Here is a 56,513-nt window from a genome sequence, read left to right as displayed (position 1 = left end):
AGAGGTGCTTTTAGAAGATATCACGGAATACTACAAAAAAAAGGACGATTTCGAAAAAGCCGCTTTTTTTATCATGCGCGGCTGATTGAAAACGCCCATTTCTTTTTATCTGACTGAATTAATTAAACCGAGCATTTGATCTCCCATTGTAATCGTTCTGCTGTTCAGCTGATATGAACGCTGGGATGTGATCAAATCTGTCATTTGTTCAGAAATATCGACATTAGACATCTCAAGCGAGCCCTGCTGCATGCCGATGTTTTGTCTATTCGCGCCATTCAGCTCTTCAAAAGCTGCCGCATTATCAATAGAGAATAGGTTATTCCCTTCCGATTTCAGTTCTTGAGGGTTATTCACTTGGACAACCCCGAGATTAAACCGCTGGACTGCGTTTCCGTCAGATGCGGTTAAGGTGCCGTTTTTATTGATGGTGATATTCTTCATTGAGCTGTCGATGTTGACTGTATTTCCGTTTTCATCAAGCACCGGATTTCCATTACCAGTAACGAGCTGAAGCTGGTTGGCATTCGCAGCTGACGGCGTTAAGTACAGCGCTCCGTCTCTCGTATACTGCCGGTTTCCATTCACGTTCACCTGAAGATATTGGTATGGAGACGTAAACGCGATATCCAGATCGCGATCCGTCTTCTGAATGCTTCCTTGATCAGATACAAGGCGTGAATTCATCATCGCTCCGACGCCGAGGCGCAAGCCGGGCGGCGTTTTTCGGGCTTTTGCCACTTCCTCATTTTTTTCATCAACCTGATCGAATTGCTGTCTGACTAGCTCAGAAAAATTCGTATCTTTTGCCTTATAGCCGGTTGTGTTGCTGTTTGAAAGGTTGCTGCTGATTGTGTCAATCTGCTGCTGCAGCTGGTTTAAGGTTGTTGATGCCGTTAGCATTGACCTGAGCATAGTTGATGTCCCCCGTTTTTTCTTCCGTTATCTTAGATTTTTCCGATTTCATTAGCTGCTTTATCCATACTTTTATCGTAAGCTTGAATAACCTTCTGATTGGCCTCAAACGATCTGTACGCTTCAGTCATTTCTGTATAGGCGCTTGTCACATCCACGTTTGAAAGCTCAGAAACGCCTTGTTTTAATGAATAGGATACCTGGTTATTATCAGCTGCGCTTGGCAGATCATTGCCGTCCGCGGTGCTGTACAAGTTATTTCCGTCCCGTTTCAGATTGCGGACATCCTCCGCCATTCTGACATCAATCTGGCCGGCTGTCCGTCCGTTCGTTGTCACAGTACCGTTTTCAGATACAGTAAAATTTTCATTATCCACAGTGATTGGCTGGCCATCCGTTGATAAAATAGGATTTCCGTTGATCGTCAGCTGATTATTCTCATTTAGTGAAAATGTGCTGCTTTTTGAATAACGGATTCCGTCCGCTGTCTGAACCGGATAAAAAAGAGCCGCGTTTTCATTGGTTTCCGCATGAACCGGAACTTGATTTTCAACCAATGTGATATCTGTAGGCTGATCTGTGGACTTCAGGCTTCCCTGTGTGAAAAGAGGCTTAAGTTCCTGCATATACACACCGGTATTCACGGAACCGACTTCCGTCCTCGTTGTTCCGGCCGGAGATTTTGATTCTATTCTGCTGAGCAGCATCTCAGGGAACGCGCGCATGGAGCCTTGATCTGCTTTATATCCGGATGTATTTGCATTTGCAATATTATTTGAAAGCATTTCCGTTCTTCGCTGCTGGGCAATCATTGCGGATGTTGCTGTATATAATCCTTTTAACAAATTTCCCACCTCTAAAATGGCATTTTTTCCAGTTGTCATATAGGAACGTTCGTTCTATGATAAAAATCAGTATTTTATCCTATTATCGTCATATATTATCCATTCGTGAAGGCTTTTTCATAAAAAAACCCCATTCTTTTTCAGAATGAGGTTTGTGAAATCAGCTTAGTTTGCGTTTAGGAAGCTTGTCCATATTATCAAGCATGACACCTGTGCCGATGGCTACGCAATCCATAGGATTTTCAGCGACGAGGACCGGTACCTTCAGCTCTTCAGCAAGCAGCTGGTCAAGGCCGTTTAAGAGTGCGCCTCCGCCAGTAATAATAACGCCGCGGTCAATAATATCAGCGGAAAGTTCAGGCGGTGTTCTTTCAAGCACTTGTTTCGCAGCCTGCACAATAACAGCGACAGATTCACGAAGGGCTTCTTCAACTTCTTTACTGTTTACTGTAATTGTTCTTGGAAGACCGGAAACCATGTCCCGTCCACGAATGGAAATTTCTTCGTGACGTGCGTCTGGGAAAACCGTTGCGACTTTAATCTTAATATCTTCCGCAGTACGTTCGCCGATCAGCAGCTTGTACTCGCGTTTGATGTAATTTAAGATTTCCATGTCAAACTTGTCCCCAGCCATTTTAATAGAAGAGGAGGTGACAATATCGCCCATTGAAATAACCGCGATATCCGTCGTCCCGCCTCCGATGTCTACAACCATGTTACCGCTTGGCTGGAATATTTCCATACCCGCGCCGATAGCGGCAACTTTAGGTTCTTCTTCAAGGTATACATGTTTACCGCCGCTTTTTTCTGCAGCTTCTTTGATTGCTTTTTGCTCAACGGATGTAATATTCGTCGGGCAGCAAATGAGCATGCGCGGTTTTGAGAACAAGCCCTTTACATTCAGCTTGTTAATAAAATGCTTCAGCATTGCTTCTGTTACTTCAAAATCAGCAATAACTCCGTCTTTCAGCGGGCGAATCGCAACAATATTCCCAGGTGTACGTCCAACCATTCGTCTTGCCTCTTCGCCAACCGCCAGCACTTTGCCGCTGTTTTTATCAAGTGCTACTACGGAAGGTTCATTCAGAACAATTCCTTTACCTTTAACATGGATCAGTACATTTGCAGTACCGAGGTCAATACCAATATCCCTTGCAAACATCTATTTATATCCTCCTTGAAAATCTGTTTCACAGTAAATATCCACATTGTGCCCTAATTATATATATTATCATAAAATATAGAAAAAAAGTTGGAAGCGCATTAAGTTCTTTACAATTTTTTGCGGATGTTTTATGAACGATTTCAAGAAGACAATGCCAGTTGATGATAGCAGTTGATTATGATTGCTGAACAGGCTCTCCTTCGAGAATTTCATCTTTTTTATATTTGAGTTTTGTCGCTTCTCCTCCTCTTAAATGCCTGATGGATTTATGATAATCGAGTATTTCTTTCACTTCGTTTGCCAAGTCAGGGTTAATTTCAGGCAGACGCTCTGTTAAATCCTTGTGTACTGTACTTTTGGAAACACCAAATTCCTTCGCAATGACACGAACGGTTTTCTTTGTCTCCACGATGTACTTCCCTATCTTGATTGTTCGCTCTTTGATGTAATCGTGCACACCACTCGACCTCCCTAAAATGGATGTGAGAAGTGTGAAATGAGATCCGTATTCTGTAAAGAGTCATTCATTATGCCGCTTCTTCGTTGTATGGTTTTAAAAGTAAGTTTGTGAAATGTGCCCACGATCCCTCACCTCAAACACTCTCTTTGTTAGGTTTGTAACAGTGTATTAGCATTCTTTTGGGAATATGCTAAAAACTCAATAAGGACAAGGGGTGAATCGAACTTTTTCAGCTTCGGCAAACTATTTCGCGTCACTAAATTTTTATCTTTACATCCATTCAGCGCTCCTGTAAAATAAAAAAAGCAATTAGTTACTTAGGTAAGTTTTTTAGAAGGAGACCGAAATGACCTACGTCAACAGACACCTCATTCATCAAATCAACCAAAGCGCCCGCCTGATTGCCAAGAAAGCCAATGAACAGCTGGAGCCATTCGGCCTTTATTCATCTCAATGGTCAGTTTTATATTGTTTGCGTACGATCGGACCAATGACTCAAAAAGAGATTTGGTCCTATTTAAATGTGGAGGCGCCGACTGTAACACGGACGATCAAACGCCTGGAGGAAAACGGCTGGGTTCAGAGACGGCAAGGTGAAGACAAACGGGAAAAACTTGTTGTCCTCACAAAAGAAGCCGAGAAAAAATACGAAGAAATCAATGTGAAAATGCTGAAATTCGAGGAAGAACTGCTTGCAGATTTCCGGGATGAAGATAAGGAAGCTTTTTCTCATTTATTTCGCATGTTTTTACAACAATGAAAATAAGGAAGTGACATACATTTGAAAAAAGCGGATGCGATATGGACCAAGGATTTTATTATGGTCCTGCTTGTCAATTTATTTGTGTTTGTGTTCTTTTATACATTTTTAACTGTACTGCCGATCTATACGCTTCAAGAGCTTGGCGGCACAGAATCACAAGGCGGGCTTTTAATCAGCCTGTTCCTTCTGTCAGCAATCATTACACGGCCTTTCTCCGGAGCCATCGTTGAGCGTTTCGGCAAGAAAAGAATGGCGATTGTATCAATGGCTTTATTCGCCCTTTCATCTTTTCTGTATATGCCCATTCATAACTTTTACTTACTGCTTGGCTTGCGGTTCTTCCAAGGGATTTGGTTCAGCATTTTAACGACTGTAACAGGTGCAATTGCAGCGGACATTATTCCGGCCAAACGCCGCGGTGAAGGGCTTGGATACTTTGCCATGTCTATGAACCTCGCCATGGCAATCGGGCCTTTCCTTGGACTGAATTTGATGAAGGTCGTAAGCTTCTCTGTATTCTTTACAGCCTTTGCGCTGTTTATGGTTGCAGGCTTACTTGTTTCGTTCTTGATAAAGGTGCCTCAAAACCAAGACAGCGGCACAACTGTATTTCGTTTTTCGTTCTCGGATATGTTTGAAAAAGGCGCACTTAAGATTGCGACGGTCGGTTTATTTATTTCTTTCTGTTATTCAACTGTCACAGCGTATTTGTCTGTATTCGCCAAATCAGTTGATCTTTCGAATATTAGCGGATATTTCTTTGTTTGCTTTGCGGTGACAATGATGATTGCACGCCCATTCACAGGAAAATTGTTCGACAAAGTCGGACCGGGCATTGTCATTTACCCATCAATCTTGATTTTCTCAGTGGGGCTCTGCATGCTGTCCTTCACACATAGCGGCTTGATGCTTCTGCTTTCAGGAGCGGTTATCGGTCTCGGATACGGATCAATCGTTCCTTGCATGCAAACATTGGCGATCCAGAAATCTCCGGCTCACCGCTCAGGTTTTGCGACGGCAACGTTCTTTACCTTCTTTGACAGCGGAATTGCTGTAGGGTCGTATGTATTCGGATTGTTTGTAGCATCTGCCGGCTTCTCTGCCATTTATTTATCAGCGGGGCTGTTCGTTCTGATTGCTCTGCTTCTCTATGCGTGGAGCCAGAAAAAACCTGCTGAGGCTGAAGGAAAAGTGTCTATTGCAGAATAACGCTCAGACTGCCGGGAGATGCCGGCAGTCTTTTTTTGCATATAAAAAGCGGCGTCCTGCTCCGTTGAACGGAAGAGAACGCCGCTAATGGCATATTATTCAATGACCGGCCGCGCAGGTGAATCAGGATCTAACGTAAAGTCATAGGAATCTTCATCACGATACATCGGATCGGCATAAATGGATTGCTGATCGTTATTTGTTGCTTTTCGATACGACGAAAATGAATCGTATTCATTCTTTTTCCACATCCATATACCGTCTTGATCCGCTTCCTTATGGTACACGTTATGATTGACTGTATTACCTTCATTTGCAGTAAAATCGTTTCCGATAAATAATCTGGAATCACTGCCCGTCAAAATATTCTTTTCGATTGTGTTGTTTTTCGTATCGTACTGCAACAGCAGCTGTCCGCCATACAGCCCCTTTGTGTCATTCCGGTACATAATGTTGTGTGCAATCAGAGAATTGCTGGTGCCGCCCCGCTTTTTGTCGTATCCTCCGATTGAAATACCGGTGTAAGCATTGTTGTACACTTTGTTATCTGTAATCTGAATAGCATTTGCATATTTCCCTTTATGCTCAGACGTTGCTTCAATCCCAATATCGTTATCGTAAACTGTGTTTTTCTTAATCTCGATGCTGTGTCCGCCATCGACATAAATCCCGCCTGCTGAGTAATCATCTCCATAAGCAGGGTTTCCGTAAGTCGAGTTTTGATAAATCGTATTGTTTTCTACGACTCCATTTCGCACGTAATCGTTTTTGTCCGCGGTTCCCTCATAACCGATAAGGTCAATCCCGATGTTGTTATTGTTGCGGACCACATTGCCCGCAACGGTGAAGCCGTCAATATTTCCGTTTAGCACAACCGCTTCACTTGCTCCAAGCGTCAGATTCTCAACCGTATTGTCCTTGATTTGAATGTCTTTCATGCTGCCAGTTCCATAGACTGCGATTCCGTGGGCATTTCCTTCATCTGCTGTTGTCTTAATATCCCGGACATGATTGTTCTTAATGGCAATATGACTGCTGGAGCCTGATACATAAATCCCCATAGCAGTTGCTTCCTCAGATGAAACAGTAAGATTTTGAATCGTTAAACCGCTGATGGCAATGTCATGTTTATCGTGAATATGAATGAGCGGTGTCTCATATTCTGCGTCCGCAACGGATCCTCCGCTAATCACGACTTTTTCATTTTTATAGTTTCGGAACGTGATAGGCTTTCCGTCCGTACCGCTGTGCTTTACCTCAAGGGTTTCATGATACGTGCCTTCTCGAATCATGACGGTTGTGCCGGCGGCAGCCTCCTCTGAAGCATGTGCCAGTGTACGAAACGGCTTATCCTTCGTGCCTTCATTTTGATCACTGCCCTCTGGCGAAACATAGATGCAGTTCCCTTGCTCTTCCTCATTCGCTTTTGTCTTATCAAAAACAAAGGCAAGGATGACGGACGTTAACACACCTGCCAAAAGAATAAAATACCATTTTCTCATATTCGATTCCCATTTCGTTTTAGAATAGATTTCTAAAACAATTATAAATGTTCTATTTATGGAAAACCATTTCAAAAATATGAAAATATACCGTGAGATAGATCTTATTCAGCCTGACGAACCTGCCCAGATTCAAACGTGTCAATCACGGATGAAGCCGGCGGGTGAACACGCATCAGAACAATATAGAAAAGAAATGAAATCAGCACACCGACAAACCAGGAAATATCGTATAAGCTTTTTAATGCAGGAACATACATGCCAATCAGTGAAATCAGCGCACCCAAAATCGTGGCTGCAAATGCACGGTAATTATAGCCTTTAAAATACACATAACGCCCTGTTTCGGAATACAGGTCATCTACCGAGAGCTCCCGTTTGCGAATGATAAAGTAATCAGCCATCATCACGCCTGCCACCGGACCAAGCATGCCTCCAATTAAGCCGAGAAACGCATATACGCTTGTCGCGCTCTCCATCAGCTTCCACGGAACCGTAAATAAAGCGAGCAACGCAGTGATAAAACTGCCGCGTTTGAAATTGATATATTTCGGCAGGGCATTCGCTATATCATAAGCCGGCGATACGATGTTCGCGGCGACGTTTACAGAGATCGTGGCGATGCAGAGCGTAATCACGGACAATACGATGACATAAGGGTTATCAAACCTCGCCAAAATATCGACAACATCCCAAATCGGCTCGCCGAAAGCGACCTGTGAACCGGAAGTCACAGTAATACTGGCAAACGCAAACAGCGCGAAGGTTCCCGGCAAACCGTAAAATTGCCCTTTGATTTGCTCTTTTTGCGTTTCAGCAAACCGTGTGAAATCAGGGATATTTAAGATCAATGTCGCCCAGATGCCGATGATGCCGGTAACCCCGGCAGCAAACGGCCAGAATGTTTCTGAAAATGTATGGAACTTTCCTGGCTGAGAATAAATTGGCCCCAACCCTCCGGCAATATCGACGGCCCACCATACCATGCCGCCAAAGACGACATACACTAAAGGACCTGCCCACACCTCAAAACGCTTAATCGATTCCATGCCGTGATGCAATACTAGTAAATGAATGGCCCAAAAGAATATAAAAGAAAGCAAACCTGACAAGTGAATGCCGAGAATGTTCCATCCGCCGCCAATTTCTCCCCAGCCCGGCCATATATTCAAAAGCAGAATGTTCAGTGCCGTGCTTCCCGCAAAGGTCTGAATGCCAAGCCACATGATCGCTGTAAACGCCCTTAGAAGCGCAGGGATATTCGCGCCGTATATTCCGTAAGAAGCCCGGATGATCACTGGAAACGGCAGCCCGTATTTTGTCCCTGCATGGCCGTTTAAGGCCAGAGCGCCAAACAAGATAAGCGATGCCGTAATAATGATCGCCAGCACCTGCCAAGGCGAAAGACCGATCGCAATTAACCCGCCCACCGTCGCGTAGGTCGGTATATTATGTATACATCCCATCCAAATAGAGGCAAAGTTCATTGCTTTCCATGTCCGTTTTTCCTGTCCTAAAGGCAGCAGATCTTCATTGCTCAGTTTGTTGGATTGATGCTGGCTCTCTTTAAATTTCATAGCCGGCTCCCCTTTCAATATTGTCTGTTTTATGTCATATGTTCAGTCTTCTGACATTCGATGTCACTTAATATAACTAAAAAGTCAGACAATAACATTGGCTATGATATACAATTTTCCCGTTTCTATTTGAACAGTCTAAACAAGAAAAAGAGACAGACGCAGTGTCTGTCTCTTTTTCTCATGATGCAGTTTTCATTAATGCAGCAAATCTCACAGCCATAAACAGGCTCGCTCCGCCCGCTATGATCATGATGATTCCCATCATATCAAAATGGGCTGCCGTGATTTCCTTTCCAAAAAGAAGACCAAGGATCACCGAAGACAAAATCGACCCTAAGTAACGGCAGGTTTGAAACAGCCCTGAAGTCGTCCCTACCATGTTAGAAGGACTCGTTTTGAGCATTGCTGCCTGCAGCGCGACATTTCCAAGTCCGTACCCTATACCCAAGATTGACAGTATAAAGCCTTTCCCGATGACCTGAGCATTGATAAAAAAGATGGTTAAGAGTACGGCTCCAGCCGTCATCAAAAGCGCGCCCGCAAAGATCGGCTTGACGACGCCTGATCGGTCGATCCATTTGCCCGTAATAGGTGACACAACGATGCTCATCCCTGACATAAACAGCATAAACAGACCGCTCATTTGAACAGAAAGATGCATTTCGTCTTGAAAATAACTCGGTAGCCCAAAAAATAAACAATAGAAGAAAACATTCAGTAAAATAAACTGAACATATACGGCTGACAGGTTTCGCTGCGTTTTAAACAGACGGACATCAATGAACGGTTTATCCGTTTTCAGCTCACGCCAGACAAAAGCACCGAGCAGAAGCACCCCAAGCACACCCTCAACCGCATGCGGCGACGTGCTGAACGAAAGCAGAAAGGATAGAAGCAAAATGATTCCTCCGGCAAATAAAACAATGCCAAGAATGTCGAGCTGCCGGATAATTGTTTTGATTCCTGCCCCTTTTTTCTGATCTTTCGGGAACATATACATGCCCAATAAGAAGCTGAGGATAATAAACGGCAAATTGACGATAAAGATCGCCGGCCAGCCGCCCCACACAATCAAAAAACCGCCGACTGTCGGCCCGAGCGCCGTCATGGCAGACGCAAAAATAGAGAGCACAGCCAAGGCTGATGCCTGCCGCTCATGAATATGACTTCGAATCAGCCCGACTCCCGACGGATAAATCGCACTGCTCCCTACCGATTGAAACAGCCGCATGATCAATAATGTCATAAACGTTGGCGCAAACGGTGCTCCGATGGCAGAAACCGCAACAAGAATGAGCCCAAATAAAAACAAGCGTTTCCGCCCGATCAAATCGCCGAGCTTTCCCGTTACGGGCTGAGCCACGGCACTTGCCAGGTAAAACGAGGAAATCAGCCAGGAAACCGTTGTAAACGACAGGTGAAACTCATGCTGGATGCTATGGAGCGCAAGAGAAATCATAGACGAATTCAGCGGATTCAGCATCGTTCCCGAAGCCACCGCTGTTAAAAAAACAGCACGGCTTTTTTTCGATATCATCATTTCACTTGCGCTAGAAATTCTTCCATTGTCCGCGATTTACCGATTCTCGGAAAAATAAAGCGCAGTGTGGCTTCATGCTCTTCCTGGCTGAACGTGGACATGGCATCTGTAATAAAAATCTGCTGATAGCCAAGCTGGAATGCCTCGCGTGCTGTGCTTTCCACCCCGATGTTCGTCGCGATGCCGCACAATACAATCGTGTCAATGCCGCGGCGCCTCAGCTGTAAATCTAAATCCGTGCCGAAGAATGCACCCCACTGCCGTTTTGTTACAGTGTAATCTCCATCCTGCACACCGATTTCCGGAACAAATTCGGCCCAATCCGCAGGCATTTCCCCTGAACCTCCCTGCGCAGGCTCATCTGTTTGCGGCTTCAGCGCATCCGCTCCGTCATGAAAGGCTACATTCACAAAGCTGATGAACCCGTTATGTTTCCGAAATTCATCTACGAGCTTTTTCGCATTTGGGACAACCTGTCCGCTTTGATCTATCGGCACAATTCCTTTTTGCAAATCAATGATAACCAATGCTGTTTTTTGAAAATCAATGTTGAGTGTATTCATCATACGTCTCCTCCTGATGCTGTTAGTGTTTCTCACATTGCTTATTTTACTCTGCCTAAGTTCTTTTAGTATGGTTGTGAAATTCTCAGAAGGAGCGCTTTTCTTATGATTTTTCTTTTATGTAATAGTAACAGGTCGTACATACGAACAGACCGGCAAGCACTGTAATCATAAGGGGTGTCATCGCTTCATCACCTGCCCGCCGTTTAACGGCTCCTGTCTGAAAATGCCCATGAATTTGCGGCGGTCCACCCAAAGCAGGATGAGACACATGACCATTAATATCGTGCTAAGATCCTGCACACCAATATTAAAACAATAGTTAATCAAGACGATGTTCACAATAATCGGCATAAAAACAACTGCCCCTAATGCAGATGTTCTCGGAATCAGTAATAAAACAGCTGCAAGGATTTCACCGAAACCTATAAACAATTCGTAAACATGAGAATAACCGAAAAATGTCCACACAATGGTAAACCCCTTTCCAGCGGCTGCCTCAATTTCAGGCGTCACTTCGCCAAACTGGCCTATCACCACTTTCGCCAGGCCGTACACGAAAAAATTAAAGGCTAAAAACAATCGGAACGTCGCCGGAATCGATTTACTTACCGCTCTCCTTAGCCTGCCCCCTTTATTCATAACGCATCTCCCCCTAGTGTATTATTTGAGTTAGTACACTTAATACAGTATAAAACATTCTAATAATTGTCAATTCTCTTTTCTGCTCATATGAACAGCTTCTTTTATAGATATAAAGTCTTATATCGCAAAAAAATGCCGTTTTCCATTCTTTACATCCCTCGATAACATTCCCTAAAAAACCATGTTAGGAAATCTTACATGAAAATGTTTTATCATTCTTTTTTCTCTATAATGAAGAAATATAATAATTCTGAAAGATACGGAGGAATGAGACATGCAAATGGGCGATACAGTTTTTATGTTCTTTTGCGCTTTACTCGTGTGGCTGATGACCCCGGGATTAGCGTTATTTTATGGAGGAATGGTAAAAAGCAAAAATGTGCTGAGCACTGCAATGCACAGTTTCTCTTCCATTGCCATCGTTTCCATCGTTTGGGTGCTGTTCGGATATACACTTGCCTTCGCACCAGGCAATTCAATCATTGGCGGACTAGAGTGGGCTGGTCTGAAAGGGGTTGGATTTGATCCGGGAGATTATAGCGATACCATTCCCCACTCATTGTTTATGATGTTCCAAATGACGTTCGCTGTTCTGACAACAGCAATTATTTCCGGGGCTTTCGCAGAGCGAATGCGATTCGGCGCTTTTCTTTTATTCTCGGTTTTATGGGCTTCTTTGGTTTACACGCCGGTTGCGCACTGGGTATGGGGCGGCGGCTGGATCGGCCAGCTTGGCGCGCTCGATTTCGCCGGCGGCAACGTTGTTCATATTTCCTCCGGTGTGGCAGGCCTTGTTCTCGCTATTGTGCTCGGCAAACGGAAAGACGGTACAGCGTCTTCTCCGCACAACCTCATTTACACATTCTTAGGCGGGGCTTTGATTTGGTTCGGCTGGTTCGGTTTTAACGTCGGCAGCGCCCTGACCTTAGACGGTGTGGCCATGTACGCTTTCATCAACACAAACACTGCCGCAGCAGCTGGGATTGCCGGCTGGATCTTAGTAGAATGGATCATTAACAAAAAACCGACGATGCTCGGAGCGGTATCCGGCGCAATCGCCGGGCTTGTGGCGATTACGCCGGCTGCCGGATTTGTCACACCGTTCTCTTCCATTATAATCGGCATCATTGGCGGAGCGGTTTGTTTCTGGGGTGTATTCTCACTTAAAAAGAAATTCGGATACGATGACGCGCTCGACGCCTTTGGCCTGCACGGCATCGGCGGCACATGGGGCGGAATCGCAACAGGATTATTCGCGACAACCTCTGTTAATTCAGCGGGTGCGGACGGCTTATTCTACGGAGATGCAAGCTTAATCTGGAAACAAATCGTAGCCATCGCCGCCACTTATGTTTTTGTATTTATTGTCACTTTCGTTATTATTAAAATTGTAGGCCTCTTCCTTCCCCTTCGCGCAACCGAAGAAGAAGAATCACTTGGGCTTGACTTAACGATGCACGGGGAAAAAGCATATCAAGATTCTATGTGAGGAGTGACGCTATGAGCGGTCAAATGTTCAAGGTAGAAATTGTAACGCGTCCGGCAAATTTTGAAAAGCTGAAGCAGGAACTCGGAAAAATCGGGGTCACCTCTCTGACCTTCTCCAATGTTCACGGCTGCGGCCTTCAAAAAGCACATACGGAGCTCTATCGAGGGGTAAAAATAGAAAGCAATGTATATGAACGTTTAAAAATTGAAATCGTGGTCAGCAAAGTTCCTGTTGATCAAGTGACTGAGACCGCTAAAAGGGTCCTGAAAACAGGATCACCTGGTGACGGAAAAATATTTGTCTATGAAATCAGCAATACGATCAACATCCGCACCGGCGAGGAAGGACCTGAAGCACTATAATCGTTTAGAAGAGATTCGGAATTCCGGATCTCTTTTTTTGCGTATAGAAAAAACCCCCAGAAACGCTGTCTCTCCTTCGAATTCTCTTCAAGCGTCACGCATTTTGGCAAAGTCTTTTTTGATTTGAAACTTTTTATGAGTATAATGAGTCTATTATTAAAAATGTAAAAGGTGATTATTTGAATTACGAAATTTTTAAAGCTATTCATGGACTATCTCATCACAATTCGGTTCTCGATTCTATTATGGTCTTCATAACGGAATATGCCATTGTCGCCTATGCCCTTATCCTATTGGCAATCTGGCTGTTCGGGAACACGCAAAGCAGAAAAAATGTGCTTTACGCGGGCCTTACAGGAATTGCGGGTCTCGTCATCAACTTTTTGATTACGCAAGTTTATTTCGAACCGCGCCCGTTCGTTGCGCACACAGTGCATACGCTGATTCCGCATGATGCGGATGCATCATTTCCGAGTGACCACACAACAGGTGCGTTAGCAATTTCTATTGCGATGCTTTTCAGAAACCGCAAAATCGGCTGGCCCCTTGTTATTTTCGGGCTTTTGACAGGCTTTTCGAGAATTTGGGTAGGGCATCACTATCCGGTAGATGTATTAGGCAGCCTTGTTGTCGCCATCATTATCGGGTTCCTATTCTTTAGATTTTCAGATCTGCTTCGCCCATTCGTCGATTTGATTGTGAAAATCTATGAAGCCATCATTAATAAACTGACGAAAAAACCAACCGATCAAAATTTCTAGAAAAGACAAAAGCCGGCGTCTGAATCCAAGACAGCCGGCTTTAAAATTTTTCGTACATCTCATGTTTTCTCCGCTTCGCCAACACATATAAACCACAAAACAATACAATTCCAACAGTATCGATGAGCACATCCCGAATACATCCGTTCCTGCTGAAGAAGAGCTGAAGAACTTCTGTGAAAAAAGCAAACGCAAACGAGCCGGCTGCAGCTGATTTTATGCTGCCCCGCTGTTTCCACAGCAAATATGTCAGCACAAAGAAGGAAAACGCGTGCCCGATTTTTTGAATAAGCGCTACAGGTACAGCAAGCTCAGTAAAATCCATGTCTAAAAACTGAGACAGATCAGGGTGCGGCTGAAAATGAAAAGCCACCGTTTGCGATACGACCATGCCGCTGAAGCTTTCCGTACAGACAGAGAGCAGAATAAAAAAGGTCCATCCTGCGAGCAATAGGCGGTTCATGACATAACCTCCTTTATAACATACTTGCCTTTGTGTAACTACATAGACGGTGAAACAAAGCAAAAAGTAACAAAAAAAACGCCCATCACACGGATAGACGTTTTCTTCATTAAGACTGTTCAGTGTCTTCTGTTGTGCTGCTTTCTTTGGAACCAGATTTGTCAGTTGAATCATCCTTTTTCTCACCGGATTTTTCTTCTGTTCCTTTTTCAGTTGATCCATCCTTTTTCTCGGAAGATTGCTGAATGGATTCTTCTGTTTCTTCAGTTGCAGCTTTTTCTTCAGCAGCTGCTGCTTTTTCAATAGAAGAAACCGGCTTGTCCATAAAGTTCAGCGGGTTCATAGCGACTCCGTCTTTACGGATTTCAAAATGCACGTGGTTTCCGCTGTCTTCGCTGTAAAGGTTCTTGCCAGACTTTCCGATCACTTGGTTTTGTTTCACCTTGTCACCTTGCTCAACACTTACTTCAGAAAGAGATTGATATACAGTTGATAAGCCGTCGGCATGTTCAACTTCTACAACATATCCCAGCACTGGATCTTTTTCAGCTTTGACAACCGTACCGCTCAGAGAAGCAGAAACATCGAAATCTTTTCCGTCTTTCTCAGCTAAGTCAATTCCTTTGCTTAGGCTGTACGTGTTATTATAGGTAACGAGTGCTGCTTCTTTCTCTTCTTTTGCGGCATCGGTTTCATAGAACTTTTTCACAACAGAAACGTTTTCAGAATCAACAACCGGCATTGCGACATTTTCCATTGACTTTCCTACTTCAACTGCATCGTCGTTGTTGTCATATGCGGAGTTTCCGCCGTTATCAGCCAACTGATCCTTTACATCATCATTTGATACAGATTGATACCAAAGGACAGCTGTTAAAATGACGGCCGCACTGACTAAGTAAATTGCAGGGAACACCCAGCGTTTACGAAAAAACTGCTGAAGTTTTTTGACTTGAGAAGTTTTCTTTTCTTCCTCTCTCATTGTTTCATCACCTCAGCAACATTCTGAACACTTTTCTGAAAATATATACACCTATACAAAAAACTTTTTTAGATGTAGTTTGCGCAGACTGATACGAAAATATGTCATTTTTTTTGAGAGGAGTGCCAAATACTTATGAACATGACATTGCGTCTTGCTGAACATAAAGATCTGGAGGCAGTTGTTGCGATTTATAATTCAACGATTACTTCTCGAATGGTAACAGCCGATACCGAGCCGGTAACACTTGAAGACCGGATGGAATGGTTTTTGGGGCATACAGAGGCACGTCCGCTCTATGTTGCCGAGGACGAAAACGGGAACGTTGCTGCCTGGATCAGCTTTGAAACATTTTACGGAAGACCCGCCTATAATAAAACAGCGGAAGTCAGCATATACATTGACGAAGCATGCCGCGGCAAAGGCGTCGGATCGTATTTGCTCCAAGAAGCGCTTCGCATTGCGCCGAATCTTGGAATCCGCTCACTTATGGCCTTCATTTTCGGACATAATAAACCAAGCCTGAAGCTGTTTGAAAAGCACGGGTTTGCAGAATGGGGCCTATTCCCCGGCATTGCCGAAATGGACGGCAAAAGATACGATTTAAAAATTTTAGGGAGAGAGCTGTCATGATTAGTCTGGATAAAGATGAAAACGAGATTGAACATCATAATGAAGAAAGCAGTGCCGCAGAACAGGAGGTTGTGCCTGCGGAAAGTGAGAGCCGCCAGCTGAGCGCCTCTGCTGTCAAGTCGCTATCAGACATTGCCAAGTGGGGCAAAATTTCAGGCATTTTGCTGATCATTATGGGCTCGCTGCTCACTCTGTCTGCTTTGATGACAGTGATCGGCGCCATTCCGGGCGTACTGCTGATTATTTCAGGCGTCTTTCTGATGCGTTCAGCAAAAGCAGCCGCGGAAGCTGAAGGAAATCTTACCGGCACTGCTGGTGAAAACATGCTTGAGAATTACGGGAAATTTATTAAAATGCAGCTGTTTTACGCAGCATCCAGCATTGTCACTGGCCTGATCGGGATCATTTTAGTCATTTTCATGCTGGTGATCATCGGCATAGCCGCTTTTGAAAACACCAATACGTATGAAGATCCGGATTCTTACTATTATGAGGATGATCCGGTGTTCGAATAGAGATTCAAAAAGATAGACACAAATAGCAAAGGCATGAGTTTGGTATTGAATGAACCGGGCTCATGCCTTTTTATTATGTATCTCTGCGTTATCGCCATTCCTCCATGACACGCTCTCCAATCAGGATGTTTCTCCCCTGCAATCTCTCCATTTCATTCTTAAGAGAAAGACTGTTTTCTCCGGCCGACAGGATCTACTGTTACTGCCGCACCATTGACAAAATAATAGTTGAATCCAAATAGGCTAGAGCAAACACAGAGTTATCTAACAAGCATATACTCCAATAACCGACATTGTTTTATCCATTCAAGAAAAAGGAAGTGGGTTACTTGTGTTTTTCAAAGATAAAAAAATACTCATAATTGGCGGAACAGGTACGATTGGAAAAAGCCTACTAAAACAAATTCTTAAGGACCAACCAAAGGTTGTTCGAATATTCAGCAGGGATGAATATAAACAATTTATGCTAGAAAACGAAATCGGGCCCAGAAAGGATATTAGATTTTTAATAGGAGATGTGCGAGATTATGACCGGGTGTTAAATGCAATGGACAGCATTGACTACGTCTTCCATACTGCTGCCATGAAGCATGTTCCCGCTTGCGAATACAATCCCTATGAAGCGGTCCTGACAAATATTATAGGAACCAATAATGTCATTAAAGCAGCCGTTGCCCAAAACGTGAAAAAAGTCGTTTTTACAAGTTCAGATAAGGCAATATCACCAACGAATGCATATGGAGCAACAAAACTCACAGCTGAAAGGTTAATTTCCGCAGCAGAGTACAGCAAAGGAAAAGCCGAGACGGTTTTTTCTTGTGTTCGGTTTGGAAATGTAATGGGTTCAAGGGGTTCCGTAGTTCCCTTGTTTACAGAACAAATCTTAAAGCAAAAAAAAGTGACTGTTACGGATTTAAACATGAACCGCTTTATGATGACACTGGATCAGGCGACGTCATTATTAATTAGCGCGCTTAAAGAATCTCAGGGCGGAGAAATTTTCATATTAAAAATGCCGGTTATCTCACTGAGCGACTTAGTGTCAGTCGTTGTTGAAGAAACATGCAAAAAACACAATTTGAATATTAATGAAATTGAAATACAAGAAATCGGGCTGCGGCCCGGAGAAAAAATGTATGAAGAACTTATGACGCATGATGAATCGACAATGGCTTTTGAGCTGCCTGAAATGTTTGTGATCCCTTCAACATTTGGGAAAAGAAATCATTATACTCAAGCAAAAAAAGCAGCTGAAGGAACCTATAGTTCAAATGATCAGGAGCAAATTTCAAAAGGAGAAGTCCTTACATTATTACAATCGCAAAAACTAATTTAATCTGGGAAGGAAGATGGGCATGAATATTCTCGTTACCGGCGGAGCAGGTTTTATTGGCAGATGGGTTGTGAAAAAGTTATTAGAAGACGGTCATCAAGTATGGGTGCTGGATGATTTATCGAATGGGCGTTTAGAAAATCTCGAAGAGCTAAAAAACGCCCCGGGTTTTATCGAGTTTATTAATGGAGATATAAAGGATTTAAACACATTAGAAGATCTTTTCTTGAAACAATTTGACATTTGCTATCATTTGGGTGCAAGCATAAACGTACAAGACAGCATTGACGATCCGAAAACCACATTTGCAAATGACACAATCGGTACTTTTAACATTTTAGAATTATGTAAAAAGCATAATGTGAAAGTTGTTTTTATGAGTACCTGTATGGTGTACGACCGAGCTGCATTTGCTGAAGGCATCAAAGAAACAGATCCTATTAAACCCGCTTCTCCTTATGCAGGAGCAAAGATCGCGGCTGAAAACATGGTGCTCTCTTATTATCACGCGTATGGTCTCCCAGCGGTGGTTATACGTCCGTTTAATACGTATGGGCCTTTCCAGAAAACAGGTGGTGAAGGCGGAGTAGTCGCTATTTTTATAAAAAATAAATTGGACGGCAAAAAGCTGCATATATATGGTGATGGCACTCAAACCCGTGATCTTTTATATGTAGAGGATTGTGCCAATTTCGTCGTGCAGGCGGGTTATTCCCCAAAAGCTAACGGTGAAATTATAAACGCAGGCCTTGGAAGAGATATCTCTATTAATGATTTAGCAGAATTAATCGCAGGCGATAAACAAAACATTCGCCATGTAGCGCACATACATCCTCAAAGTGAAATTCCAAAATTGTTATGCAACTACGAAAAAGCAAAGAAAATCCTTAATTGGAGCCCGCAGGTTAGTTTGGAGGAAGGAATAAGAAAAACAGAAGAATGGATTAAGGGCACGAATCTTATTTAATAGGAGAATTGAATATGACAAGTGAGAATAAATTGGCAATTACAGGCGGTAAGCCCGTCAGAGATTCTTATCTTCCATACGGCAGACAATGGCTGGATGAAGAAGATATCCAATCGGTAGTCGATGTTTTACGAGGAGACTATTTGACGACGGGACCAACAATTGACTTATTCGAACAAAAAGTCGCTGAATATGCTGGCAGCAGCTATGCTGTTTCATTTTCCAGCGGAACTGCTGCTTTGCATGCAGCTTGCTTTGCTGCGGGAATTTCACAGGGAGATGAAGTCATTACTACACCCATCACATTTGCGGCAAGCGCCAATTGTATTTTGTACATGGGCGCCAAACCGGTTTTCGCAGATATTGACCCGCTCACATACAATATCGACCCTGATTCTATCGAAAAGCTGATCACTCCAAAAACAAAGGCCATTATACCAGTAGACTTCACAGGACAGCCGGTGAATCACGATCGGATTCAAAAAATCGCAAAAGCCAATAACTTGATCGTCATTGAAGATGCTGCACATGCATTAGGCGCTTCATATAAAGGTGAAAAAATCGGTTCAATCAGTGATATGACAATGTTTAGTTTCCACCCTGTTAAACATATTACAACAGGCGAGGGCGGAATGATAACGACGAATAATAGAACTTATTATGAGAAGCTGCTCCAATTCCGCAGTCACGGTATAATCCGTGATTCTAAAAAATTATCACAAGACCACGGATCGTGGTACTATGAAATGCACTTCCTTGGTTTTAATTATCGGATGACAGATATCCAAGCTTCATTAGGGATCAGCCAATTGAAAAAAGTAGATGATTTTATTGAAACACGAAATCATCTTGCCAGGATCTATAACGAAAAGTTAAAAACCATCTCCCACATTCATCTGCCAAGTCAAGATACAGCCTCAACCTCAAGCTGGCACCTTTATATTATCAACTTAAAGCTGGATCAGCTAAAAGGAAATCGCGATGATATTTTTAACGCTATGCAACAGGAAAATATAGGAGTTAATGTTCACTATATACCTGTTTATTTACACCCTTACTATCAGCGTTTAGGTTATCAAGCCGGCCTATGTCCAAATGCAGAAAATCTTTATAAAGGAATTATCACCTTACCTCTGTTTCAATCAATGAACGAAAAAGATGCAGATGACGTGATCAAAGCATTAAAAAAAGTAGTAGATTTTTATTCGTAGGAGGTGATCAGTTGAAAGTAACGGCTATTATCCAAGCACGGATGGGGTCCAGCAGATTGCCAGGCAAAGTATTAAAAAAAGTTCTGAATAAACCTCTGCTTGAATATCAAATTGAAAGAATAAAAAGAGCGGCACTTATTGATGATATTGTGATCGCCACAACGACAAATGCGATGGATAAACCAATTGTTGAGCTAAGTAAGAGATTATCTCTTACTTATTATTGTGGGTCAGAAAACGATGTCTTATCAAGATACTACGAAGCTGCAAAAATAAGCAAAGCGGAAACGATCGTCCGCTTAACCTCTGACTGCCCTATTATAGATCATCGTGTCATTGACAGAGTAATTAAATTTTACCTAGATTCAAATGGCCAATATGATTATGTGTCTAACACTTTAAATAGAACATATCCCCGCGGTATGGATATAGAAGTTTTTTCAGCTTCGTCGTTAGAGAAGGCTCATGCCGAGTCCAGTCTTGAACATGAACGGGAACACGTGACACCCTTTATTTTCCTGAATCCCGGCCGGTTCAAATTGGCTAATATCACCTATACCGAAAATCAGAAACAGCATAGATGGACTGTGGACACACCTGAAGACTTTTTATTAATCAAAAAAATCATTGAAAAACTATATCCAACTAAACCTGACTTTAGCTTAGAGGATACATTAGCATTATTGAACACGTTTCCGGAGTGGTCTTTACTCAACGCCCGAATAGAACAAAAAGAAATCTTCAATGACAACAATGACAAATACAAGTGATGATGAGGTGCTGTTATGAACATTCTTTTCAGAACAGATGCTTCAATTGAAATAGGCACAGGTCATGTCATGAGGTGCCTCACGCTTGCTAATGCTTTGCGTAAAAAGGGAGCTAATATTACATTTGTTTGCCGAAACTTACAGGGTCATCTAGCTGAGGTGATTCGCGCGCAGCAGTTTGATCTCATTATGCTCTCAGAACCTAAAAAGAATGTTGTCATTCCTAAAGCAACTTCCCATTCTGATTGGCTTGGTGTTCCTTGGCATGTTGACTCAGCTGAAACCATTAGTGCGATTAAAGACATGAACAAGGAAATCTCCCTCGTTATCATTGATCACTACGCAATTGATATCAATTGGGAAATGAAAGTGAAAAAACATGTAAAAAAAATGATGGTGGTTGATGACCTAGCTGATCGTTTACATGATTGTGATATTTTATTAGACCAGAATCTTTATCCTCATTATGAAGACCGTTATATCAATTTGGTCCCCAAAAGCTGCAAACAATTTTTAGGACCGGAATACGTCTTATTGCGAGACGAATTTTATTCATTTCATCCCAGTAACAAAAACTGCGATGGAAGTGTAAGAAAGATTCTTGTCTTTTTTGGAGGCACTGATCCCACCAATGAAACGAAAAAGGCCATTAATGCCTTTAAGCAGCTTTCTTCCCATGATATTGAGCTGGACATCGTGATTGGAAATACCAATACCCATAAGAATGAAATTGAATCCATTTGCAAAAAACATGCTTTCTGCAGCTTTCACTGCCAAGTGAATCATATTGCAGAATTAATGTACAATGCCGACCTTGCAATAGGTGCGGGCGGAACTGCCGCTTGGGAGCGCTGCTTTCTTGGCCTTCCAGCCATCGTAATCACCGTCGCTGAAAATCAAGAACTGATCGCTCAAACGCTTGATCAATTAGGTGCTATTCAATATCTGGGGCCTAAAGAATCAGTCAAGGAATCCGATATCGCCTCCGCCATTAACGAAATGATAAATAACCCCTCGTCATTAATACAAATGTCAAAAAAGGCCCGCATGCTTCTAGAAGGAAATATGGATAAGCGCCAAAATCTCTTATTCGAAATTTTAAAGTAAGGAAGGGATAAATCTGTGTTCAAATACTCCCTTAGGACATTAAAAGAAAAAGACTTAGACACAGTTCTCCGTTGGCGGAACGATGAAAGAATCAGGCAATCAATGTATAACGACCAAATCATTACTGAAAAACAGCATCAGCAATGGTTCAAGAATGTGAATTCCTCCAAAACAGAACATTATTTTATCTTTACAATTGATCATACAGACACCGGCTTTGTGAGTTTTAAAGATGTTGACCATAAAAATAACCACTGCTATTGGGGTTTTTACATCGGAGAGGCCCAGAGTCCAAAAGGCTCCGGTTCTGTCATGGGATTTTTAGCATTAGAATGGGCGTTTCAACAGTTAGAGGTTGAGAAAGTATACGGAGAAGTCCTGTCGAATAACGAAAAAAGCTTGTCATATCACCAATCACTTGGTTTTAGCAAAGAAGGTCATTTCCGAAACCATATCGTAAGGAATAACAACTATCTTGATGTAATCAGATACGGTCTTTTAAAGGAAGAATGGATAGCGGAAAAACCGAAAGTGATGAAGAAATTAGCTGAAAGAGGAATAGATAAAAAAGACCTTGATACAAATTTTAATGAACTGATGATCTGAAAAAAAATCACTTGATCTAAGTCCTTTGCTGCATGGCTGATATCACTGTAAATAGAAGGAGGTGCAAAAATGAACGAAATCAATATAGAAGGAAGAAAAATCGGGCCGCATCATCCTCCGTTTATCATTGCTGAAATGTCTGGGAACCATAATCAATCATTAGAGCGCGCTTTTAACATTATAGAAGAAGCGGCCAAAGCAGGTGCACACGCTTTGAAAATACAAACATATACCGCTGACACCATGACATTAAATATGAATACGAAAGATTTTAAAATTGAGGATGAGAATAGTCTCTGGTCCGGCAGAACGCTCTATACATTATATCAACAAGCGTACACCCCATGGGAATGGCATAAACCAATCTTCGATAAATGCCGGGAACTTGGAATGATCCCTTTGAGTACGCCATTTGATGAATCGTCTGTCGACTTTTTGGAGGACTTGGGTGTGCCTATATATAAAATCGCTTCATTTGAAAATACCGATATCCCTCTTATCAAAAAGGTTGCTGCTACTGGTAAGCCTATTATCATTTCAACCGGAATGGCTACAGTAGCAGAAATTGATGAATCAATAAGGGCCGCCAAAGAAGCCGGCTGTAAAGAATTAATACTTCTAAAATGCACTAGCACCTACCCGGCATCACCGGAAAACACCAATATTTCTACGATCCCTCATATGAAAGAATTATTCAATTGCCAAGTCGGCTTATCGGATCACACAATGGGAACAGGAGTTGCTGTCGCTAGTGTCGCCCTAGGCGCAACTGTGATTGAGAAACATTTCACTTTATCAAGAGCTGATGGCGGCGTAGATTCTGCCTTTTCACTGGAACCCTCCGAACTGAAGGAGCTTGTCGTTGAAACTGGAAGGGCGTGGCAAGCATTAGGACAGATAACGTACGGACCCAGTGACGAGGAAAAAGCTTCGCTTAAATTCCGCCGCTCTATTTATGTAAAAAAAGATATAAAAGCCGGAGAGATTTTCACAAAAGACAATATTAAGGTCGTACGACCCGGTTATGGGTTGGAACCAAAATTCTATGATGTCATTATCGGCAGAACAGCTAAGAAACATATTGCAGCAGGAACACCGCTGAGATGGGATTCTATATAGTTTATATACCGCCTCTTTGTGAACATACTCGCCCTCTCCGCTTTAAAGAACTAGAGAATATATGATCATAAAAAAACTGCACCCTGATCTGTTCAGCAAATCGGGGTGCAGTTCTGGTGTTCAGCTCTTTTTTAAAATTGCATTTTCTTGCGTCTGTCTTCCTCAGTCAAAAATTCCACAAAACTCCGCATCGCAAACGGTTCTTCCTTAATCTGGCGCGTATAGGAGTCTTTCCGCTCTTCTGAAAGGATTTCGCTCTTTTTGATCCTGTTCAGCATATAGATGTGAACCGTTTTTTGGATTTGTTTATGCTGATAGCCTGCTTCTTTGAAAAATGCCAGGCCGAGCGCTGCCAGAAGCGCAAATATGCCTGCGCTGATCAGGGACTCCCTGTCAGCAGAAGCGTGAAATAGAAAAGCAGCCAAATTAAAGAGAGAGAATGCAGCAAGCGGAAAAGCAAGAAAACGGTACATGACAGTTTTTTTCATGAAAGGCTGTACGGCCTTTTGGATTTTTTGCATTTCTGTTTTAATGAACCCCGGCATTTGTTCGACTCTGTAAAAGTTCATTGTAATCCTCCCCCTTTATTTGATGTTGCAAGGCTTCACGAACGTTATCATATGTGCTTATTTTAACGCAGGTGCAAGCTGGTTTTAAAGAAATCTGCCCGTATTTTTCACGAAGAATCTGGTTCGCCGCTCTTTATTCTTTTAAAATGTGAGTGTTATAATTTGTAATGGGAATCAGATCGCTGTTATTCATGGAATACTAATGGCAATCTTCTTGATAAATATGAATGAGCGGGGTTACAAAGTGAGTATTTCTTCCATCCTTTTATCACTTTTTTTCATTTTGAATATTCTTTTGGCCATCATTGTCATTTTCAAAGAACGGCGCGATGCCAGCGCATCTTGGGCGTGGCTGCTTGTTCTTTTCTTTATTCCCGTTTTAGGCTTTATTTTATACTTGTTATTCGGCCATAATCTCAGGCGCAAGCATTTGTTTCAATGGGAGGACCGAAAAAAAATCGGCATCGAAAAGCTGCTGAAGCATCAGCTTGAAGATTTAGAAACCAAGCAATTTCAGTTCAACAACCGGGCAACCTTTGATAACAAAGATTTAATCTATATGCTTATCATGAATAACCATGCTGTGTTCACCGAGGATAATTCAGTTGACGTGATCACAGATGGACGGGATAAGTTTCAGCGGCTGCTGAATGACATTTCAAAGGCTAAGGATCATATCCACTTACAATATTATATTTATAAAGGTGATGAATTAGGCAAAAAATTACGGGACGCTCTCATCCAAAAAGCGAAAGAAGGCGTTCAGGTCAGAGTGCTTTATGATGAACTCGGGTCCAGAACGCTGCGAAAAAAGTTTTTTAAAGAGCTCCGCGAGGCTGGCGGGCATGTGGAGGTCTTTTTCCCTTCAAAACTCAGGCCGATTAACTTGCGGCTGAATTACCGGAACCACCGAAAGCTTGTCATTATAGACGGAATGACCGGTTATGTCGGCGGATTTAACGTCGGAGATGAGTATCTCGGGCTTAATCCGAAATTCGGTTATTGGCGTGATACGCATATCAGACTGCAGGGAACGGCCGTGCACGCCATCCAGACACGATTCATCCTTGACTGGAACCAAGCTTCCCATCGCCATACGCTGACATATATTCCGAATCACTTTCCTGATTATGGCCCGAAAGGCAACGTCGGGATGCAGATTGTCACGAGCGGACCGGATTCCGAATGGGAACAAATTAAAAATGGCTACATTAAAATGATTTCGAATGCCAAGCGTTCCATTTTGATCCAAACGCCTTATTTTATTCCGGACGCAAGCCTGCTGGATGCTTTAAGGATCGCGTGCCTGTCAGGCATTGACGTCAACATTATGATTCCGAACAAGCCTGATCATGCCTTTGTATACTGGGCGACACTCTCGTACATCGGCGATCTGTTGAAAGCCGGAGCCACTGTCTATATTTACGATAATGGCTTTATTCACGCGAAAACCATCGTAGTGGATGACGAAATTGCATCAGTCGGCACAGCAAACATCGATGTCCGTAGCTTCAGGCTGAATTTTGAGGTTAATGCATTTATTTACGATATCACCATTGCTAAAAAACTGGTTTCTACATTTAAAGAAGATTTGCTCGTATCCAGAAAATACACCTATGAGGAATATCTGCAGCGCTCCTTGTGGATTCGAATTAAAGAATCCGTCTCGCGGCTGTTGTCGCCGATTTTATAAGATGCGCCAAAACCCCGGCCTTTACGGCCGGGGTTTTTCCTGATGATCACAGTAAATGATCATCGCCTCCCGCAAAAAAGCGGCAAGGCCTTCTCCATATTGATTGATTGAATGAGTAAATCGTTCGTCAGTGATATACACTTCCGCAAGTCCTCTGAAAATGTCGAGTGTGCAATTGTAATGATATTGACAAATATGGTCGCGAAACGCCCCCACAGCGGCCTGGACCTCTGCATCATCAGACCCGTGCTCCATTCGCGCCGCAATTCGTCTGTAAATTGAATCAAATTCAGCCATGATCACGCGCCAATCGTCTGCCGTATATGCAGATGTCCTTGTCTCTGTTTCTTCTGCGATTTTCCTTCCATACAGCCTTCTGACTTCATCAGCATATGTCTGCTGGTGCTCCTCAATGTCTTTCATGCTGAATCCCGCAAATAAATCCCTCTTATTCATATGTTCTCCTCCCTCGATGGACTGAAGCGTCCTGTCAATCGTTTGAATCATATCTTCCATTCTTTGTTTTTTCTTCATCAATATATCCTTTTGCGACTGAAGTGCCGCTTTCCGGTCAAAGTTCGGATGATCAAGCATCTCTTTAATATCCTCCAAACGAAAGCCGATTTCCTTGAAAAATAAAATCTGTTGCAGCCTTTCTAGATCTGCATCACTGTATAAACGATACCCTGCGTCAGTAAGCGCTGATGGATTCAGGAGCTGAATATGGTCATAGTGATGAAGCGTCCGAATGCTGACGCCCGCTATGTCTGCCACTTGTTTGACTTGGTATTTCATAACTGCCGCCTCCTCCTTTTTTATCGTAAACAATTACGCTGCGTCAGGGTCAATCCCTAAAATATTATTTTCTATATACAAAACTTCTCACAAATAGTGTATAAAAGAAAAGTGAGTATTTTTTTGTAAAGGGGAGCCAGTGTACATGAATCCTGAAACAATGAACAAAACCCTCATCAGCATTTCAAAATGGGGAAAAGCAACAGGCATTTTATTTATTATTATGGGCGCAATTACCGCGCTGTCAGGCGCGTTCTTTTTTCTTATCGGTGCCGTGCCGGGCGTACTGCAAATTATTTCCGGAATCTTTTTGATGCGGTCAGCTAAAGAAGCAGGCCAAATGGCTGAACACAATAGCGGACAATCTGAAGACTTAATGCTGGAGAATTATGCGAAGTTTGTAAAGATGCAAGGGATTTATTTAATCGTGAGCATTGCTGTATCCATTCTAGCGATTATCGCATTCTTCATCTTTTTAATGCTTGGAATTGCTGACGGCCTTTTCAACGATTATAATACGTACAGCTCTTATTAATCAGAAAAACCCGGAGCGGACTCCGGGTTTTTTTATTATTCCGCTTCGCTTACCACTGTGAAGCGTTCATTTTTGTGTGCCGGATGTTCAAGCTCATCCAATACGGCAATGGCATAATCTGCATAGCTGATATAACTGTCGCCTTTTGCGTTTACGATGACATTGTCTTTTCCTTTTTGGTAAGAACCTGTCCGTTTTCCTGCCGGGTCAAAAAATGCCGCAGGGCTGAGGAACGTCCAAGAAATGGAGTCTGTCTGCTGCAAGTCTTTCAGGTTCTCCCCTTGATTTGATGCAGTCGGCAGATATTCTTTTGGGAATTCCGGCGTATCCATTAAACGGGTTGTTTTGGCTTCATCAACAAACAGGCTTCCTGCTCCGCCGACGACAAGCAATCTTGTGTTTTTTGCATCCTTTAAGATGCTGATTAGGGCTCTGCCTGCTTCAACATGAAGATGTTCCTGGCCAGGTGCTGCTCCAAATGCGTTTACGACCACGTCGAAAGGCTTGATGTCTTCTGCAGTCAGTTCAAACACATCTTTCTCCAAAATCGCTATGTCCTGTTCCTGTACTTTTGAAGAGGACCGAACGATGGCAGTCACTTCATGGCCTCTTGTTTTCGCTTCTTTCAAAATCTGGCTTCCTGCTTTTCCGCTTGCTCCGATAATTCCAATTTTCACTTTTCATTTCCTCCTTATTTGTAACATTTTTAGTTACATGTTGACGGTGAGAAGTCATCCCTTTTGATTAAAAGAGATGATTCATAACATCTTTTAATGACTTGCTTGCCAATTCATTTTCCATCGCTTTTTGCACACTTTCAAATGTTTCATCCAGTGCGTTCTGAATTTTTTTCCCTACCGGACATTTCGGATTCGGATTCTCATGAACCGCAAAGAGTTCTTCTTGCTTTTGGACAGCCCGATATACTTCTAATAGAGAAATATCGGCCGGATCTTTTTTGAGGCTTGCACCCGGCACCCCGGCGCGTGATGTGAGAATATCCGCCTTTTTCAGCAGGCTGATCATTCTTCGCACGACAACCGGATTCGTGTTGACGCTGTCAGCAATGATTTCTGAAGATGTTTTTTCATCCATCGAAATGAGGGATAAAATATGAATGGCAACAGCAAGACGGCTGTTAATCATGTTTTTTCACCACCGTTGTAACTATAATAGTTACATTTAATTCGTTTGTCAACATCTAATATACACTAAATGCGGGGTTTTTGTGCACCGTTTTGAGTCAATAGTACGGCCGGATGCACTCCGGCCGCGTCTTGTCAGAATAAGAAATATCTTTGTCCAAGCGGAACATAATCGACAGGCTGGCAAGACAGTTCCTCTCCGTCAGCGAAGACCTGATAGGTTTTTGGATCAACTTCGATCTTCGGCAAAGCTGAGTTCAATTTCATATCCAGCTTGCTCAGCTTTCTGATATTCTTGACAGGAGAAATTCTTTTTTCCAGCCCTAAGCTTTCCGCCACACCCAGCTCTATGCTTGCCTGAGACATAAATGTAATGGAGGTTGAGCGATTGGCTTTTCCGTAAGACGCATACATTTGCCGCATAAACACCGGTTCCGGAGTCGGGATGGATGCGTTCGGATCTCCCATTTGCGCACGTGCAATCATGCCGCCCTTTAAAACCAGTTCCGGCTTTACGCCAAAAAATACCGGGTCCCACAGAACGAGATCAGCAAGCTTCCCTTTTTCCACCGAACCGACTTCATGGCTGAGCCCGTGAGTAATCGCTGGATTAATCGTGTATTTGGCAATGTAGCGTTTTGCGCGCACATTGTCATTTCCGTTTTCGCCGGCAAGAGCCCCGCGCTGCTTTTTCATTTTGTCAGCTACCTGCCACGTTCGGATGATCACTTCTCCGACCCGCCCCATCGCTTGGGAATCCGATGATGTCATGCTGATCGCACCGATATCATGGAGAATGTCCTCTGCCGCAATGGTCGCAGCCCTGATTCTTGAATGGCTGAACGCCACATCTTCAGGCACTTTCGCATCTAAATGGTGGCAGACCATCATCATATCAAGATGCTCATCCATCGTATTAACGGTATAAGGAATGGTTGGCGTTGTGGATGACGGCAGAATGTTAGCATAAGAGGCGAGCTTCATAATATCCGGGGCATGGCCGCCGCCGGCTCCTTCAATGTGATAAGTATGAATGACCCGGTCCCCGATCGCGTCGAGCGTGTTTTCCAGGAAGCCCGCTTCGTTAATCGTATCGGTATGAATGGCGACTTGAATATCAGCCTCATCCACGACTTCCATACACGTTTTGATGGCGCTTGGCGTCGTGCCCCAGTCTTCATGAAGCTTAAGGCCGATGGCGCCTGCTTCGACCTGCTCGATCAGCGGCGCTTTATCGGATGCATTCCCTTTTCCTAAGAAGCCGACATTGATCGGAAACTCCTCTGCCGCTTCCAGCATCCTTGCCATATACCACGCGCCGGACGTACATGTTGTCGCTTTGCTTCCTGTAGCTGGGCCTGTTCCGCCTCCCAAAAGAGTCGTCACACCTGAAGAAAGCGCAACTTCCATCTGCTGAGGACAAATAAAATGAATGTGCGTGTCCACTCCTCCGGCTGTTAAAATTTTTCCTTCACCGGAAATCACCTCTGTACCGGCGCCGATGACCATATGCGGATCGACTCCGTCCATGATATCAGGGTTGCCGCTTTTTCCGACGCCAACAATCCGGCCGTCTTTCACACCGACATCCGCTTTAACAATGCCTGTATAATCCAATAGCACGACGTTGGTGATGACCAAGTCCAAAGCGCCGTCTTTCCCTGTGATTCTGCCGTTTTGGCCCATGCCGTCCCGGATCGTTTTTCCGCCGCCAAAGATCATTTCTTCACCATATACGGTGAAATCCTTTTCGACTTCGATCCATAAATCTGTATCGCCCAATCTGATTTTATCGCCCGTTGTCGGGCCAAACAGCTCCGCATATTGCTCCCGTGACATTTTCATCGGATTACACCCTCCATCCAGCCGGCTTGTTTTAAGTTGGCTAACGTTTTTTCTTTGCCGCGTTCATCGATAAACGTGTCGGCCATTGCATTCAGGCCTCTTATTGTCTTTCGTCCTCCGATTTCCACAAGCGTGACCGTTTTCTGCTCGCCCGGCTCAAAACGGACCGACGTGCCTGATGGAACATCAAGGCGCATGCCGATCGCCTGCTCGCGATCAAATGATAATGCCCCGTTGGCTTCTGCAAAATGAAAATGCGAGCCGACTTGAATGGAGCGTGATCCGGTGTTTTTTACCGCTACCTCCCGTGTCTCGCGGCCTTCATTAATCGCAATCGTTCCCTCAGCAATCTGGAATGCTCCCGGCTTCATGACTTCACCTCCGCAGAAATTGGCTGATGTACCGTGACAAGCTTCACTCCATCCGGAAATGTGGCCTCCACCTGAATGCTGTCCAGCATCTCAGGCACACCCTCCATTACATCTTTTTCCGTTAACACATGGCGGCCGGCTTCCATCAGCTCCGCTACTCCCTTCCCGTCACGTGCGCCTTCCATGATAAAACAGGTGATATAAGCGGCAGCCTCAGGATAGTTCAGCAGAACGCCCCGCGCCTTTCGCTGTTTGGCTAATTCCCCCGCTGCAAAAATGAGCAATTTCTCTTGTTCAACCGGTGTCAGTTTCATCTGTAGTCCTCCTTCTTTTGTCATATAAAGCGGATGCGGTTACTACGAATTTGCGGAACATGCAGGCGGGACATCACCTCCCTTTCTTCAGAATGAAGATCATACAGTAAGATGCCTTTCAAAGCGGCGTGCCGTTTCTTCATCGGCCTTTCCATGGTCAACAACCGTTCCCCTGTCGATCACATAAAGGTAGTCAGCACAGGTTAACGCGTTTTCCAGACTGTGCTCGACTAATATAACGGACATGTCTTTTTTTCTGGAAATTTCTACGATAACGTGTCTGATTAGTTCGACAATTGAAGGTTGAATCCCTTCCATTGGTTCATCTAGTAAAATAATTTTTGGATTTCCCATCAGCGCTCTGGCAATTGCAAGCTGCTGCTGCTGGCCTCCGCTTAAATCGCCGCCTTTGCGGTCAAGCATCTCCTTCAAAACGGGAAACCACTGAAAAATCTCTTCCTTGATCTGCCCCGTCCGGTCCTTCCGCGGAAGCGGCTCTTCCCCGAGCAGCAGGTTGTCACGAACGGTTAAGGAGGAAAAGATGTCTCTTCCCTGCGGAACATACGCAATCCCCGCTTTTGCCCGTGTTTCCGCCTTTTCGTTTTGAACAAACGTTTGATTGAAACAAATATCCCCCTGTTTAGCAGGAAGCAGGCCTATGATTGTTTTCAGCAAAGTGGATTTGCCAACTCCGTTTCGGCCTAATACAGCGACAATTTGCCCTGGACGAACCTCCATGCTGAAATTGTGCAAAACCATCGATTGATCGTAACCAGACGTTACATTGCTGACGGCAATCATGACACACCGCTCCTTCCTAAATACACCGCTGCCACCTCTTCATTGCTTGTAATGTCATCCATCGACCCTTCACAAAGCACTTTGCCTTCATGCATCACCGTGACTTTTCTGGAAAATGAGCGCACAAAATCCATATCGTGCTCGACAATCAGAACAGAGCACGTTTTCGCGATTTCTTCAAGCAGGGCTCCGGTTTTTTCCCGCTCCTTTCCCGTCATGCCAGCAATCGGTTCATCCAGCAGCAAAAGCTTCGGCTCCATGGCGAGCTGCATCCCGATCTCAAGCCATTGCTTCTGTCCATGTGACAGGCTGCCAGCTGTTATATCCCGCTTTTCGTCTAACCCAACCAGCCGCAAGATGTCTATGATTCTGTCACTTTGCTGTTTCGTCATACGCGCTGTCAGCAATGAAAGGATCGTTTTTCTCTGTTTCATGGCAAGCTCGAGGTTTTCAAACACCGTCAGCTGTGTAAAAACACTCGGTGCCTGAAACTTCCGGGCGACCCCCAGTTTGGCGATCTGATATTCCCGAGCCTTTGTCAATTCATTCGTTTCCTGAAACAGAACTTCGCCCGAATGCGGCTTTGTTTTGCCGCAAATAATGTCCAGCAAAGTCGTTTTTCCGGCGCCGTTCGGCCCAATCAGAAAATGGATATCGCATTCCTGCACGCTGATATCAGCGCCCTGCAAAGCCCAAAACCCGTCAAACTCAACCCTTACGTCACGGCAGGTAAGTATCGGTTTCATAAGCAGCCGCTCCTTTCTTTTTCGAGGAAGAAAGCTGGGTTCTAAGCTTCTCGAACAGCCCGACAATCCCTTTTGGCATATAGAGCACGACGATGATAAACAGCGCGCCGAGAAAGTACAGCCAAATGTCAGGATAATATTCGCTTAAATAGCTTTTCATGCCGTTCGTTAACAGCGCGCCAAGCACCGCTCCGAAAATGGAGTGCCGGCCGCCGATCGCCACCCACAGCACCATTTCCACCGAAGGGATGATGCCCATCATTTCCGGTGAGATCATCCCGTCCTGAAGCACAAACAGCATCCCGGCAATCCCTGCCATCGCAGCGGATACACAGTAAATAAACACTTTAAAATTGGTGGAATGATACCCGAAAAAACGGACCCTGTTTTCTCCGTCACGCACCGCCTGCAACAGCCGTCCAAAACGGCTTCTCGTCAGAAACAAAGCGAACATGACAGAAACACAGAGGAAAAAGACTGTCGTAAAATACAGGATCTGCTTCATTGCAGGATCGGCCAGAGCATATTGAAAAATGGTATAGAAATTCGTGAGGCCATTCGTTCCGCCGGTGATTTCCTGGCTGCCGATGAACAATGTGACAACCACCACCACAACAGCCTGAGAGATCAACGAAAAATAAACACCCTTTATATTGTTGCGGAAGGTAAAGTAACCGAGTAAAAAGGCCAGAAAGACAGGCACAATGACAGCCGCGGCAATCGCAGCAAAAGGATACCTGAACATTGTCCAAATCCACGGCAATTCATTGACGCCGGTCCACTCCATAAAATCAGGTATACCTGACGGCGAAGCCTCTATCTTTAAGTACATGGCCATGCAGTAAGCACCCAATCCGAAAAAGACGCCATGCCCCAAACTCAAAATGCCTGTATATCCCCAAATCAGGCAAATGCCGACCGCTACAATCGCGAAGCATAAAAACTTCGCCAACAGCCCTAATCGAAACTCCTGCAGAAAGAACGGAGCGGCGATAAAAAGGGCAAACATCACAAGATACGGACTGAATTGTGAAAACCGCTTCATCCGGTTCCCTCCTAATCAAGTAATCTCGTTCTGACACTCGCAAGACCTGAAGGCCGCCATTGCAGAAAGAGAATAATAAAGGCAAACACGACTACCTTTGCAATCGTAGCGCTTGTGGAATACTCAACGAATGTGCTCAGCAAACCGACCGTCACCGCGCCGATAATCGTTCCTTTTAATTTTCCGATTCCGCCTAATATGACGATCATGAAAGCATCAACAAGGTATGACGAACCGAGAGTAGGCCCGATCGAACCAAGCAAGGTGAGTGAGCTCCCCGCGATACCGGCCAGTCCGCTTCCGAGTGCGAAAGCCAATGTATCTGTTTTTCTCACAGATACGCCGAGACACGATGCCATGCTCCGGTTCAGCGTAACAGCCTGCATCCGCCGCCCCGCAGAGCTTTTAAACAAATACAATCCGAGCAGCGCCAGCGTAAAAAGAACGAGCGCCAAAATAAACAGCCTTTTATACGGAAAGGTAACGGAAAAAAGCGTCACTCCTCCCGTCAGCCACTCAGGAGACTTGACGGCCACATTCGGCGCGCCAAAAATCGATCTGGCCGCCTGCTGCAGAATTAAGCTCACCCCCCACGTCGCCAAAAGGCTGTCGAGCGGACGGTCATATAATCGACTGACAATCACTTTTTCAATGACAATCCCTATAAGCGCCGCAACCGCAAACGCCATGATGATCGCGATTAAAAAATAGTAAGAAAACAGAGAAGCCGGCAAATAGCTTAAAAATAGCTGCTGAACAACATATGTCGTATAGGCTCCTGCCATAATCAGCTCACCGTGCGCCATATTAATAATGTTCATCAAACCGAATGTAACGGCCAATCCAATCGCAATGAGAATCAAAATAGAACCGAGACTGATCCCGTTAAATAATTGAGTCACGACGACAGACATGCTCCGCCTCCTCCCCCGCAAACGGCTTTGATTTATTTAGATAACCCCTTTGCCCAGTCGTACGTTTTTAGGTACGGATCAGGTTTTACAGGATCACCTGAGTTCCATACTTCTTTAAACTGTCCATCCCCCGTGATCTGTCCGATTCTGACCGTTTTGTAAAGATGCTGTGTATCCCCGTCAATTTTCACTGTGCCGCCCGGGGCCTTGAATGAAATCCCGTCAGCCGCTCTCTTCACCTTATCAACATCAAAGGATTTGGCTTTTTCAACAGCCGCTGCCCAGAGATAGACCGCGTTATAGCCGGCTTCAATCGGGTCGCTCGTCACCCGGCTATCGCCGTTCATTTTTTTATAGTTCTTTACGAATGTTTGATTTTCGCTCGTATTGGTTGTCTGGAAGTAATTCCACACCGCATAATGTCCTTTTAGCACATCAGGGCCGATCCCCCGAATTTCTTCCTCAGCAACACTTGCCGACATGACAGGCATATCGTCGGCCGATATCCCAGCATCTTTCAGCTGTTTGAAAAACGCCACGTTGCTGTCACCGTTTAATGTATTAAAAATGACATCGGGCTGTTTTTCTTTGATTTTGCTGACGAGCGTACTGTAATTCGTGTGGCCGAGCGGCGTATACTCTTCACCGGCAATTTCTCCTCCGGCCGCCTTCACTTGCGCTTTAATGATTTTGTTGGCTGTTCTCGGGAACACATAATCTGATCCAATCAGAAAGAAGGTCTTCCCCTTCTTCTTCAGCAGCCAATCGACAGCCGGCACAATTTGCTGATTTGTCGTTGCTCCGGTATAAACAATATTAGGTGATGACTCCATTCCTTCGTACTGTACCGGATAGAATAGCAGCCCATTATTTTGCTCCACAACCGGAAGCATGGCTTTGCGGCTTGCTGACGTCCACCCGCCAAAAACAGCAGCCGCTTTATCCTGCTGAAGCAGCTTTCTCATTTTTTCCGCATATGTAGGCCAGTCTGAGGCGCCGTCTTCCACGACGGGTTCAAGCTTCTTGCCGAGAACTCCGCCTTTTTGATTGATTTCGTTAATAGCCATTAGCTCTGCATCATGGACAGACACTTCGCTGATCGCCATTGTCCCGCTTAATGAGTGAAGAATCCCAACCTTCACTGAATCCCCGCTTGTGTCGATTTCAACTGTTTTTTTCGCAGCCCCGCTGGCTTCCGACACTTTCTTGGGCGCAGTACATCCCGTCATCAAAACCATGATCAGAAACACCAGAAAAACAGCCTGTATTCCAACCTCTTTGCTTTTCATTCAGAACCTCCCTTTGTCTGATTCTCACCAATCGATGTTATAAAAGTTAACAACTCATGTCATTATTATATAGAAGAGGTTCATTAATTCAAAGAATATTTAGAAATTTTAGATACCTTAACCAAATCGATTGCTTTTTTTGTTATATTTATTCACATCAACAAAAAAGGCAGGAAACATATCGTTTCCTGCCTTTTCCGTATGATTAATCTTTATCTGTGAATGTATCCTTTGCTTTCCCGATATCCTTTTGGATCTCGCCTTTCGCCTTATCTTTTTTGCCTTCTGCCTGCATATCCGATTTAGCGGTCATATCTCCGACTTTATCCTTCACTTCTCCTTTGGCTTTATTTAAGCCGCCTTTCATTTTATCTTTTACACTATCGTTACCCATGTTGTTCTCTCCCTTCAATTATGTGTGTACTTGTTACCTTCCCGATCTGACAGGCGGTAAACATTTGAATGTTATTTATCGATTTCGTAGCGCTCTCCATAGCGAAGCACCTTGTATATTGCCAGCCCGTCGGATGACTTTTTCTCTGAATACCGTACCGGAAGCAGGGCGAAAAACACGTAATACGTAGAAAAATAGACAAACTGATAGAAAAACACATTCGGCTTTAATACACTGTGTAAAATCAGCAAGTTGACCGTAAAAATCGTTAACAGGTTAAACAGGCAGCCCCCGGCATACACGAGTGCATGTGAGAACCGATTGTCGATTTTCAGCTCACCATACCGGCAAAAAGAATCCATAAAATAGATCGTTCTGATCCGTATCGGCCCAATCTTGAGCAGCGTTTTGCCCATTCCAATATCCAATGATCCTTTTCCGCCAAAAATAAAAGCCATAAAGCTGTGCCCTGAAACATGTATGATCGATACAAGCGGCAGAACAATGAGGAAAGACCACAGAAACTTCACCATATCATTGAAACCAAACATCAAATTCCCCCTCACGCTTGTCATAGACTCCGGCACCGTCTGAACCCTGCCATTTTGACGTTTGTGTTCAAAAGCAATATGTAGCGATTTTTCCTGTTCTCCCCGGAAATAAACGTTCCGATGCTCCCCTTTTTTTGCATATAAAAAAACCACCTGGCAGCAGATGGTTTCGTCTCACACTTGATATAAACAATCGTTCCTTTGAATCATCTCTCTCATGCTGACCGCTTTTTCATAAAAATACACCGCTTCTTTGTAGTGTTCGCGATGACTGAAATAGGAGGCAGCATCCAAAGCGAATTCTTCAATATATACGTAAAGGGCTTTTTCTTCCATATAGTCAAATACTTCTTGAATCATATCCAAATTGACAGATTCCACATATAAGGCCTGCAGAAATTTATATTTTGCCAGACTGAAGAAGTCGTTTCGTTTTTGGGCGATGGCAATCCCTTTTTCGTAGTACCGCATCGCAGCTTGGACATCTTGTTTTTTGAAAAGAACGCGAGTCAGGCTGAATAGCGCTTTCGGAAGCTGTTCCAGCTGATGCTCTTCAAAGACAGGAAGCGCTTTTTCAAAGTATTCCGCAGCTTGATCCAGCTCTCCTTTGTCATCATAGCAATTCCCGATGTTATAGAGGGCTGAGCCGATCAAACGGGGCTGCCCTTCCAATAAAGCCAGACGATACGCGTCATCCAAATGCTCCAGCGCTTTTTCATAGTTTCTGTAGTCAATGTAGTTTCCTGATATGACGAAATGGCATTGAATTCTTCTGACTCTGTAAAAATCGTGAGCCTTGTATGTCTCAAGCGCCTGTACGGCGTGATTCATGGAAAAGTGCGTCTGCTTCATGATATAAAAGACTTCCGCCACTTTAAAATGATATTCCGCTCTTTCAATTTCATCTTCTACAAACGCAAGCATCTTCTCAGCTTTCCGATAAAAGGATATAGCCGAGATGTAATTGTTCTGTTCAAATTCGTACATTCCTCTGAATAAGTGAAAATAATACTCAGATAATCCGGAGATGCTGTCCTGATTGCTTTCCAGCGTTTGGATCAATTCTCGATATTGAAGCTGAGATTCCTCGTGCAGGTCGGGCTTTACATAATCCAGCATAATTTGGTGCCGGTAACTGATCAGCTGGTAATACAGCAAAAGCAGCTGATCCTCTTCCATATGTTCTATGTCTTGATCAATCTCTTCCTTCAGCTTAACGGCATCAGCCACTTGAAATGCTAAAATATGCTTATACCACTTATTGATTTTCACTCCTACTTGAGATGACGGGATCTCGTACGCGGCCATGCCCCTCCAACCCTTTCTGTTTTCTAATTGGTTATATTTTATCATAATGTATGGCTTTGGAATTAAAATTTTCTTACAATGATTCCTTCTTTATGCCTATCCTTATATATTTCGGTTTTTGTATGTATTTTTTGCACATAAGCTTTTTCATCAAAAAAGCTTACCGGACAGTGCCGATAAGCTCTTTCATTTCATATTAACCGCCAATATAAGACATTTCCACTTTCTTTTTGCCTGATGCTTTTGATAGCGTACGATCAACCGAATACTGATCGATCCGATTTTTCCATACGTTGCCGATCATCTCTAAAAGTTCATCATCACTTAATCCCTGCCGAACCGGCGCTCTGAGGTCAAATCCGCTTGAAGCGAATAAGCAGGTAAACAGCTCTCCTCTCGCAGAAAGACGAGCCCTGTTGCACGATCCGCAGAATGCATCAGATACAGATGATATGACGCCGATTTCTCCAGATCCGTCCAAGTAGCGGAATCTGGAAGCCACTTCGCCTTTATAATTAGGCGCGGTCGGCTCAACAGGCATCTGTTCATTGATCAAATCAATGATTTCCGCCTTTGTCATGACGTCCTTCTTTTCCCATTGGTTGGTGTTGCCCACGTCCATAAATTCAATGAATCTCAGGATATGTCCTTTTTCTTTAAAATAACGCGCCATAGGCAGAATATCTTTTTCATTGATGCCCTTTTGGACGACCATGTTGATTTTCACACCGAGCCCCGCTTGCTTCGCCGCTTCAATGCCTTCCAGCACCTTGCTGACAGAAATCCCGCGTCCGTTTATCTTTTTAAACCGCTCGTCCTCTAAAGAATCAAGACTGACTGTGACCCGTTTCAGCCCGGCTTCCTTGAGTCTCTCCGCATAAACAGGCAGCAGTGATCCGTTTGTCGTCATCGCAATGTCACGGACACCCGGAATGCGGGCCAGTTTTTTGATTAATTCGGGCATATCTTTTCTCATGAGAGGCTCTCCGCCGGTTAAGCGGATTTTTTCAACACCGAACCTTGTGACAAACAGCGTCGCAAGCCGTTCCAGCTCCTCAAATGAAAGCAGCTCCTCTTTCTTTAAAAAAGGATAATCCGGTCCGAATAATTCGGCGGGCATACAGTACGTGCATCGGAAGTTGCAGCGGTCTGTAACAGAAATGCGAAGGTCTCTCAGCGGTCTGTTCCTTTTATCCAACATCTGACGCGATTCTGTATTCATAGCTACAGCCCCTTCCTATCCCCCGATTCTCTCAGGGTGTGTATATACATTAAACGATCCGTTTCTGACAAATCCGATCGCTGTAATATTTAATTCTTCCGCCATTTGAATCGCAAGCTCCGTCGGGGCCGATTTGGAAATGACAATCGACACACCGATTTTTGCCGCTTTTAACAGGACTTCTGATGAGATTCTGCCGCTGAACACAATCAGTTTGTCGCGGACGGACATCCCGTTCAGAAGACAGTGTCCGTATAATTTATCAAGTGCGTTGTGCCGGCCGATATCTGTGCGCATCAGGAGCAGTTTCTCTGTGTCACAAAGCGCCGCATTGTGGACGCCACCCGTATCCTGAAACGTTCCGCTCCCTTGTTGCATGTCTTTCATAAGCGCCAGACACGCTTCAGGCGATATCTTGATTTGGCTGACAGCCGTTTTTGCGGTTTTGACATCCTGCTGAAAGTAAAAATGGCGGCCCTTTCCGCAGCATGAGCCGATCACCCGTTTCGTATAATCCTTTTGATCCAATGTCTCAGGATGAACGAGGTCGACATAAACAAAACCGAGACTTTCATCTATTGTAAACCTTTTAATCTCTTTTTGAAATCGTATTACACCCTCTGAGGCGAGAAATCCGATGACAAGCTCTTTGATATGCTCCGGCGTACAAACGAGCGTCACAAATTCACTACCGTTCAGTATCACTGTCAAAGGGTATTCCGTCACCATCCGGTCTTCTATTTTGCTGATTTCCCCTTGTTCATAGCGCCATACATCCCTGACCGCAGTTACTTTATCGTTCAATGTCTCTTCCCCTCCGCAATGTTCCTGCCTTTATATTTTTTCACACTCCTCGGATTTTGTCGAATCCTGAGACATAAAAAGAGCCCTCTATATAAAGGGCTCTATGTTTGATTATGCCGATTCTTTTTCAGGATCGTAAACAGCACAACGGCCGCGATCAAGGTGAGCATACTGACAAAAAAGAAGGCTGCCAATTTTAGAAAAACACCGAGTAATATAAACGCCACGGCGGCTATAAGAAAAATCATTCCTAATAATCTCATCTGTTCAACCCCTTTTAAGGGTATCATTCCCGCACCGATCGTTTTTAAACCAATAGAAAAAGGCGCCTGGGGGAGCGCCTTCACTCATACGATTACTCAGTAAATTTTTGTGCTTCTTTTTCCCAAGCCTGTTCAAACTCGTCCGCGCTGTTCGCTGAAATATATTCTCCGCCGCCAGCAACAGCCGCCTGTTTCATCTCTTCATTTCCTTTGACATCAAAGTTGAAGCCAATGATGTTTACAATCGTATCCACATTCGCTTCACGAAGCTTTGCAATTTCCGCCGCTGGATCTCCGCCGCACGTTTCCTCACCGTCAGTAATTAAATACACCACGTTTTTCCCGTCAGCGTCAAATGCTTCAAATTCTTTTCTTGTATCTGAAAGTGCTTTGGCAATCGGTGTCCAGCCAGTCGGCTTGATTTCACTCAATGAATTGTCAAACAGCGATCCTTCATATGGGTGAAGACCGTAAATGGTTTCCGTCGTGCTGCATGAAAGAGCTTTGCCGGACAGTTTATTGTTTCCAGCATGTCCGAAAACGCGAAGCATGAGATTTGTATCCTTTGGAAGCAGCTCGGCAAAAGACTTTACTGATTTTTTCGCAATGTCTATTTTGCGCTCTCCCCCTGTTTTTTGAACCATGCTTCCGCTTCCGTCAAACAAAACCGCTACATTTGTGTCAGCCTGTTTTTCAGCGGCAAAAGACGGAGATGCAAAGGAGACAGTCAGCAATCCAATGATACCGGCAGCCAGCAATTTTTTCATGTTTTTCTTCCTTTCTTTATCATATTTTCCAACTATAGTTGGATTCTTCTTTATGCTAGAATATGAAAATGCAAAAAGATATAGGACAAGCTGCCTTTTGTGCCGCTTTCACTTCCTGTACAAAATCGCTTGAAACGCCGATCTTTTTTAGACATTTTCGCCTAGAAAGCATAAACAGATTGTGACATCCTTCATTCTTTTTTCGCCGTAATCATGTTATAAAACGGAAATCTGCTACTATACTACAGGCAGACAGCTCATCACTTTTGAAAATTTTGTTACATAAAAAAAGAGGCTGACCTTCATCAGCCTCTTTTTTCTTATTTAGATAACATCAGTGATTGCTGAGTGAAGATTTTCTCAACATCTTTTTGAGTATAAGCAGGGAAGTATTCACCGCCGCCTACTTTCGCAATCGCGTTCAGCTGGCCTTTATATCCCTCTTTATAATCAAAACCGATCACATTAACAGTGATATTGTCTTTATGCAGTTCTTTTGCTGTTTTAATTGGATTTCCTCCGCACGTTTCCTCACCGTCTGTCAGCAGATACACCACTTTTTCCCCTTTAGTGTCAAGCTGGTCAAAAGAAGATTTCGCCTCGTTCAGCGCTTTGGCAATTGGCGTCCAGCCAGTCGGCCCAATTGCATTGAGAGAATTGAGGAAGCTTTGCTCGTTAAAGCTTTGGAAGCCGTATACGTTGCGGATGGATTCACATGACTGAACTTTTCCGGAATTTTTATTGTTTCCTTCTGAACCAAACACGCTCATTTTCACCTGAGTTCCTTCCGGCAGTGAGCTTGCAAACTTAGAAATTTCTTTTTTAGCTGAATTAAATTTAGATACACCGTCTATTCTTTTCGCCATGCTTCCGCTGGCATCAAGCAATACTGCCACGTTTGCCGGAGCTTCAGCCTCCGATTCTTTCTTTTCAGCCGCAAAAGCAGGTGAAGTTAATCCAAATAGCAAGCCTGTCATCATGATCAGTGAAAATCTTTTCTTCATGTTCGTACCCCTTTACAAGTTTGTTTCTGCGTGCAGATGTTCAACGCTGAACATAACTAATCGTAATCGACAAAAACAGAGAAATAAATAGGGCGGGCTTCCCCATTGCTGTTGTTTACTTTTGCATAGAAACCTTTGTTTTTATTAGTGATTTCCGCCTAACGCTATGATGAAAATAGATGATTGTCGGCCTTTCGGCTTTCGTTATATGAGTCTGTCGAAGTCTGTCGATAAATGTGGATTACTTTACCACAATCTCAAAGCCATAAATCAGGAAAAAGGGATTGATTCCCTTGTCACCCTAAAGACTGTCAGGAGCTTCTCTAAACAGTTTTAACCGCCCTTAGATAAAAGACATTCAGGAACAGAAAAAGACGCTCAGTGAGCGTCTTTTTTTACTTCTTCGCCATATATTTATTCAAAAACGAATCTGCGTCTGAAATTTGTGTGCCTTGGTAATAGTACTTCACAATTTGATCAACCGTTTTGCCTTCTTTCGCCATAAAATTCGCGCCATATTGGCTCATCCCGACACCGTGGCCAAATCCTTTCGTCGTGACTGTAATCGTGTCTCCGTTTCGCTCCCAATCAAAATCGGCTGAATTAAGGCCCAGCTTTTCGCGTATGTCTCTTCCTTTCAGCGTCTTGCCGTTAATAACGGCTGTTGCGACCTGATGGCCCGGTGTCTCTCCGGTAATCTTTCCGACTGTGCCAGACCCATCCAGCTTGACGCCAAGCTTTTGCTCAAATTCTGCCGCTGTAAAGGTTTTCGTTGCCAAATATTTTGGCGACTTTTTATCCCAAGCGCTTTTGACGCTTTTTAAATATGGGATGGCACTTGTCCAATAGGCTTCTGCATTTTCTGTGTAGCCGTTGCTTGTGGAGAAAAAAGAGGCTTCAATCGGCTGGTTGTTGTACGTTAAGATTTTGCCTTGCGTGCTGGCAACTGCATCTGTGATTTTCTTCAGTTTTCCCTCATAGCTCGCGCCCCACTGTTTTTTCAGCTCTGCTTTGCTTTTATACACCTGAAACATCTGGGTATCATCCACCAGCGAGCCTTTAGGAGCCTCTACCGCTGAATTTGAGACCATCAATCTGACAATAAACGTTCTGGCGGCGAGCGCCTGAGCTTTCAGCGCTTCAGATTCAAAGGTTGCCGGCATTTCGGAGGCGACGACTCCAATCACATACTCTTCAAGCGGAATGTCTTCTACGGATTGATTTGCGGTTCGATAGACGGGAATAGAAACAGGCGATGCTTTCAACGTTTCCGCTCCTTTTGATGCTGGTTTCGTGCTGACTGCTGTCTTTCCTGATTCTACGCTGGCCCCCGCTTCTTTGTTATGCTGGAACGGTATGACCAAGAGTGTGGGAATCAAGAGAATCAATGCACATAGTACGGATAGTGTGATTACGAATTGTTTCATATTCAGCTGCCTCCTGCTCGGGATTCGACTCTAGTCTAGTCTATGGGCAGGGACAAGCTAATATGACTCTCGTTTTGGACAGAAACTTTATTTGTCATTTACGTATTCTTTTTTGCTATTTTGCGCATAATGATGATAATACACGAAAAATAAAAAATCAGTATGCCAGAGTGACATACTGATTTTTAGGTAAGTTTATGCGTTTAAGTCAGAAACGACTTCTTTGTTCTCTTGCTCAGAAGCAGACTCATCATTTACACGTTCGATGTCTGCGCCAATAGCTGCAAGCTTCTTATGGAAATCAACGTAACCGCGGTCTAAGTGCTTCAGTTCTGTAACACGTGTATGACCTTCAGCCACTAACCCCGCAAGAATCAGCGCTGCACCTGCACGCAAATCAGTCGCTGCAACTTCAGCTCCCTGAAGCTGTACAGGGCCATTAATGATGACAGAACGTCCTTCAATCTTGATATCACCATTCATACGGCGGAATTCTTCCGCATGCATAAAACGGTTTTCAAAAACAGTTTCTGTAATCATGCTTGTGCCGCTTGCACGAAGCAGAAGCGCCATCATTTGTGACTGCATGTCAGTCGGGAAGCCTGGGTGAGGCATTGTTTTAATGTCAATCGGTTTAAGTTCTTTCGGGCCGATGACACGCAGGCCTTCACCTTCATCCTTAATCGTTACACCCATCTCTTCCATTTTTGCAATTAAAGAGGTGAGATGTTCAGGAACCGCTCCTTTAACTAATACGTTTCCTTCAGTAATTGCAGCGGCAACCATAAATGTGCCCGCTTCAATGCGGTCAGGAATAATATGGTGTTTTACGCCGTGAAGCTTTTCGACTCCTTCAATTTTGATGGTGCCGGTGCCCGCTCCGCGGATTTTTCCGCCCATGCCATTGATATAGTTTGCTAAATCAACGATTTCAGGTTCTTTCGCCACGTTCTCCAGCGTTGTTGTTCCTTCAGCTAGAGCGGCTGCCATAATCAGGTTCTCTGTAGCTCCTACACTTGGGAAGTCCAGATAGATTTTTGCGCCTTGCAGACGGCCTTTTACTTCAGCTTCGATGAAGCCATTGCCGACTTTGATTTCTGCGCCCATTGCTTCAAAACCTTTTAAATGCTGATCAATCGGTCTGGAACCAATTGCGCATCCGCCCGGAAGCGCAACTCTTGCATGACCTGTACGCGCAAGAAGCGGCCCCATGACAAGCACAGATGCACGCATTTTACGAACATATTCAAAAGGTGCTTCAGTTTGCAAAGCGTATGAAGCATTTACAGTCACTTCATTATTCTCAAAATGCACATCTGCTCCTAAATGACGCAACACTTCATTAATTGTATATACATCGGAGAGCGTAGGTACATCACAAATTACGCTTTTTTCTTCACTTGCTAATAAAGATGCAGCGATAACAGGTAAAACGGCATTTTTAGCGCCTTCAACTTTGACTGTGCCGTTTAACTTTTGACCGCCGCGGACGATGATTTTTTCCAAGGTATTCCCCTCCGCGTCCCTAAATTCTCTATATTAATATTCAGTCGTAACGATTGGTGTGCCAACCGTAACGGTATGTTTTCCGCCCATTCCTGCACTTCTAAGTGCAATTTGCAAATTCATTTTATGTTTCGAGGTCATGATGTACTCTTCCCACTCATCTGTAAACGCAGAAATAGAAACGAAATTTGGCTCAACTACATGTTCTACAGATCTTGCTTGAAATTCTTTTAATAACTGATTTGCTTTTTTTTGCAAAACAATATTCATATTATCATCTAAATGACCATTTAGACAAGTAAAAATAACTACTTTTTCTTGGAATATCCCGAGTGTCTCCCGTTCAAACTGTTCATATGTATCATTCCAGCTATTCGGTGTCTCAAGACTCATTTGCTCATATAATAAATACGAAGTTGGGTTGTGTTTTTTGAGGGTTGTGACAAGCTGCAGTCTAAAAGAAGTGCGATTTTTTTTGTCAGTATATGTGCCAATTGCCTTTACGATTTTATCTTCCTGTGCAATCGCCCAATGATATTGACGATACTCTGATTTTAAATGTTGCACTTTTTTATAAAATTCTTTCTTGGTCAGCGACATGTTTTGTTTTGCATGCAATGTCCACTTATCTATTGACACATCTTGGCGTTCCATCCCCTCTGCAATTTGTGCTAACGGCGTTAACTCACTCGCATGAATTGAATGGAAAATAGCAATGACGAAGCTTAACATCACGGATATGATAATGGCGTAGCTTACTTGTTTTTTCTTCATGTTCATCTCTCCCCCTTATCCCCAGTTTTACCGGAGGCAAGAGGCGCCATACGTAAAAATCTTCGTCAAAACTCGAGCTATTCGCTTCAACCTGCTTCCCCAACCATTCCCATGATTATGATGTTCAAAACCTATTAAAATAGATAGGGAAGCTGCTGTGAATAATTGAGGTAATCTAAAAAGAAATTCGCAACGGTTGTTCCAATGGCGATTGTCAGCAAAATCATCAGGAGTCTTGCCTGCACGACTTTGCCTTTTTTGATTAACGGATCGATATTGACGGCTTGCAGCGCCCACCAAGTCACCGCTATAAAAATCAGGTGAACGACAATGCCAATTGCAGCCTGCTGTCCCAATACACTCATCTATTCCACTCCTTTCATCCTTTCTCCGCGTTTATACCCTTTCTTATTATATAAGAAGCACAGATAAAGATGATACATTTTATACAGAATGGAATAATCAGCCAAATATAGGGCTAATCCCCGCTTAAAGTGCGATTCTTTTACATGGTATACTTTGTTGGAAAGGAGCTGGCAAATGTGAATCATTCTTTTTTTCAGCCTGAAAAGCAATACGGTGAGGACCTGCCAATTTTTGATCAGGAATGGGAAGCAATTGCATTCTATTATGATTATAGACAGTCACAGATTGAAGAACTGAATGAATTGTGTCAGTTTTATAACATTTCTCTTACCTATACGAGAGAAAGCCTTGAAGAGCTTGAAAACCTTTATTTTCAAAGTATACAAGAGCTTTTGCTTGCTGATTGGAATCTTCCTATTGAAGAATTCGAGAAAATGATCAGTGTTTATCTTATAGATTGCGTGATTGCCCACCATGAAGATGCTGAATGGATCGTAAAGCCTTACCCGTATACAGACGGCGCTTATACAATGGGCTTTAGAAGACATCGCAAATCATGGCATACCATGAATTGCTGTGATCGTTTATACTTGCGGCAAAAAGAGAGTCAGCCGCTTTTGTCGCTGTTTGATTCTCTTGTGCGATCATAAAAAAATCCTTCTCATAAAGAGAAGGATTTTTTCTTATTTCCCTGCTACATCCAATCTGTTCAAAGCCCGCTGTAACGCAAGCTCAGCCCGACGAATGTCAGTATCATCTGATTGAGAATTCAAACGCTCCTGCGCCCGCTGACGTGCAGCTGCAGCGCGCTCTTTATCGATGCCTTCCGCTGTCTCAGCAGCCTGGGCAAGGATGGTAACCTGATCAGGACGGACTTCTACAAATCCGCCGCTGACGGCAACCAATTCAGTCTGCCCGTCTTTTTTCAGACGGACAGCGCCGATTTTAAGAGGAGCCACGGTTGGAATATGACCTGGCAAAATACCGAGATCGCCGCTTTCGGCTCTCACGCTCACCATTTCGATATCCGCATCGTATACTGGGCCGTCGGGAGTAACGATATTGACTTTAACGGTCTTCATGCTTTTACCCTCCTAGGACCAGATTAAACTTCTACACCCATTTCTTTTGCTTTCTCAACAACTTCTTCGATACGGCCTACAAGACGGAACGCATCTTCAGGAAGATGGTCGTATTTGCCGGCTAAGATTTCTTTGAAACCTTGAACCGTTTCTTTTACAGGCACGTAAGAACCTTTTTGTCCAGTGAACTGTTCAGCCACGTGGAAGTTTTGAGAAAGGAAGAACTGAATGCGGCGTGCGCGTTGAACGACAAGCTTGTCTTCATCACTCAATTCATCCATACCGAGAATCGCAATGATATCTTGAAGCTCTTTGTAACGCTGAAGTGTTGACTGTACTTCACGGGCAACCGCATAATGCTCTTCTCCGACAATTTCAGGAGCAAGGGCGCGTGATGTAGAAGCCAACGGATCAACCGCAGGGTAAATACCCATTTCAGTTAACTTACGCTCAAGGTTTGTTGTCGCATCCAAGTGAGCGAACGTAGTTGCCGGCGCCGGGTCAGTGTAGTCATCGGCAGGCACGTAGATCGCCTGGATAGATGTAACTGATCCAACGTTAGTAGACGTGATACGCTCTTGAAGCTGACCCATTTCAGTTGCAAGCGTCGGCTGATAACCAACCGCTGAAGGCATACGGCCAAGAAGGGCTGAAACCTCTGAACCCGCTTGTGTGAAACGGAAAATGTTATCGATGAAGAACAGTACGTCCTGTCCTTGTACATCACGGAAGTGCTCAGCCATTGTAAGGCCTGTCAAAGCAACACGCATACGTGCGCCCGGCGGCTCGTTCATTTGTCCAAATACCATGGCTGTTTTGTTGATTACGCCAGAGTCGCTCATTTCGTAGAAAAGGTCGTTCCCTTCACGAGTACGCTCCCCTACACCGGCGAATACAGAGATACCGCCGTGCTCTTGCGCGATGTTGTTGATTAATTCCTGGATTAATACGGTTTTACCTACACCGGCACCGCCGAACAACCCGATCTTACCGCCCTTGATGTATGGAGCAAGCAAGTCAACAACTTTAATACCTGTTTCAAGAATTTCAACTTCTGTTGAAAGCTGATCAAATGAAGGCGCCTGTCTGTGAATTGGATCCTTTTTCGCATCCGCAGGGACTGGCTCATTCAAATCAATATTTTCTCCGAGTACGTTAAATACACGGCCGAGTGTTACATCACCAACTGGTACTGAGATTGGCGCTCCTGTATCAACAGCTTCCATTCCGCGCTGAACACCATCCGTAGATGCCATTGCGATTGTACGGACTGTATCATCGCCTAAATGAAGAGCGACCTCAAGCGTTAAATCAATACCTACTTCATTTTCACTTGCAGCTGGCTGTGAAATTTTAATCGCATTATAAATTTCAGGCAAATGACCGTCTTCAAAACGCACGTCGACGACCGGTCCTAATACCTGGCTAACGCGTCCTTTCTTCATCGCTATCCCTCCTGACAAAATCTTTCTATTCTAAAGCGGCTGCTCCGCCGACAATTTCCGTAATTTCTTGTGTGATGGCTGCTTGGCGAGCGCGGTTGTAAGAAAGCGAAAGTGAATCGATAAGTTCCTTCGCGTTGTCTGTCGCGTTTTTCATCGCCGTCATTCTTGCAGCGTGCTCACTTGCTTTACTGTCAAGAAGCGCACCAAAGATTAAGCTTTCTGCATATTGAGGAAGCAAAACCTCCAGAACCTCCTCTTCAGACGGTTCAAATTCATAAGACGCCGTTCTCTTTCCGCCGCCGCTGCCCAAATCAGATAACGGCAGAAGTTTTTTCTCCGTTACTTCTTGAGAAATGGCGCTGACGAAATGGTTATACACAAGGTGCAATTCATCAAACGCACCATCTATAAACATTTGGATCGTTTGTCGGGCAAGGTCCTTAATTTCTGTAAACGTTACTTCATCACCAAGTCCTGTTAACTCAGAAATGATCGGAATCTCACGTTTCTTAAAGAAATCACGGCCTACTCTTCCGATGACGATCACCGCATACTCATCCTTAGACTGATGACGTTCTTGCATGGCCTGATAAGCACTTCGTAAAACCGAACTGTTAAAAGCGCCGGCAAGACCGCGGTCAGACGTAATGACAAGGTATGCCGTCTTTTTCACTTCTCTGCTGAGAAGCATCGGATGCTTTACGTTGCCGGAAACTCTCCCGACATTTGACACAACCTCTTGGATCTTATCCATATATGGCACAAATGATTTTGCGTTGTTTTCTGCACGATTCAGCTTAGCCGCAGATACCATCTGCATGGCTTTTGTAATCTGGCTCGTTTTTTTTGTTGACGTGATCCTTGACTTAATATCGCGTAATGAGGCCAAAGATTTCACCACCTTTTCTCTTCATCTGCGTAAAAAGAGAGAAAAAGAGAACCTTTTTCTCTCATCAGCATTCGAGTTAGTTGCTTGGTGCAAATGTGCGTTTGAAGCCTTCGATTGCAGCATTGAAGTCTTCATCAGCAGGAAGGTTTCCTGTTTTCGCAATTCCGTCAAGCAGTTCTTTATGGTTTTGGTCAAGGTACATGTAGTACTCTTCTTCAAAACGTCTGATATCCGCTACAGGAATATCATCAAGATGTCCTTTTGTCAGCGCATAAAGAATGGCTACTTGCTTTTCAACCGGAAGCGGCTTGTTCAGATCTTGCTTCAGCACTTCAACTGTACGCGCACCGCGGTTCAGTTTCGCCTGAGTCGCCTGGTCGAGGTCAGATCCGAATTGAGCGAATGCTTCCAGCTCACGGTATGACGCAAGGTCAAGACGCAAAGTTCCTGATACTTTTTTCATCGCTTTGATTTGCGCTGAACCGCCGACACGGGATACAGACAATCCGGCGTTGATCGCTGGACGTACGCCTGAGAAGAACAAATCAGATTGCAGGAAGATCTGTCCGTCGGTGATGGAAATTACGTTCGTCGGAATATAAGCAGAGATATCTCCGGCTTGTGTTTCTACGAACGGCAGAGCTGTAATTGATCCTGCGCCTTTCGCATCGCTAAGCTTTGCTGCACGCTCAAGAAGACGGGAATGAAGGTAGAATACATCCCCAGGGAACGCTTCACGGCCTGGCGGACGGCGAAGAAGCAAGGACAGCTCACGGTAAGCAGCCGCTTGTTTAGAAAGATCATCGTATACCACAAGAACGTGCTTGCCGCTGTACATAAATTCTTCTGCCATTGTAACCCCTGCATACGGAGCCAGGTACAGAAGCGGTGCCGGCTGTGACGCAGACGCCGTTACAACGATTGTATAATCAAGCGCGCCGTGCTTACGCAATGTTTCTACTACGCCGCGGACTGTTGATTCTTTTTGACCGATCGCAACGTATACGCAGATCATGTCTTGGTCTTTTTGGTTCAGGATCGCATCGATCGCAACAGATGTTTTACCTGTTTGACGGTCACCGATGATCAGTTCACGCTGGCCGCGTCCGATTGGGATCAGTGCATCGATAGCTTTAATACCAGTTTGAAGCGGTTCATGAACGGATTTACGGTCCATAACGCCTGGTGCAGGGCTTTCGATCGGACGAGTTTTGCTTGTGAGGATCGGGCCAAGTCCGTCTACTGGCTGACCTAATGGGTTCACAATACGGCCGATTAATTCTTCACCGACAGGAACCTCCATGATGCGGCCTGTTCTTTTTACTTCGTCTCCCTCACGGATCTCACTGAAAGGTCCTAAGATGACGATACCTACGTTTGATTCTTCAAGGTTTTGAGCCATACCCAAAACACCGTTTGAAAACTCGACAAGTTCACCGGCCATACAGTTGTCAAGGCCGTGTACACGAGCAATACCGTCACCGACTTGGATGACTGTACCTACGTCTTGAACTTCAATATCAGATTGATAATTTTGTATTTGCTGTTTTATCAGCGTGCTAATCTCTTCAGCTTTGATGCTCACTTAGGTTTCACCCCTTCTATCGATTTTCCCCGGCTAGTTGACGTTCAATGCGCTGAAGCTTTCCGCTTACGCTGCCGTCAAAAATCCGGTTTCCAATGCGGACTTTAATGCCGCCTATTAAATCCGTCTGCACTTCATTTCTGATTCTGAGTGAAGCGACTCCGGCTTTATTTGCAAACACTTGTGATAATGATGCAATCTCCGCATCCGTCAGCGGTTTCACTGAATATACGATTGCGTCTTCTGTTTGGCGAGCCTCATTTGCGAGTTTAATAAACTCATCTGTGAGATCAGGCACAATCGCTGCCCGATGGCGGTCAATCAAAAGAAAAATCGTATTGAGCACGGACTGTGACAAAGAGCCAAATGCATTCTGAATCAGCTCTTTTTTCTTCGCAGCCGGCACCTTCGGATGGTTTAACACATCATTAAGCGCTTTTTCATTTTGAAATACTTGTTTTACAACGGTTAGCTCTTCTTCTACTTGATTCAGCTGAGCGGACTCATTGGCAATATCAAAAAGAGCTGACGCATATCGTTTTGAGACAGCTGATCCACTCATCGGCTTTCTCCTACCTCTTTAAGATAGTCCTGGATCAATTTCTCTTGAGCTTGTTCATCCAGTTCTTTTTCAATCACTTTCGATGCAATCATGACAGAAAGAGACGCTACTTGCTCACGGAGAGCAGAAACCGCCTGTTCTTTTTCCTTCACGATTTCAGTTCTTGCTGCTTCTTTCAGACGTTCAGATTCTGCACGTGCAGCCTGAATAATCTCTTCTTTTTGCTTATCTCCCAGTTTCTTTGCGTTTTCGATAAGAGTTTGGGATTCCTGTCTTGCTTCTTTTAAAAGAACGCGCTGCTCTTCAATCAGCTGCTGCGCTTCTTTATTTTTTTCTTCAGCAGACGTAATTTCTCCAGCGATGTGGTCTTCACGCTGTTTCATTATGTTTAATAGCGGCCCTAAAGCGTATTTCTTCAGAAGCGCTAATAAGATTAACATAGCTAACAGTTGGAACAGGATATCTCCGCCGTTAAACGAAAATCCTAGTTCAAGTGGTAATTGAGACATCTACTACGGCAACTCCCTTCTGCAGGTTTTTCTTTGCTGATCCAGCAGCCGCACTTGTCTCTTTTCAGACGGCAAGGCGGGATGCTTATCAGACATAAAGCAATGGCGAAGGTTCTCTTGGAATGATCTTCGCCATTTTTAGTTCATATAAGGCTTTTATGCTTAGCCAAAGAACGCTAAGAATGCGATAACGACAGCGATAATAGGAAGGGCTTCAACTAATGCGATACCCATGAACATAAGAGTTCTAAGTTCTTTACCTGCTTCCGGCTGACGGGCAATCCCCTCTACCGTACGTGAAACAATCAAACCGTTACCAATACCTGCACCAAGTGCGCCTAAACCAATTGCAATCGCAGCTGCTATTAAATTCATGAAAAAGTTCCTCCTTTAAAATGTTATCCGTTTGGATATAATGTTTTAATGATCATGACTGATTTTATGAGACATGTACACCATCGTCAGCATTGTAAAGATAAACGCTTGGATGGCACCTATAAATAAACTGAATGCCTGCCATGCCAGCATCGGCAGAATGGCGCCGAGTGTACCGACAAGACCGAGAGCCACGCTTTGTGAATAATGGCTTGTCGCCAATCCCGCAAGCAGGCCGAGAAGAATCTCACCGGCGAAGATGTTACCATAAAGCCGCAACCCGAGAGTCAGCGTATTCGCAAACTCTTCGATGATTTTCATCGGGAGCATGAATGGAACAGGTCTTAAATAGTCTTTGGAATATTCCTTGAGTCCTTTCATCTTCACACCATAGTAATGGGATAAAGCAACAACCATCACGGCTAGCGTTAATGTAATGGCAGGATCGGCTGTCGGAGATTTCCACCAGAGCTCATGTCCGATTGTAATAGAGAACGGCAGCCCCAGCATATTCGACACAAATATGTACATCAGCAATGTGACACCAAGTGCCAAGAAGTTAGCCCCTGTTTTCAAATCCATTGTACTGCCGATAATATTGCGGACGAAATCAACAACCCATTCCATAAAATTCTGGGCTTTTCCGGGACGGATCGAAAGCGTTCTTGTCGTTAATATAGCAATCAATAAAACAATCACACTCGCCACAGTAATCATCAGAATGTTTGTCAGATTAAAAGTAAGACCTAGAAATTCAATAGTTCTGTATTCATGATTCAAAGGGTTTTCACCTCTCTTCCATTGATGAACGTTTAAGCTGGATAAAGGAATCTATCATAATGACAGGGTATATTGTCATTAATCCAATAACTGTACTTGCCATATGAAAATGCTCGGGATTTTTATAGGCGACAGCCGCAGCAAGAATCGCATTGCACCACCGCGCTGCGCTCCCAAGAGATCGTATGGACTTTCCTTTCTCAACGGCTCTGTCAAAGGCGTTCATTCTCCTGACGAGCAGTAAAAAATTAAACAAACTGAAAACAGTTCCCAGAATAAGGCCTAAAAAAACGGTTTTATACGCTGTTAAACCATAACCCAGTACATACACTGCCAAAATGAACAATAAGTATTTGCGTTGTCTGCTAAATGTAAGCTTGGGATCGTCCATCAATTATCTGTCTCCTGATGAAAAAATAATGTATAGCTTAGATACGGCATAAATCAGCGGTTAACCCTAGTAGAAGACCTTTTTTGTCCGGCAAAACGGGCCTGTTCGAAAAAATCATTCATCCGCAAGCCTTGCAGGGATGCTGTTTCATTCGCTTAAATAAATCCTCATAATACGGGTTTGCTGAGAGGATTTACATTGAGGATGAGGACTATAATGAAAGCTATGAAAACCTTCTCATAATACCCTCGTTTAGCATACAATAGCCCCTAACATGTGTCAATCTGTTTAAAGTTAAAAAACTTTTTATACTTTACGTCTCCACAGAATGTTCACATTTTCACCTATAATTGTATACAGATTCACCGAATAGCAAATAACTGGATAAAAAAAGAAACCCCCTTTCGGGAGTTTTCCTTTTATTTTGTTCCAAACATACGGTCTCCTGCATCTCCGAGACCGGGAACGATATAACCTTTTTCATTTAATTTTTCATCAAGGGCCGCGATGTAAATATCCACGTCTGAATGATGCTTCTGCAATTCTTCCACACCTTCAGGCGCAGCTACGAGACACATGAAACGGATGTTTTTCGCACCGCGTTTTTTCAGGCTGTTAATCGCTTCAACTGCGGAACCGCCTGTAGCCAGCATCGGGTCAACCACGATGAATTCACGCTCTTCCACATCAGAAGGAAGCTTCACATAGTATTCCACGGGTTTTAAGGTTTCAGGATCACGGTACAGACCGACATGTCCCACTTTTGCCGCAGGGATAAGTTTTAAGATGCCTTCAACCATTCCTAAACCTGCTCTGAGAATAGGAACAACACCGAGTTTTTTCCCTGAGATGACTTTCGATTTCGCAGTCTGAACCGGTGTGTTGATATCCACTTCCTCTAGAGGGAGATCACGGGTAATTTCAAACGCCATAAGAGTGGCTACTTCGTCTACAAGCTCTCTAAAATCCTTCGTGCCTGTCTCTACATTCCGAATATATGTCAGCTTGTGCTGAATTAAAGGATGATCAAATACATAAACCTTTCCCATACAGTGTTTCAGCTCCTTTTTTATTGTCCCATCGACAATTTCACACTTCTATTGATTCTACAAAAAAAGACATTGAGTTTCAAGGACATCGTCAAAAAACCCGCCGGGCATAAGCCCGAGCGGGTTTTTCAATCTTAGTAATCTAATTCTTTATATAGAGGGAACTTGCCAGTCAGAGCAGCTACGCGCTGTCTTGCTTCTTCAAGTTTTCCTTCATCTTCGTGGTTTTTCAATGCAAGCGCAATGATGGCACCGACTTCATCCAATGCATCTCCGTCAAAACCGCGGCTTGTCACAGCAGCTGTACCAAGACGGATACCGCTTGTTACGAAAGGTTTTTCCGGATCGTATGGAATTGCGTTTTTGTTAGACGTAATACCGATTTCATCAAGCACATGCTCTGCAACCTTACCTGTCAGTCCGAGAGAACGAAGGTCAACAAGGATCAGGTGGTTGTCAGTTCCACCTGAAACGAGCTGGATGCCCTCTTTCGTTAACGCTTCAGCCAGGCGTTTTGCATTTGAAATGACGTTTTGTGCATATGTTTTGAAATCGTCCTGCAATACTTCGCCGAATGAAACAGCTTTTGCGGCAATAACGTGCATCAGCGGGCCGCCTTGAATTCCAGGGAAGATCGATTTATCAATTTTCTTGCCGAACTCCTCACGGCAAAGGATCATACCGCCACGAGGTCCGCGAAGTGTTTTATGTGTTGTTGTTGTAACGAAATCAGCGTAAGGAACCGGGTTTGGATGAAGGCCTGCCGCAACAAGTCCTGCGATATGCGCCATATCCACCATGAAGTAAGCGCCGACTTCATCAGCAATTTCACGGAATTTCTTAAAGTCGATTGTACGAGGATACGCACTTGCTCCTGCTACGATAAGCTTCGGCTTATGGGCAAGGGCTTTTTCACGCACGTCATCGTAATCAATATATTGAGTTTCTTTATCTACGCCGTACTCAACAAAGTTATATTGAACACCGCTGAAGTTGACTGGACTTCCGTGTGTTAAATGGCCGCCGTGGGAGAGGTTCATCCCAAGTACAGTATCGCCTTGCTCCAAAATCGTGAAGTACACTGCCATGTTTGCTTGTGCGCCTGAATGCGGCTGAACGTTTACATGCTCCGCTCCAAAGATCTCTTTCGCGCGGTCACGAGCGATATCTTCAACAACATCGACGTGCTCACATCCGCCGTAGTAGCGTTTGCCCGGATATCCTTCAGCGTATTTATTTGTCAAAACAGATCCTTGTGCTTCCATAACCGCTTCACTTACAAAGTTCTCAGAAGCAATCAATTCGATCTTAGTCTGTTGGCGTTCACGCTCATTTTTAATGGCGTTAAACACTTGTTCGTCTTGCGCAGGTAAATGTTTCATCAGCGAGATCCTCTCCTATCCGTATCCTGTTCTTTGTTTTTACCACCACTATTGTACATGGTTTTTTAGGCCGATGTAAAAGATTATTTTTAAAAAATCAAAATTTTTATTGGTAAAAACGAATATTGATAACTTAAATTTAAATTAAAGTTCGGGATTTATTTCACTGCCTTAAAAATAAAAGAAAAGACTGGCCACGCAGTCCTTTCATTCGCACCCATAAACCGCCCGCACTCCGCCGATCAGTTTCGGCCGCGTGCGCGCTAATGTCACATGTGCTGACCCAAGACTGTTTTGAGCAACACGCACAGGGACAGCTACCGGCTTCAGATGCATGCCGATAAATGTATCGCCGATGTCTATTCCGGCGTCAGCCTGAATGGTTTCGACAAGAACAGGAGACTTCATCTGCTTAAACGCATAAGCAGCCATCGCCCCGCCCGCTTTTGGAACTGGTACAGCAGAAACGGCCGGAAGCCTAAACAGCTGAGCCGTCTCCTCTTCAACTACA

Annotated in this window: 66 protein-coding genes (2 of these 66 cut by a window edge); 18 read left to right on the top strand and 48 right to left on the bottom strand. The window is 44.0% G+C overall.

From position 1 onward, the window contains the following. Positions 1-85, top strand: the final stretch of a protein-coding gene (rapD, locus tag KHQ79_RS05875; protein WP_225514383.1) for an aspartate phosphatase RapD. Its footprint begins 980 nt before the window's first position; only the last 85 of its 1,065 coding nucleotides appear in the window; its start codon lies off the left edge, out of view; the stop codon is at positions 83-85. Positions 86-105: 20 nt separating this feature from the next. Here rapD and flhP read toward each other — a convergent pair whose 3' ends face one another. The 5 genes from flhP to KHQ79_RS05850 all read right to left on the bottom strand — a co-directional run bounded on the left by flhP (position 106) and on the right by KHQ79_RS05850 (position 3,507). Then, entirely contained in the window at positions 106-915 is an 810-nt protein-coding gene (gene flhP / locus KHQ79_RS05870) for a flagellar hook-basal body complex protein FlhP (protein WP_225514381.1), read from the bottom strand. 32 nt (positions 916-947) lie between these two features. Beyond that, positions 948-1,760, bottom strand: a complete 813-nt coding sequence (flhO, locus tag KHQ79_RS05865; protein WP_133486290.1) for a flagellar hook-basal body complex protein FlhO — start codon at positions 1,758-1,760, stop codon at positions 948-950. A 160-nt stretch (positions 1,761-1,920) separates the two neighbouring features. Beyond that, complete coding sequence (mbl, locus tag KHQ79_RS05860) at positions 1,921-2,922, bottom strand: cell shape-determining protein Mbl (protein WP_003227776.1); 1,002 nt, start codon at positions 2,920-2,922, stop codon at positions 1,921-1,923. Positions 2,923-3,100: 178 nt separating this feature from the next. Beyond that, the gene (spoIIID, locus tag KHQ79_RS05855) at positions 3,101-3,382 is read right to left on the bottom strand and encodes a sporulation transcriptional regulator SpoIIID (protein WP_003221804.1); all 282 of its coding nucleotides are present in this window, start codon (positions 3,380-3,382) and stop codon (positions 3,101-3,103) included. A gap of 14 nt (positions 3,383-3,396) precedes the next feature. Continuing rightward, complete coding sequence (locus KHQ79_RS05850; protein ID WP_080010888.1) at positions 3,397-3,507, bottom strand: protein usd; 111 nt, start codon at positions 3,505-3,507, stop codon at positions 3,397-3,399. Positions 3,508-3,731: 224 nt separating this feature from the next. Here KHQ79_RS05850 and KHQ79_RS05845 point away from each other — a divergent pair, with 224 nt between their 5' ends. Both KHQ79_RS05845 and KHQ79_RS05840 read left to right on the top strand, forming a co-directional pair. Then, positions 3,732-4,145, top strand: a complete 414-nt coding sequence (locus KHQ79_RS05845; protein ID WP_003235672.1) for a MarR family winged helix-turn-helix transcriptional regulator — start codon at positions 3,732-3,734, stop codon at positions 4,143-4,145. Positions 4,146-4,166: 21 nt separating this feature from the next. After that, complete coding sequence (locus tag KHQ79_RS05840) at positions 4,167-5,357, top strand: MFS transporter (RefSeq protein ID WP_019259691.1); 1,191 nt, start codon at positions 4,167-4,169, stop codon at positions 5,355-5,357. Positions 5,358-5,452: 95 nt separating this feature from the next. Here the strand turns inward: KHQ79_RS05840 and KHQ79_RS05835 are convergent, their stop codons facing one another. The 5 genes from KHQ79_RS05835 to KHQ79_RS05815 all read right to left on the bottom strand — a co-directional run bounded on the left by KHQ79_RS05835 (position 5,453) and on the right by KHQ79_RS05815 (position 11,184). After that, complete coding sequence (locus KHQ79_RS05835) at positions 5,453-6,859, bottom strand: right-handed parallel beta-helix repeat-containing protein (RefSeq protein WP_225514380.1); 1,407 nt, start codon at positions 6,857-6,859, stop codon at positions 5,453-5,455. 104 nt (positions 6,860-6,963) lie between these two features. Further along, on the bottom strand, positions 6,964-8,436 hold the full coding sequence (pucI, locus tag KHQ79_RS05830; RefSeq protein ID WP_225514378.1) for an allantoin permease: 1,473 nt from the start codon (positions 8,434-8,436) through the stop codon (positions 6,964-6,966). Between the two features lie 181 nt (positions 8,437-8,617). Then, entirely contained in the window at positions 8,618-9,976 is a 1,359-nt protein-coding gene (locus KHQ79_RS05825) for an MFS transporter (RefSeq protein WP_003235680.1), read from the bottom strand. Next, the gene (locus KHQ79_RS05820; protein WP_225514376.1) at positions 9,976-10,545 is read right to left on the bottom strand and encodes a hydrolase; all 570 of its coding nucleotides are present in this window, start codon (positions 10,543-10,545) and stop codon (positions 9,976-9,978) included. Before KHQ79_RS05820 ends, KHQ79_RS05825 begins: the two co-directional genes overlap by 1 nt. A 177-nt stretch (positions 10,546-10,722) precedes the next feature. Then, the gene (locus KHQ79_RS05815; protein ID WP_225514375.1) at positions 10,723-11,184 is read right to left on the bottom strand and encodes a hypothetical protein; all 462 of its coding nucleotides are present in this window, start codon (positions 11,182-11,184) and stop codon (positions 10,723-10,725) included. A 277-nt stretch (positions 11,185-11,461) separates the two neighbouring features. On the opposite strand from KHQ79_RS05815, the gene amtB reads away from it, so the two are divergent. The 3 genes from amtB to bcrC all read left to right on the top strand — a co-directional run bounded on the left by amtB (position 11,462) and on the right by bcrC (position 13,799). Next, positions 11,462-12,676 carry an ammonium transporter AmtB gene (gene amtB, locus KHQ79_RS05810; RefSeq protein WP_003235687.1) on the top strand — a complete coding sequence of 405 codons (1,215 nt, stop codon included), beginning with the start codon at positions 11,462-11,464 and terminating at the stop codon, positions 12,674-12,676. An 11-nt stretch (positions 12,677-12,687) separates the two neighbouring features. Beyond that, a complete protein-coding gene (locus KHQ79_RS05805) occupies positions 12,688-13,038 on the top strand; it encodes a P-II family nitrogen regulator (RefSeq protein WP_003221829.1) in 351 nt (116 codons plus the stop codon). A 179-nt stretch (positions 13,039-13,217) separates the two neighbouring features. After that, positions 13,218-13,799: an undecaprenyl-diphosphate phosphatase BcrC gene (gene bcrC / locus KHQ79_RS05800; protein ID WP_060399677.1), complete on the top strand. Its 582-nt coding sequence runs from the start codon at positions 13,218-13,220 to the stop codon at positions 13,797-13,799. 40 nt (positions 13,800-13,839) lie between these two features. Here the strand turns inward: bcrC and KHQ79_RS05795 are convergent, their stop codons facing one another. Both KHQ79_RS05795 and spoIIQ read right to left on the bottom strand, forming a co-directional pair. Next, on the bottom strand, positions 13,840-14,262 hold the full coding sequence (locus tag KHQ79_RS05795; RefSeq protein WP_225514373.1) for a VanZ family protein: 423 nt from the start codon (positions 14,260-14,262) through the stop codon (positions 13,840-13,842). 109 nt (positions 14,263-14,371) lie between these two features. Next, on the bottom strand, positions 14,372-15,244 hold the full coding sequence (gene spoIIQ, locus KHQ79_RS05790) for a stage II sporulation protein SpoIIQ (RefSeq protein WP_003235692.1): 873 nt from the start codon (positions 15,242-15,244) through the stop codon (positions 14,372-14,374). 141 nt (positions 15,245-15,385) lie between these two features. Here spoIIQ and KHQ79_RS05785 point away from each other — a divergent pair, with 141 nt between their 5' ends. From KHQ79_RS05785 to pseI, 9 genes are all read left to right on the top strand, one after another. After that, a complete protein-coding gene (locus KHQ79_RS05785) occupies positions 15,386-15,877 on the top strand; it encodes a GNAT family N-acetyltransferase (protein WP_080030786.1) in 492 nt (163 codons plus the stop codon). Then, on the top strand, positions 15,874-16,392 hold the full coding sequence (locus tag KHQ79_RS05780; protein WP_225514371.1) for a DUF5362 family protein: 519 nt from the start codon (positions 15,874-15,876) through the stop codon (positions 16,390-16,392). Before KHQ79_RS05785 ends, KHQ79_RS05780 begins: the two co-directional genes overlap by 4 nt. A 331-nt stretch (positions 16,393-16,723) precedes the next feature. Then, positions 16,724-17,728, top strand: a complete 1,005-nt coding sequence (locus KHQ79_RS05775; protein ID WP_101501552.1) for an SDR family NAD(P)-dependent oxidoreductase — start codon at positions 16,724-16,726, stop codon at positions 17,726-17,728. Positions 17,729-17,747: 19 nt separating this feature from the next. Further along, complete coding sequence (locus tag KHQ79_RS05770) at positions 17,748-18,692, top strand: dTDP-glucose 4,6-dehydratase (RefSeq protein ID WP_060399681.1); 945 nt, start codon at positions 17,748-17,750, stop codon at positions 18,690-18,692. Between the two features lie 14 nt (positions 18,693-18,706). Next, entirely contained in the window at positions 18,707-19,903 is a 1,197-nt protein-coding gene (gene pseC, locus KHQ79_RS05765; protein ID WP_225514369.1) for a UDP-4-amino-4,6-dideoxy-N-acetyl-beta-L-altrosamine transaminase, read from the top strand. Between the two features lie 11 nt (positions 19,904-19,914). Then, a complete protein-coding gene (locus tag KHQ79_RS05760) occupies positions 19,915-20,673 on the top strand; it encodes a cytidylyltransferase domain-containing protein (RefSeq protein WP_225514368.1) in 759 nt (252 codons plus the stop codon). A gap of 15 nt (positions 20,674-20,688) precedes the next feature. Beyond that, positions 20,689-21,780, top strand: a complete 1,092-nt coding sequence (pseG, locus tag KHQ79_RS05755; RefSeq protein ID WP_225514366.1) for a UDP-2,4-diacetamido-2,4,6-trideoxy-beta-L-altropyranose hydrolase — start codon at positions 20,689-20,691, stop codon at positions 21,778-21,780. Between the two features lie 15 nt (positions 21,781-21,795). Next, positions 21,796-22,386: a UDP-4-amino-4,6-dideoxy-N-acetyl-beta-L-altrosamine N-acetyltransferase gene (pseH, locus tag KHQ79_RS05750; protein ID WP_060399685.1), complete on the top strand. Its 591-nt coding sequence runs from the start codon at positions 21,796-21,798 to the stop codon at positions 22,384-22,386. A gap of 69 nt (positions 22,387-22,455) precedes the next feature. After that, entirely contained in the window at positions 22,456-23,505 is a 1,050-nt protein-coding gene (gene pseI, locus KHQ79_RS05745) for a pseudaminic acid synthase (protein WP_225514364.1), read from the top strand. Between the two features lie 131 nt (positions 23,506-23,636). On the opposite strand, the gene KHQ79_RS05740 is transcribed toward pseI, so the two are convergent. Next, positions 23,637-24,074 (bottom strand): DUF5392 family protein, encoded by a 438-nt coding sequence (locus KHQ79_RS05740; protein WP_003235711.1) that lies wholly within the window; start codon positions 24,072-24,074, stop codon positions 23,637-23,639. Positions 24,075-24,318: 244 nt separating this feature from the next. On the opposite strand from KHQ79_RS05740, the gene cls reads away from it, so the two are divergent. After that, positions 24,319-25,767 carry a cardiolipin synthase gene (gene cls, locus KHQ79_RS05735; RefSeq protein ID WP_003235713.1) on the top strand — a complete coding sequence of 483 codons (1,449 nt, stop codon included), beginning with the start codon at positions 24,319-24,321 and terminating at the stop codon, positions 25,765-25,767. 21 nt (positions 25,768-25,788) lie between these two features. Here the strand turns inward: cls and KHQ79_RS05730 are convergent, their stop codons facing one another. Further along, positions 25,789-26,562, bottom strand: a complete 774-nt coding sequence (locus KHQ79_RS05730) for a MerR family transcriptional regulator (protein ID WP_225514362.1) — start codon at positions 26,560-26,562, stop codon at positions 25,789-25,791. Positions 26,563-26,707: 145 nt separating this feature from the next. Here KHQ79_RS05730 and KHQ79_RS05725 point away from each other — a divergent pair, with 145 nt between their 5' ends. After that, a complete protein-coding gene (locus tag KHQ79_RS05725; protein WP_003235717.1) occupies positions 26,708-27,097 on the top strand; it encodes a DUF5362 family protein in 390 nt (129 codons plus the stop codon). A 35-nt stretch (positions 27,098-27,132) separates the two neighbouring features. On the opposite strand, the gene KHQ79_RS05720 is transcribed toward KHQ79_RS05725, so the two are convergent. The 22 genes from KHQ79_RS05720 to KHQ79_RS05615 form a co-directional block, all read right to left on the bottom strand. Further along, positions 27,133-27,774: an NAD(P)-dependent oxidoreductase gene (locus KHQ79_RS05720; RefSeq protein WP_003235718.1), complete on the bottom strand. Its 642-nt coding sequence runs from the start codon at positions 27,772-27,774 to the stop codon at positions 27,133-27,135. Positions 27,775-27,841: 67 nt separating this feature from the next. Next, positions 27,842-28,243, bottom strand: coding sequence for an Rrf2 family transcriptional regulator (locus KHQ79_RS05715; protein ID WP_003235720.1), 402 nt, complete (start codon positions 28,241-28,243; stop codon positions 27,842-27,844). Positions 28,244-28,377: 134 nt separating this feature from the next. After that, positions 28,378-30,087, bottom strand: coding sequence for an urease subunit alpha (gene ureC, locus KHQ79_RS05710; protein WP_003235723.1), 1,710 nt, complete (start codon positions 30,085-30,087; stop codon positions 28,378-28,380). Then, the gene (gene ureB / locus KHQ79_RS05705) at positions 30,084-30,458 is read right to left on the bottom strand and encodes an urease subunit beta (RefSeq protein ID WP_003235724.1); all 375 of its coding nucleotides are present in this window, start codon (positions 30,456-30,458) and stop codon (positions 30,084-30,086) included. The genes ureC and ureB overlap by 4 nt, the downstream gene beginning before the upstream one ends. Next, positions 30,455-30,772, bottom strand: coding sequence for an urease subunit gamma (gene ureA, locus KHQ79_RS05700; RefSeq protein ID WP_003227724.1), 318 nt, complete (start codon positions 30,770-30,772; stop codon positions 30,455-30,457). The genes ureB and ureA overlap by 4 nt, the downstream gene beginning before the upstream one ends. A 99-nt stretch (positions 30,773-30,871) precedes the next feature. Beyond that, the gene (gene urtE, locus KHQ79_RS05695; protein ID WP_003235728.1) at positions 30,872-31,573 is read right to left on the bottom strand and encodes an urea ABC transporter ATP-binding subunit UrtE; all 702 of its coding nucleotides are present in this window, start codon (positions 31,571-31,573) and stop codon (positions 30,872-30,874) included. Then, positions 31,570-32,319 (bottom strand): urea ABC transporter ATP-binding protein UrtD, encoded by a 750-nt coding sequence (gene urtD / locus KHQ79_RS05690; RefSeq protein WP_225514361.1) that lies wholly within the window; start codon positions 32,317-32,319, stop codon positions 31,570-31,572. The genes urtE and urtD overlap by 4 nt, the downstream gene beginning before the upstream one ends. Then, positions 32,294-33,364: an urea ABC transporter permease subunit UrtC gene (urtC, locus tag KHQ79_RS05685; RefSeq protein WP_003235732.1), complete on the bottom strand. Its 1,071-nt coding sequence runs from the start codon at positions 33,362-33,364 to the stop codon at positions 32,294-32,296. The genes urtD and urtC overlap by 26 nt, the downstream gene beginning before the upstream one ends. Positions 33,365-33,375: 11 nt before the next feature. Further along, positions 33,376-34,278, bottom strand: a complete 903-nt coding sequence (gene urtB / locus KHQ79_RS05680) for an urea ABC transporter permease subunit UrtB (RefSeq protein WP_003235734.1) — start codon at positions 34,276-34,278, stop codon at positions 33,376-33,378. Positions 34,279-34,310: 32 nt separating this feature from the next. Then, positions 34,311-35,567: an urea ABC transporter substrate-binding protein gene (gene urtA, locus KHQ79_RS05675; RefSeq protein WP_225514359.1), complete on the bottom strand. Its 1,257-nt coding sequence runs from the start codon at positions 35,565-35,567 to the stop codon at positions 34,311-34,313. Between the two features lie 205 nt (positions 35,568-35,772). After that, entirely contained in the window at positions 35,773-35,961 is a 189-nt protein-coding gene (gene csbD, locus KHQ79_RS05670) for a stress response protein CsbD (RefSeq protein ID WP_225514357.1), read from the bottom strand. A 71-nt stretch (positions 35,962-36,032) separates the two neighbouring features. Beyond that, complete coding sequence (locus tag KHQ79_RS05665; protein WP_003235739.1) at positions 36,033-36,512, bottom strand: hypothetical protein; 480 nt, start codon at positions 36,510-36,512, stop codon at positions 36,033-36,035. Between the two features lie 174 nt (positions 36,513-36,686). Further along, complete coding sequence (gene rapB, locus KHQ79_RS05660; RefSeq protein WP_003235741.1) at positions 36,687-37,820, bottom strand: response regulator aspartate phosphatase RapB; 1,134 nt, start codon at positions 37,818-37,820, stop codon at positions 36,687-36,689. A gap of 196 nt (positions 37,821-38,016) precedes the next feature. Then, positions 38,017-39,042, bottom strand: a complete 1,026-nt coding sequence (gene moaA / locus KHQ79_RS05655; RefSeq protein ID WP_225514355.1) for a GTP 3',8-cyclase MoaA — start codon at positions 39,040-39,042, stop codon at positions 38,017-38,019. Positions 39,043-39,057: 15 nt separating this feature from the next. Continuing rightward, entirely contained in the window at positions 39,058-39,846 is a 789-nt protein-coding gene (gene fdhD, locus KHQ79_RS05650) for a formate dehydrogenase accessory sulfurtransferase FdhD (RefSeq protein WP_060399703.1), read from the bottom strand. 101 nt (positions 39,847-39,947) lie between these two features. Then, the gene (locus KHQ79_RS05645) at positions 39,948-40,109 is read right to left on the bottom strand and encodes a hypothetical protein (protein ID WP_032731674.1); all 162 of its coding nucleotides are present in this window, start codon (positions 40,107-40,109) and stop codon (positions 39,948-39,950) included. Positions 40,110-40,201: 92 nt separating this feature from the next. Further along, a complete protein-coding gene (locus KHQ79_RS05640) occupies positions 40,202-40,876 on the bottom strand; it encodes a vWA domain-containing protein (protein ID WP_003235748.1) in 675 nt (224 codons plus the stop codon). Positions 40,877-41,196: 320 nt separating this feature from the next. Next, positions 41,197-41,880: a vWA domain-containing protein gene (locus KHQ79_RS05635; protein WP_060399704.1), complete on the bottom strand. Its 684-nt coding sequence runs from the start codon at positions 41,878-41,880 to the stop codon at positions 41,197-41,199. Positions 41,881-42,275: 395 nt separating this feature from the next. After that, positions 42,276-43,307, bottom strand: coding sequence for a stage II sporulation protein D (gene spoIID / locus KHQ79_RS05630; protein WP_060399705.1), 1,032 nt, complete (start codon positions 43,305-43,307; stop codon positions 42,276-42,278). Between the two features lie 195 nt (positions 43,308-43,502). Further along, positions 43,503-44,813 (bottom strand): UDP-N-acetylglucosamine 1-carboxyvinyltransferase, encoded by a 1,311-nt coding sequence (gene murA / locus KHQ79_RS05625; RefSeq protein WP_003221875.1) that lies wholly within the window; start codon positions 44,811-44,813, stop codon positions 43,503-43,505. Positions 44,814-44,846: 33 nt separating this feature from the next. Next, on the bottom strand, positions 44,847-45,587 hold the full coding sequence (locus KHQ79_RS05620; protein ID WP_225514354.1) for a YwmB family TATA-box binding protein: 741 nt from the start codon (positions 45,585-45,587) through the stop codon (positions 44,847-44,849). Positions 45,588-45,721: 134 nt separating this feature from the next. After that, the gene (locus KHQ79_RS05615; RefSeq protein ID WP_003221879.1) at positions 45,722-45,952 is read right to left on the bottom strand and encodes a DUF1146 family protein; all 231 of its coding nucleotides are present in this window, start codon (positions 45,950-45,952) and stop codon (positions 45,722-45,724) included. Positions 45,953-46,129: 177 nt separating this feature from the next. On the opposite strand from KHQ79_RS05615, the gene KHQ79_RS05610 reads away from it, so the two are divergent. Further along, positions 46,130-46,603, top strand: coding sequence for a hypothetical protein (locus KHQ79_RS05610; RefSeq protein WP_003235760.1), 474 nt, complete (start codon positions 46,130-46,132; stop codon positions 46,601-46,603). Between the two features lie 33 nt (positions 46,604-46,636). Here the strand turns inward: KHQ79_RS05610 and KHQ79_RS05605 are convergent, their stop codons facing one another. From KHQ79_RS05605 to KHQ79_RS05550, 12 genes are all read right to left on the bottom strand, one after another. Continuing rightward, positions 46,637-47,035 carry a F0F1 ATP synthase subunit epsilon gene (locus tag KHQ79_RS05605; protein ID WP_003221882.1) on the bottom strand — a complete coding sequence of 133 codons (399 nt, stop codon included), beginning with the start codon at positions 47,033-47,035 and terminating at the stop codon, positions 46,637-46,639. A gap of 23 nt (positions 47,036-47,058) precedes the next feature. Beyond that, positions 47,059-48,480 (bottom strand): F0F1 ATP synthase subunit beta, encoded by a 1,422-nt coding sequence (gene atpD / locus KHQ79_RS05600; RefSeq protein WP_003235764.1) that lies wholly within the window; start codon positions 48,478-48,480, stop codon positions 47,059-47,061. A 25-nt stretch (positions 48,481-48,505) separates the two neighbouring features. Beyond that, complete coding sequence (atpG, locus tag KHQ79_RS05595; RefSeq protein WP_003235766.1) at positions 48,506-49,369, bottom strand: ATP synthase F1 subunit gamma; 864 nt, start codon at positions 49,367-49,369, stop codon at positions 48,506-48,508. A 76-nt stretch (positions 49,370-49,445) separates the two neighbouring features. After that, positions 49,446-50,954, bottom strand: coding sequence for a F0F1 ATP synthase subunit alpha (gene atpA / locus KHQ79_RS05590; protein ID WP_003235768.1), 1,509 nt, complete (start codon positions 50,952-50,954; stop codon positions 49,446-49,448). Positions 50,955-50,970: 16 nt separating this feature from the next. Next, positions 50,971-51,516, bottom strand: coding sequence for a F0F1 ATP synthase subunit delta (locus tag KHQ79_RS05585; RefSeq protein ID WP_019259728.1), 546 nt, complete (start codon positions 51,514-51,516; stop codon positions 50,971-50,973). Continuing rightward, positions 51,513-52,025, bottom strand: a complete 513-nt coding sequence (gene atpF / locus KHQ79_RS05580) for a F0F1 ATP synthase subunit B (RefSeq protein WP_003235774.1) — start codon at positions 52,023-52,025, stop codon at positions 51,513-51,515. The genes KHQ79_RS05585 and atpF overlap by 4 nt, the downstream gene beginning before the upstream one ends. 162 nt (positions 52,026-52,187) lie before the next feature. Beyond that, the gene (atpE, locus tag KHQ79_RS05575; protein ID WP_003151167.1) at positions 52,188-52,400 is read right to left on the bottom strand and encodes a F0F1 ATP synthase subunit C; all 213 of its coding nucleotides are present in this window, start codon (positions 52,398-52,400) and stop codon (positions 52,188-52,190) included. A 45-nt stretch (positions 52,401-52,445) separates the two neighbouring features. Beyond that, entirely contained in the window at positions 52,446-53,180 is a 735-nt protein-coding gene (gene atpB, locus KHQ79_RS05570) for a F0F1 ATP synthase subunit A (protein WP_003235776.1), read from the bottom strand. A gap of 7 nt (positions 53,181-53,187) precedes the next feature. Beyond that, on the bottom strand, positions 53,188-53,571 hold the full coding sequence (gene atpI, locus KHQ79_RS05565; RefSeq protein WP_003221899.1) for an ATP synthase subunit I: 384 nt from the start codon (positions 53,569-53,571) through the stop codon (positions 53,188-53,190). Positions 53,572-53,990: 419 nt separating this feature from the next. Further along, positions 53,991-54,620, bottom strand: coding sequence for a uracil phosphoribosyltransferase (upp, locus tag KHQ79_RS05560; protein WP_003235778.1), 630 nt, complete (start codon positions 54,618-54,620; stop codon positions 53,991-53,993). A gap of 134 nt (positions 54,621-54,754) precedes the next feature. Further along, on the bottom strand, positions 54,755-56,002 hold the full coding sequence (gene glyA, locus KHQ79_RS05555; RefSeq protein ID WP_003235780.1) for a serine hydroxymethyltransferase: 1,248 nt from the start codon (positions 56,000-56,002) through the stop codon (positions 54,755-54,757). A gap of 207 nt (positions 56,003-56,209) precedes the next feature. After that, positions 56,210-56,513: the 3' portion of a TIGR01440 family protein gene (locus KHQ79_RS05550; RefSeq protein WP_133485653.1), read on the bottom strand. Its footprint extends 239 nt past the window's final position; 304 of the gene's 543 nt are visible here — the last part of the coding sequence; the start codon falls outside the window, past its right edge; its stop codon occupies positions 56,210-56,212.

The sequence above is a fragment of the Bacillus sp. TSO22 genome (genome assembly GCF_020223595.1).
Lineage (GTDB): Bacteria > Bacillota > Bacilli > Bacillales > Bacillaceae > Bacillus > Bacillus inaquosorum.
Note: the sequence above shows the minus strand (reverse complement) of the source record. Positions and strands in the feature narration are given on the sequence as shown.

Excerpts from the sequence above, each read along its gene's own strand:
- flhP (WP_225514381.1), bottom strand. The coding sequence starts at position 915 with ATGCTCAGGTCAATGCTAACGGCATCAACAACCTTAAACCAGCTGCAG.
- mbl (WP_003227776.1), bottom strand. The coding sequence starts at position 2,922 with ATGTTTGCAAGGGATATTGGTATTGACCTCGGTACTGCAAATGTACTG.
- KHQ79_RS05845 (WP_003235672.1), top strand. The coding sequence starts at position 3,732 with ATGACCTACGTCAACAGACACCTCATTCATCAAATCAACCAAAGCGCC.
- KHQ79_RS05835 (WP_225514380.1), bottom strand. The coding sequence starts at position 6,859 with ATGAGAAAATGGTATTTTATTCTTTTGGCAGGTGTGTTAACGTCCGTC.
- pucI (WP_225514378.1), bottom strand. The coding sequence starts at position 8,436 with ATGAAATTTAAAGAGAGCCAGCATCAATCCAACAAACTGAGCAATGAA.
- KHQ79_RS05825 (WP_003235680.1), bottom strand. The coding sequence starts at position 9,976 with ATGATATCGAAAAAAAGCCGTGCTGTTTTTTTAACAGCGGTGGCTTCG.
- KHQ79_RS05820 (WP_225514376.1), bottom strand. The coding sequence starts at position 10,545 with ATGATGAATACACTCAACATTGATTTTCAAAAAACAGCATTGGTTATC.
- KHQ79_RS05815 (WP_225514375.1), bottom strand. The coding sequence starts at position 11,184 with ATGAATAAAGGGGGCAGGCTAAGGAGAGCGGTAAGTAAATCGATTCCG.
- amtB (WP_003235687.1), top strand. The coding sequence starts at position 11,462 with ATGCAAATGGGCGATACAGTTTTTATGTTCTTTTGCGCTTTACTCGTG.
- KHQ79_RS05805 (WP_003221829.1), top strand. The coding sequence starts at position 12,688 with ATGAGCGGTCAAATGTTCAAGGTAGAAATTGTAACGCGTCCGGCAAAT.
- KHQ79_RS05795 (WP_225514373.1), bottom strand. The coding sequence starts at position 14,262 with ATGAACCGCCTATTGCTCGCAGGATGGACCTTTTTTATTCTGCTCTCT.
- spoIIQ (WP_003235692.1), bottom strand. The coding sequence starts at position 15,244 with ATGAGAGAGGAAGAAAAGAAAACTTCTCAAGTCAAAAAACTTCAGCAG.
- KHQ79_RS05785 (WP_080030786.1), top strand. The coding sequence starts at position 15,386 with ATGACATTGCGTCTTGCTGAACATAAAGATCTGGAGGCAGTTGTTGCG.
- KHQ79_RS05780 (WP_225514371.1), top strand. The coding sequence starts at position 15,874 with ATGATTAGTCTGGATAAAGATGAAAACGAGATTGAACATCATAATGAA.
- KHQ79_RS05770 (WP_060399681.1), top strand. The coding sequence starts at position 17,748 with ATGAATATTCTCGTTACCGGCGGAGCAGGTTTTATTGGCAGATGGGTT.
- pseC (WP_225514369.1), top strand. The coding sequence starts at position 18,707 with ATGACAAGTGAGAATAAATTGGCAATTACAGGCGGTAAGCCCGTCAGA.
- pseG (WP_225514366.1), top strand. The coding sequence starts at position 20,689 with ATGAACATTCTTTTCAGAACAGATGCTTCAATTGAAATAGGCACAGGT.
- pseI (WP_225514364.1), top strand. The coding sequence starts at position 22,456 with ATGAACGAAATCAATATAGAAGGAAGAAAAATCGGGCCGCATCATCCT.
- KHQ79_RS05740 (WP_003235711.1), bottom strand. The coding sequence starts at position 24,074 with ATGAACTTTTACAGAGTCGAACAAATGCCGGGGTTCATTAAAACAGAA.
- KHQ79_RS05730 (WP_225514362.1), bottom strand. The coding sequence starts at position 26,562 with ATGAAATACCAAGTCAAACAAGTGGCAGACATAGCGGGCGTCAGCATT.
- KHQ79_RS05725 (WP_003235717.1), top strand. The coding sequence starts at position 26,708 with ATGAATCCTGAAACAATGAACAAAACCCTCATCAGCATTTCAAAATGG.
- KHQ79_RS05715 (WP_003235720.1), bottom strand. The coding sequence starts at position 28,243 with ATGATTAACAGCCGTCTTGCTGTTGCCATTCATATTTTATCCCTCATT.
- ureC (WP_003235723.1), bottom strand. The coding sequence starts at position 30,087 with ATGAAAATGTCACGGGAGCAATATGCGGAGCTGTTTGGCCCGACAACG.
- ureB (WP_003235724.1), bottom strand. The coding sequence starts at position 30,458 with ATGAAGCCGGGAGCATTCCAGATTGCTGAGGGAACGATTGCGATTAAT.
- ureA (WP_003227724.1), bottom strand. The coding sequence starts at position 30,772 with ATGAAACTGACACCGGTTGAACAAGAGAAATTGCTCATTTTTGCAGCG.
- urtE (WP_003235728.1), bottom strand. The coding sequence starts at position 31,573 with ATGATTGCCGTCAGCAATGTAACGTCTGGTTACGATCAATCGATGGTT.
- urtD (WP_225514361.1), bottom strand. The coding sequence starts at position 32,319 with ATGAAACCGATACTTACCTGCCGTGACGTAAGGGTTGAGTTTGACGGG.
- urtC (WP_003235732.1), bottom strand. The coding sequence starts at position 33,364 with ATGAAGCGGTTTTCACAATTCAGTCCGTATCTTGTGATGTTTGCCCTT.
- urtB (WP_003235734.1), bottom strand. The coding sequence starts at position 34,278 with ATGTCTGTCGTCGTGACTCAATTATTTAACGGGATCAGTCTCGGTTCT.
- urtA (WP_225514359.1), bottom strand. The coding sequence starts at position 35,567 with ATGAAAAGCAAAGAGGTTGGAATACAGGCTGTTTTTCTGGTGTTTCTG.
- csbD (WP_225514357.1), bottom strand. The coding sequence starts at position 35,961 with ATGGGTAACGATAGTGTAAAAGATAAAATGAAAGGCGGCTTAAATAAA.
- KHQ79_RS05665 (WP_003235739.1), bottom strand. The coding sequence starts at position 36,512 with ATGTTTGGTTTCAATGATATGGTGAAGTTTCTGTGGTCTTTCCTCATT.
- rapB (WP_003235741.1), bottom strand. The coding sequence starts at position 37,820 with ATGGCCGCGTACGAGATCCCGTCATCTCAAGTAGGAGTGAAAATCAAT.
- moaA (WP_225514355.1), bottom strand. The coding sequence starts at position 39,042 with ATGAATACAGAATCGCGTCAGATGTTGGATAAAAGGAACAGACCGCTG.
- KHQ79_RS05645 (WP_032731674.1), bottom strand. The coding sequence starts at position 40,109 with ATGAGATTATTAGGAATGATTTTTCTTATAGCCGCCGTGGCGTTTATA.
- KHQ79_RS05640 (WP_003235748.1), bottom strand. The coding sequence starts at position 40,876 with ATGAAAAAATTGCTGGCTGCCGGTATCATTGGATTGCTGACTGTCTCC.
- KHQ79_RS05635 (WP_060399704.1), bottom strand. The coding sequence starts at position 41,880 with ATGAAGAAAAGATTTTCACTGATCATGATGACAGGCTTGCTATTTGGA.
- spoIID (WP_060399705.1), bottom strand. The coding sequence starts at position 43,307 with ATGAAACAATTCGTAATCACACTATCCGTACTATGTGCATTGATTCTC.
- KHQ79_RS05620 (WP_225514354.1), bottom strand. The coding sequence starts at position 45,587 with ATGAAGAAAAAACAAGTAAGCTACGCCATTATCATATCCGTGATGTTA.
- KHQ79_RS05615 (WP_003221879.1), bottom strand. The coding sequence starts at position 45,952 with ATGAGTGTATTGGGACAGCAGGCTGCAATTGGCATTGTCGTTCACCTG.
- KHQ79_RS05605 (WP_003221882.1), bottom strand. The coding sequence starts at position 47,035 with ATGAAGACCGTTAAAGTCAATATCGTTACTCCCGACGGCCCAGTATAC.
- atpD (WP_003235764.1), bottom strand. The coding sequence starts at position 48,480 with ATGAAGAAAGGACGCGTTAGCCAGGTATTAGGACCGGTCGTCGACGTG.
- KHQ79_RS05585 (WP_019259728.1), bottom strand. The coding sequence starts at position 51,516 with ATGAGTGGATCAGCTGTCTCAAAACGATATGCGTCAGCTCTTTTTGAT.
- atpF (WP_003235774.1), bottom strand. The coding sequence starts at position 52,025 with ATGTCTCAATTACCACTTGAACTAGGATTTTCGTTTAACGGCGGAGAT.
- atpE (WP_003151167.1), bottom strand. The coding sequence starts at position 52,400 with ATGAATTTAATAGCAGCTGCGATTGCAATTGGTTTAGGCGCACTTGGT.
- atpI (WP_003221899.1), bottom strand. The coding sequence starts at position 53,571 with ATGGACGATCCCAAGCTTACATTTAGCAGACAACGCAAATACTTATTG.
- upp (WP_003235778.1), bottom strand. The coding sequence starts at position 54,620 with ATGGGAAAGGTTTATGTATTTGATCATCCTTTAATTCAGCACAAGCTG.
- glyA (WP_003235780.1), bottom strand. The coding sequence starts at position 56,002 with ATGAAACATTTACCTGCGCAAGACGAACAAGTGTTTAACGCCATTAAA.